The 57,671-nt window shown below is 70.2% G+C and carries 41 protein-coding genes, 5 tRNA genes, 3 rRNA genes and 1 riboswitch (2 of these 50 only partly in view); of the genes, 25 read left to right on the plus strand and 24 right to left on the minus strand.

Translation table 11 applies throughout. The features are described from left to right. The 6 genes from hrpA to DN051_RS20880 all read right to left on the minus strand — a co-directional run. On the minus strand, window positions 1-1,132 hold the start of the coding sequence (gene hrpA / locus DN051_RS20855; protein WP_112439280.1) for an ATP-dependent RNA helicase HrpA. It extends 2,846 nt beyond the left edge of the window; the window shows 1,132 of its 3,978 coding nt (coding positions 1-1,132); it begins with the start codon at window positions 1,130-1,132; the stop codon falls past the left edge of the window. A gap of 173 nt (window positions 1,133-1,305) precedes the next feature. Continuing rightward, window positions 1,306-1,382, minus strand: a tRNA-Phe gene (locus tag DN051_RS20860). Window positions 1,383-1,406: 24 nt separating this feature from the next. Continuing rightward, a tRNA-Asp gene (locus tag DN051_RS20865) sits at window positions 1,407-1,481 on the minus strand. Window positions 1,482-1,528: 47 nt separating this feature from the next. Further along, window positions 1,529-1,601: transfer RNA gene (locus tag DN051_RS20870), tRNA-Glu, on the minus strand. Window positions 1,602-1,680: 79 nt separating this feature from the next. After that, window positions 1,681-3,243, minus strand: a complete 1,563-nt coding sequence (locus DN051_RS20875) for a metallophosphoesterase family protein (protein WP_112439281.1) — start codon at window positions 3,241-3,243, stop codon at window positions 1,681-1,683. Between the two features lie 144 nt (window positions 3,244-3,387). Next, window positions 3,388-3,738, minus strand: a complete 351-nt coding sequence (locus tag DN051_RS20880; protein WP_053763351.1) for a metallopeptidase family protein — start codon at window positions 3,736-3,738, stop codon at window positions 3,388-3,390. A gap of 168 nt (window positions 3,739-3,906) precedes the next feature. On the opposite strand from DN051_RS20880, the gene DN051_RS20885 reads away from it, so the two are divergent. The 4 genes from DN051_RS20885 (at window position 3,907) to DN051_RS20900 (ending at window position 8,909) form a co-directional block, all read left to right on the plus strand. Continuing rightward, window positions 3,907-4,446 carry a hypothetical protein gene (locus tag DN051_RS20885; RefSeq protein WP_112439282.1) on the plus strand — a complete coding sequence of 180 codons (540 nt, stop codon included), beginning with the start codon at window positions 3,907-3,909 and terminating at the stop codon, window positions 4,444-4,446. Window positions 4,447-4,677: 231 nt separating this feature from the next. Then, complete coding sequence (locus tag DN051_RS20890) at window positions 4,678-6,861, plus strand: DEAD/DEAH box helicase (RefSeq protein ID WP_112439283.1); 2,184 nt, start codon at window positions 4,678-4,680, stop codon at window positions 6,859-6,861. Between the two features lie 338 nt (window positions 6,862-7,199). After that, on the plus strand, window positions 7,200-8,738 hold the full coding sequence (locus tag DN051_RS20895) for an amino acid permease (protein WP_112439284.1): 1,539 nt from the start codon (window positions 7,200-7,202) through the stop codon (window positions 8,736-8,738). A 98-nt stretch (window positions 8,739-8,836) separates the two neighbouring features. Beyond that, window positions 8,837-8,909, plus strand: a tRNA-Lys gene (locus tag DN051_RS20900). Between the two features lie 152 nt (window positions 8,910-9,061). Here the strand turns inward: DN051_RS20900 and DN051_RS20905 are convergent. Next, the gene (locus DN051_RS20905) at window positions 9,062-10,198 is read right to left on the minus strand and encodes a dihydrofolate reductase family protein (RefSeq protein ID WP_112442360.1); all 1,137 of its coding nucleotides are present in this window, start codon (window positions 10,196-10,198) and stop codon (window positions 9,062-9,064) included. A 63-nt stretch (window positions 10,199-10,261) separates the two neighbouring features. Here DN051_RS20905 and DN051_RS20910 point away from each other — a divergent pair, with 63 nt between their 5' ends. The 5 genes from DN051_RS20910 (at window position 10,262) to DN051_RS20930 (ending at window position 14,426) form a co-directional block, all read left to right on the plus strand. Further along, window positions 10,262-10,777, plus strand: coding sequence for a MarR family winged helix-turn-helix transcriptional regulator (locus DN051_RS20910; RefSeq protein ID WP_053763348.1), 516 nt, complete (start codon window positions 10,262-10,264; stop codon window positions 10,775-10,777). A gap of 126 nt (window positions 10,778-10,903) precedes the next feature. Beyond that, window positions 10,904-11,554, plus strand: coding sequence for a GTP cyclohydrolase II (locus tag DN051_RS20915; RefSeq protein ID WP_053763347.1), 651 nt, complete (start codon window positions 10,904-10,906; stop codon window positions 11,552-11,554). 190 nt (window positions 11,555-11,744) lie between these two features. After that, window positions 11,745-11,818, plus strand: a tRNA-Met gene (locus DN051_RS20920). Window positions 11,819-12,153: 335 nt separating this feature from the next. Continuing rightward, a riboswitch (cyclic di-AMP (ydaO/yuaA leader) is annotated at window positions 12,154-12,312 on the plus strand. 11 nt (window positions 12,313-12,323) lie between these two features. Further along, complete coding sequence (locus tag DN051_RS20925; protein WP_053763346.1) at window positions 12,324-13,361, plus strand: M23 family metallopeptidase; 1,038 nt, start codon at window positions 12,324-12,326, stop codon at window positions 13,359-13,361. A 120-nt stretch (window positions 13,362-13,481) separates the two neighbouring features. Then, entirely contained in the window at window positions 13,482-14,426 is a 945-nt protein-coding gene (locus DN051_RS20930) for an aldo/keto reductase (RefSeq protein WP_112442362.1), read from the plus strand. A 55-nt stretch (window positions 14,427-14,481) separates the two neighbouring features. Here DN051_RS20930 and DN051_RS20935 read toward each other — a convergent pair whose 3' ends face one another. From DN051_RS20935 to DN051_RS20950, 4 genes are all read right to left on the minus strand, one after another. Further along, on the minus strand, window positions 14,482-15,930 hold the full coding sequence (locus tag DN051_RS20935; protein WP_112439285.1) for a PrsW family intramembrane metalloprotease: 1,449 nt from the start codon (window positions 15,928-15,930) through the stop codon (window positions 14,482-14,484). A 49-nt stretch (window positions 15,931-15,979) separates the two neighbouring features. Further along, window positions 15,980-16,858, minus strand: a complete 879-nt coding sequence (gene trmB / locus DN051_RS20940; protein WP_079001917.1) for a tRNA (guanosine(46)-N7)-methyltransferase TrmB — start codon at window positions 16,856-16,858, stop codon at window positions 15,980-15,982. 13 nt (window positions 16,859-16,871) lie between these two features. After that, a complete protein-coding gene (lhgO, locus tag DN051_RS20945) occupies window positions 16,872-18,128 on the minus strand; it encodes an L-2-hydroxyglutarate oxidase (protein ID WP_425471662.1) in 1,257 nt (418 codons plus the stop codon). Between the two features lie 194 nt (window positions 18,129-18,322). Then, entirely contained in the window at window positions 18,323-19,747 is a 1,425-nt protein-coding gene (locus tag DN051_RS20950; protein ID WP_053763343.1) for an NsdA family TPR-like regulatory protein, read from the minus strand. Between the two features lie 713 nt (window positions 19,748-20,460). Here DN051_RS20950 and DN051_RS20955 point away from each other — a divergent pair. Continuing rightward, the gene (locus DN051_RS20955) at window positions 20,461-22,545 is read left to right on the plus strand and encodes an asparagine synthase-related protein (RefSeq protein ID WP_053763342.1); all 2,085 of its coding nucleotides are present in this window, start codon (window positions 20,461-20,463) and stop codon (window positions 22,543-22,545) included. A 215-nt stretch (window positions 22,546-22,760) separates the two neighbouring features. On the opposite strand, the gene DN051_RS20960 is transcribed toward DN051_RS20955, so the two are convergent. Continuing rightward, window positions 22,761-24,668 (minus strand): sigma-70 family RNA polymerase sigma factor, encoded by a 1,908-nt coding sequence (locus DN051_RS20960; RefSeq protein WP_112439287.1) that lies wholly within the window; start codon window positions 24,666-24,668, stop codon window positions 22,761-22,763. Between the two features lie 253 nt (window positions 24,669-24,921). Beyond that, window positions 24,922-25,683 (minus strand): TetR/AcrR family transcriptional regulator, encoded by a 762-nt coding sequence (locus DN051_RS20965; protein ID WP_053763340.1) that lies wholly within the window; start codon window positions 25,681-25,683, stop codon window positions 24,922-24,924. A gap of 410 nt (window positions 25,684-26,093) precedes the next feature. On the opposite strand from DN051_RS20965, the gene DN051_RS20970 reads away from it, so the two are divergent. Together DN051_RS20970 and DN051_RS20975 are read left to right on the plus strand one after the other, a co-directional pair. Continuing rightward, on the plus strand, window positions 26,094-27,458 hold the full coding sequence (locus tag DN051_RS20970) for an NAD(P)/FAD-dependent oxidoreductase (RefSeq protein ID WP_053763339.1): 1,365 nt from the start codon (window positions 26,094-26,096) through the stop codon (window positions 27,456-27,458). A 245-nt stretch (window positions 27,459-27,703) separates the two neighbouring features. Beyond that, complete coding sequence (locus DN051_RS20975; RefSeq protein ID WP_053763373.1) at window positions 27,704-29,341, plus strand: ATP-binding SpoIIE family protein phosphatase; 1,638 nt, start codon at window positions 27,704-27,706, stop codon at window positions 29,339-29,341. A 21-nt stretch (window positions 29,342-29,362) separates the two neighbouring features. Here DN051_RS20975 and DN051_RS20980 read toward each other — a convergent pair whose 3' ends face one another. Further along, a complete protein-coding gene (locus tag DN051_RS20980; RefSeq protein ID WP_199314995.1) occupies window positions 29,363-30,640 on the minus strand; it encodes an MFS transporter in 1,278 nt (425 codons plus the stop codon). Window positions 30,641-30,779: 139 nt separating this feature from the next. Here DN051_RS20980 and DN051_RS20985 point away from each other — a divergent pair, with 139 nt between their 5' ends. From DN051_RS20985 to DN051_RS21010, 5 genes are all read left to right on the plus strand, one after another. After that, a complete protein-coding gene (locus DN051_RS20985; protein WP_112439288.1) occupies window positions 30,780-31,328 on the plus strand; it encodes a MarR family winged helix-turn-helix transcriptional regulator in 549 nt (182 codons plus the stop codon). Between the two features lie 553 nt (window positions 31,329-31,881). Beyond that, a 16S ribosomal RNA gene (locus DN051_RS20995) occupies window positions 31,882-33,404 on the plus strand. Window positions 33,405-33,707: 303 nt separating this feature from the next. After that, window positions 33,708-36,829, plus strand: a 23S ribosomal RNA gene (locus tag DN051_RS21000). Window positions 36,830-36,914: 85 nt separating this feature from the next. Continuing rightward, window positions 36,915-37,031, plus strand: a 5S ribosomal RNA gene (gene rrf / locus DN051_RS21005). The 16S, 23S and 5S rRNA genes sit together here, the layout of an rRNA operon. Before the next feature lie 94 nt (window positions 37,032-37,125). Then, window positions 37,126-37,689, plus strand: coding sequence for a GNAT family N-acetyltransferase (locus DN051_RS21010; protein WP_053759646.1), 564 nt, complete (start codon window positions 37,126-37,128; stop codon window positions 37,687-37,689). A gap of 3 nt (window positions 37,690-37,692) precedes the next feature. Here DN051_RS21010 and DN051_RS21015 read toward each other — a convergent pair whose 3' ends face one another. From DN051_RS21015 to DN051_RS21045, 7 genes are all read right to left on the minus strand, one after another. Then, the gene (locus DN051_RS21015; RefSeq protein WP_112439290.1) at window positions 37,693-39,243 is read right to left on the minus strand and encodes a type VI secretion protein; all 1,551 of its coding nucleotides are present in this window, start codon (window positions 39,241-39,243) and stop codon (window positions 37,693-37,695) included. Window positions 39,244-39,251: 8 nt separating this feature from the next. Beyond that, window positions 39,252-40,661 carry an ATP-binding protein gene (locus DN051_RS21020; protein ID WP_053759648.1) on the minus strand — a complete coding sequence of 470 codons (1,410 nt, stop codon included), beginning with the start codon at window positions 40,659-40,661 and terminating at the stop codon, window positions 39,252-39,254. Between the two features lie 14 nt (window positions 40,662-40,675). Continuing rightward, complete coding sequence (locus tag DN051_RS21025) at window positions 40,676-42,232, minus strand: SCO6880 family protein (protein ID WP_053759649.1); 1,557 nt, start codon at window positions 42,230-42,232, stop codon at window positions 40,676-40,678. Next, window positions 42,229-43,554, minus strand: coding sequence for a hypothetical protein (locus tag DN051_RS21030; RefSeq protein ID WP_053759650.1), 1,326 nt, complete (start codon window positions 43,552-43,554; stop codon window positions 42,229-42,231). Before DN051_RS21030 ends, DN051_RS21025 begins: the two co-directional genes overlap by 4 nt. Next, on the minus strand, window positions 43,544-44,365 hold the full coding sequence (locus tag DN051_RS21035; protein WP_053759651.1) for a DUF8175 domain-containg protein: 822 nt from the start codon (window positions 44,363-44,365) through the stop codon (window positions 43,544-43,546). The genes DN051_RS21030 and DN051_RS21035 overlap by 11 nt, the downstream gene beginning before the upstream one ends. A 203-nt stretch (window positions 44,366-44,568) precedes the next feature. Next, on the minus strand, window positions 44,569-44,877 hold the full coding sequence (locus tag DN051_RS21040) for a hypothetical protein (protein ID WP_019526682.1): 309 nt from the start codon (window positions 44,875-44,877) through the stop codon (window positions 44,569-44,571). Between the two features lie 324 nt (window positions 44,878-45,201). Then, window positions 45,202-45,804, minus strand: coding sequence for a TetR/AcrR family transcriptional regulator (locus tag DN051_RS21045; protein WP_053759652.1), 603 nt, complete (start codon window positions 45,802-45,804; stop codon window positions 45,202-45,204). Window positions 45,805-45,894: 90 nt separating this feature from the next. Between DN051_RS21045 and DN051_RS21050 the strand changes: the two genes are divergently transcribed. The 3 genes from DN051_RS21050 (at window position 45,895) to DN051_RS21060 (ending at window position 48,937) form a co-directional block, all read left to right on the plus strand. After that, entirely contained in the window at window positions 45,895-46,827 is a 933-nt protein-coding gene (locus tag DN051_RS21050) for an oxidoreductase (protein ID WP_112439291.1), read from the plus strand. 123 nt (window positions 46,828-46,950) lie between these two features. After that, window positions 46,951-47,952 (plus strand): C40 family peptidase, encoded by a 1,002-nt coding sequence (locus DN051_RS21055; protein WP_053759740.1) that lies wholly within the window; start codon window positions 46,951-46,953, stop codon window positions 47,950-47,952. A gap of 280 nt (window positions 47,953-48,232) precedes the next feature. Further along, window positions 48,233-48,937, plus strand: coding sequence for a phosphatase PAP2 family protein (locus DN051_RS21060; RefSeq protein WP_112439292.1), 705 nt, complete (start codon window positions 48,233-48,235; stop codon window positions 48,935-48,937). A gap of 24 nt (window positions 48,938-48,961) precedes the next feature. On the opposite strand, the gene DN051_RS21065 is transcribed toward DN051_RS21060, so the two are convergent. Further along, complete coding sequence (locus DN051_RS21065) at window positions 48,962-50,539, minus strand: FAD-binding oxidoreductase (RefSeq protein WP_112439293.1); 1,578 nt, start codon at window positions 50,537-50,539, stop codon at window positions 48,962-48,964. A 508-nt stretch (window positions 50,540-51,047) separates the two neighbouring features. Here DN051_RS21065 and pstS point away from each other — a divergent pair. From pstS to pstB, 4 genes are all read left to right on the plus strand, one after another. Beyond that, window positions 51,048-52,172 carry a phosphate ABC transporter substrate-binding protein PstS gene (gene pstS, locus DN051_RS21070; protein ID WP_053759656.1) on the plus strand — a complete coding sequence of 375 codons (1,125 nt, stop codon included), beginning with the start codon at window positions 51,048-51,050 and terminating at the stop codon, window positions 52,170-52,172. 104 nt (window positions 52,173-52,276) lie between these two features. After that, window positions 52,277-53,284, plus strand: a complete 1,008-nt coding sequence (gene pstC, locus DN051_RS21075; RefSeq protein WP_053759657.1) for a phosphate ABC transporter permease subunit PstC — start codon at window positions 52,277-52,279, stop codon at window positions 53,282-53,284. Next, window positions 53,281-54,339 (plus strand): phosphate ABC transporter permease PstA, encoded by a 1,059-nt coding sequence (gene pstA, locus DN051_RS21080; RefSeq protein ID WP_053759658.1) that lies wholly within the window; start codon window positions 53,281-53,283, stop codon window positions 54,337-54,339. Before pstC ends, pstA begins: the two co-directional genes overlap by 4 nt. A gap of 51 nt (window positions 54,340-54,390) precedes the next feature. Continuing rightward, on the plus strand, window positions 54,391-55,167 hold the full coding sequence (gene pstB / locus DN051_RS21085; RefSeq protein ID WP_053759659.1) for a phosphate ABC transporter ATP-binding protein PstB: 777 nt from the start codon (window positions 54,391-54,393) through the stop codon (window positions 55,165-55,167). Window positions 55,168-55,613: 446 nt separating this feature from the next. On the opposite strand, the gene DN051_RS21090 is transcribed toward pstB, so the two are convergent. Both DN051_RS21090 and DN051_RS21095 read right to left on the minus strand, forming a co-directional pair. Further along, window positions 55,614-56,612: an inorganic phosphate transporter gene (locus tag DN051_RS21090; RefSeq protein WP_053759660.1), complete on the minus strand. Its 999-nt coding sequence runs from the start codon at window positions 56,610-56,612 to the stop codon at window positions 55,614-55,616. A gap of 7 nt (window positions 56,613-56,619) precedes the next feature. Further along, window positions 56,620-57,240 (minus strand): DUF47 domain-containing protein, encoded by a 621-nt coding sequence (locus DN051_RS21095; RefSeq protein ID WP_053759661.1) that lies wholly within the window; start codon window positions 57,238-57,240, stop codon window positions 56,620-56,622. 212 nt (window positions 57,241-57,452) lie between these two features. Between DN051_RS21095 and DN051_RS21100 the strand changes: the two genes are divergently transcribed. Further along, a protein-coding gene (locus DN051_RS21100) for a metal-sensitive transcriptional regulator (protein ID WP_053759662.1) crosses the window boundary here: on the plus strand, window positions 57,453-57,671 show its 5' portion. 129 nt of this gene lie beyond the right edge of the window; only the first 219 of its 348 coding nucleotides appear in the window; its start codon is at window positions 57,453-57,455; the stop codon falls past the right edge of the window.

Raw genomic sequence — 57,671 nt, forward strand, 5'->3', positions numbered from 1 at the left:
GGCTGTAGCGGGAGATGCGGGCGAAGCCGGGGTCGATGACGTATCTGATGCCCGGGACGGTCAGGGAGGTCTCGGCGACGTTGGTCGCGAGGACGATCCGGCGGCCGGTGTGCGGCTGGAAGACGCGGTGCTGCTCGGCGTGGGACAGCCGGGCGTACAGCGGGAGGACCTCGGTGAAGCGGAAGTTCTTCTTGTTGAGCGCGTCCGCGGTGTCCCGGATCTCGCGCTCGCCGGAGAGGAAGACCAGGACGTCGCCCTGGCCCTCCCGCTGGAGCTCCTCGACGGCGTCGATGATCGCGGTGATCTGGTCGCGGTCGGCGTCGTCGCCGTCCTCCTCCAGGAGCGGCCGGTAGCGCACCTCCACCGGATACGTGCGGCCGCTGACCTCGATGATCGGCGCGTCGCCGAAGTGCCGGGAGAAACGCTCGGGGTCGATCGTCGCCGAGGTGATGACGACCTTGAGGTCCGGCCGCTTGGGCAGCAGCTGGGCGAGGTAGCCGAGCAGGAAGTCGATGTTCAGGGACCGCTCGTGGGCCTCGTCGATGATGATCGTGTCGTAGGCCCGCAGCTCGCGGTCGGTCTGGACCTCGGCGAGCAGGATGCCGTCCGTCATGAGCTTGACGAAGGTGGCGTCCGGGTTGACCTGGTCGGTGAAGCGGACCTTCCAACCGACGGCCTCGCCGAGCGGTGTGTCCAGCTCCTCGGCCACCCGCTCGGCGACCGTGCGGGCAGCGATCCGGCGGGGCTGGGTGTGCCCGATCATGCCGCGGACACCGCGGCCGAGCTCCATGCAGATCTTGGGGATCTGCGTGGTCTTCCCGGAGCCGGTCTCACCGGCCACGATCACGACCTGGTGGTCGCGGATGGCGGCGGCGATCTCGTCCTTCTTCTGGCTGACGGGCAGCTGCGGCGGATAGGTGACGGCGGGCGCGTGGGCACGCCGCAGCGCGATCCGCTCCTCGGCCCTGGCGACCTCCGCCTCGATCTCGGCGAGGACGGCGGCACGGGCTTCCGGCTTGCGGATCCGGCGGGCACCTTCGAGCCGCCGGCCGAGCCGGTGCGCATCGCGCAGCGACAACTCGGTCAGGCGGGGGGCGAGGTCACCGAGGGCGGGGGCAGGGTGATTGGACATACGCCCTCCAGGATCGCACTTCGGAGAAACGGGAAGCGAACGCTTTTGCACCGGCCCGGTCGCGCGCCGTGACGTACGGCACACCGTGCCCGCGCCGGGCACACGGCGCCGGACCGCCGTCGCTCCCCGTGCACGACAAAACCCCCTCCGGTGACCCGGAGGGGGTTCGGTGCTGGTGGCTGGGGCCGGGGTCGAACCGGCGACCTTCCGCTTTTCAGGCGGACGCTCGTACCAACTGAGCTACCCAGCCACGGGGTTTCCGAGGAAACTCCAGCGGTCCTGACGGGATTTGAACCCGCGGCCTCCACCTTGACAGGGTGGCGAGCACTCCAAACTGCTCCACAGGACCAGGCTTGTGTGCGAACCGGCGAAGCCAGTGTCGCACACCGTACTGCGTGCCCCCAACGGGATTCGAACCCGTGCTACCGCCTTGAAAGGGCGGCGTCCTAGGCCGCTAGACGATGAGGGCTATCGGCCCGCCTGGGCGCTTTTCAGCGCCTCGGGGACGTGAGAAGCATATGGGATGGCGGGAGGTATCGCCAAAACGATTACGGGGACGCCGTGGGAGACGTGGCGGGGGGCCGCGTGGGTGACGGGGTCGGCGACCGCGTGGCCCCCGGTTCGTTCTCCGCCACCAGGTGGCGGCTGACCTCCGCCGTGGTCAGTCCCAGGCCGCCGAGCCTGATCGAGTCCCAGGCCTGGAGGCGCCGGGTGTCCCGGTCGAAGTAGAGGATCGATGCCTCGATCGGGTCCGGGTCCCGGCCCTCCACGGCGCGCAGTCCGCTGCCGCCGGTCGAGCCCTCGATGCGCAGCCGGGTGCCGTACCGCAGGACCTCCATCTCCTGGTGGTGCAGGTGGCCGGCCAGTACGAGCGGCACCTCGCCGTCGGTCTGCCGGGCCGCCGACGGCTCGTGGGCGACGGCGACGTCCACGGGCGTGCCGGCGGACCGCTGGTCGCGCAGGGCCGAGGCCAGCCGGGCGCCGGCCAGCTCCTGGGAGGCCTCGGCACCGGTCCGGGCGCTGCGGTCGGGGGTGAACTGGGGGTCGCCGATGCCCGCGAAGCGCAGGCCGGCGATCGTCCTGGCCCGGCCGTCGTCGAGGACGTGCACGTTCTTCAGGTCCTCCAGGTAGCGCTGGGTGGTGAGGGAATCGTGGTTGCCGCGGACCCAGACGTACGGGGCGCCGAGGTCCTCGACGGGGTCCAGGAAGCCGTTCTCGGCCGCCGTGCCGTGGTCCATCGTGTCGCCGGAGTCGACGATCACGTTCACCTCGTACTGCTCGACCAGCGAGGCGATGATCTTCCAGCTCGCCGGGTTGAGGTGGATGTCGGAGACGTGCAGGACGCGGATGGTCGTCGGGTCCGGACGGTAGGCGGGGAGCGTGGAGGTGGCGTCGTAGAGCTTGGTCACGTTGGTGACCAGGCGGGCCAACTCCTTCTGGTAGACGTCGAATTCGGTGACGATGCTGCGGGCGTCGCCGACCAGGGAGGGCGCCGAGGAGAGCAGGCCGGAGAACCTCGGCTCCAGGACCGACTTGGGGTTCCAGGTGACGTACGCGGTCGCCCCGGAGGCCGCCAGCAGGGCGAGGGCGAGGCTGCCGGCGGCCAGGGCCCGGCGGGGGCGGCGGTAGACGGCGAGGCCGAGGGCGGTGGCCCCGGAGACCACGGCCACCCCGGAGCGGACGGCGAGGTCGAGGGTGCCGTGCCCGACGTCCCGGGCGACCTCGTCCTGGAGCCCGGACAGCCGTTCCGGGTGGTCGACCAGGGCGCGGGAGCGCTCCGGGTCGAGTTGGTCGACGTTCACGTCCAGGCGGACGGGGGCGATGTGGCTGTCCAGGTGGAGGGCGCCCAGCGGGGAGACGTTGATCTTCGTGCCGCCGGTGAGGGACGGCCGCAGGGTCATCGTCGTGTCCATCGGGCCGACCGGGGCGCGCACATTGCCGACGATCAGCAGCCCGAGCCACGCGCCCACCAGCACGACCGCCGTCAGCCCCAGGGCGCGGGCCCAGGGGCGGGGCCGGGGGTCAAGCTCGACGCCGGAATGCGGACGGGGGCGGCGGGTCCTTCGGATACGCGTGAACGTGTTCAGGACTGCGGCTGGGACGCGGGCCATTGATCCCGTATGCCCATGCCCGACGGCGGATATGCCCGCTGTCGGCCGGTCGGCCGGTCGGCCGGTCCAGCGGGGTGCGGCGTCCTCCCCCGCCGGAAGACGGGGGAGGTGAAGGAAGGCGGGGGAGGCGCGTGGAGGCGGGGATCAGCCCCAGCCCAGTTCGTGGAGGCGTTCGTCCTCGATGCCGAAGTGGTGCGCGACCTCGTGGACGACGGTCACGGCCACCTCGTGCACCACGTCCTCACGTGTCTCGCAGTACCGCAGGGTCGGGCCCATGTAGATGCTGATCCGGTCCGGCAGGACCCCGGCGTACCACTCGCCGCGCTCCGTCAGCGGGGTCCCCTCGTAGAGGCCCAGCAGCTCGGGGTCGTCCGCGGGGGGTTCGTCCTCCACGAAGACGGCCACGTTGTCCATGACCCGCGTCAGCTCGGGCGGGATCCGGTCCAGGGCCTCACTCACCAGTTCTTCGAACGCGTCACGAGTCATCTCCAGCACACGGCCATTGTCGGGGACGGGAGCGCGGTGTGGGAGAACTCACCGGCACGACCCGCTCCACGACGCGCCGGCGGCGCCCCCGGTCGGGGTCCGCGGGGCGCGTGTCCTCTTGCGGGCGGCGGGAGTTGGGCAGGTCGACTTCTTCACCCACCCCGGAGGTGGCTGCCCGTGCGCCCCTTGTACGTACCCGTCCGCCTGGCCGCCGCCGTCGTGGCCGTCGTGGCTGCCGCCGGCTGTGTGAGCGTGGGCGACGACGGCGGAAGCGGGGCCGAGCCGTCGCACTCGGCGGGGCAGCGGGGCGGTGAGGCCCCCGACGGCGGGCCGGCGGGGCCCGGTGGCGGCGCCGGGTACGGCGGCGCGGCGGACGGCGCCCGGCACGGGCGCGGCAAGGACGCGAACGGGGACCGCGAGGGCAAGCCGGGCGAGTCCCCGTCCCCGTCCGGGTCGGCGGCCACCTCCGGGCCGAGCGGGCCGGTATCGGCGCCGTCCGGGCCCGGCCGGACCGTCAAGCCCGGGGATCCCGGCCCGCCGCAGCCCGAACCGACGCCCACCCGGTCCACTCCGCCTCCGGAGCCGCCCCCGCCGTCACCGGAGCCCCCGGTCTCCCCGGAGCCGACGGCCGCCGAACCGTCCTCGTCGGCCCACGAGGAGACGGGTCCGCAGCTGGTGGAGCGGGAGCCCGCACCGCAGGCGGGCGCGCCGGTGTAGGCGGACGCGTCGCCGGGGCCGCGGCCTGCGGGTTTGCGGCCGGTTTGCCTTCAGGGGCGGTGGGTGCGTATGGTGGTAGATCGTTTGATCCCATTTGCCCGGCGCCAACGCAGAGCGCGCCGTGTGGCGCGTACTCTCCCTTGCCGTGGCGGACCGCATTGAGGCGGTCGTGTGCGAATCACGGAGTTGACGGGCGCGTGCCGACGAGACTCCGGAAGGTTTCGCATACGTATGTCCATTTCCACTGCCGATCACGCCGTGCTGCCCGAGAACGAGGCCGATGACGCCGTCGAGGCGACCCCCGAGGTCACCTTCGCCGACCTGGGCCTGCCCGAGGGCATCGTGCGCAAGCTCGCACAGAACGGCGTGACCACCCCCTTCCCGATCCAGGCCGCGACCATCCCGGACGCCCTGACCGGGAAGGACATCCTGGGGCGCGGTCGCACCGGCTCCGGAAAGACCCTCTCCTTCGGCCTGCCGACCCTGGCCACGCTGGCCGGCGGTCACACCGAGCGGAAGCGTCCGCGGGCCGTCATCCTCACCCCGACGCGTGAGCTGGCCATGCAGGTCGCCGACGCGCTCCAGCCCTACGGCGACGTCCTCGGCCTGAAGATGAAGGTCGTCTGCGGCGGCACGTCGATGGGCAACCAGATCTACGCCCTCGAGCGCGGTGTCGACATCCTCGTCGCCACCCCGGGCCGGCTGCGCGACATCATCAACCGCGGCGCCTGCTCGCTGGAGGACGTGCGCATCACGGTTCTCGACGAGGCCGACCAGATGTCCGACCTGGGCTTCCTGCCCGAGGTCACCGAGCTGCTGGACCAGGTCCCGGCGGGCGGTCAGCGGATGCTGTTCTCCGCGACGATGGAGAACGAGATCCAGACCCTCGTCGACCGCTACCTGAACGAGCCCGTCTCGCACGAGGTGGACGCGGCGCAGGGCGCGGTGACGACCATGTCGCATCACATCCTGGTCGTGAAGCCCAAGGACAAGGCGCCGGTCACCGCCGCGATCGCCTCCCGCAAGGGCCGCACCATCATCTTCGTCCGCACCCAGCTGGGCGCCGACCGCGTCGCCGAGCAACTGCGCGACTCGGGCGCCAAGGCCGAGGCGCTGCACGGCGGCATGACGCAGGGCGCGCGCACCCGGACGCTGGCGGACTTCAAGGACGGGTACGTCAACGTCCTGGTCGCCACCGACGTCGCCGCGCGCGGCATCCACGTCGACGGCATCGACCTGGTGCTGAACGTCGACCCGGCCGGCGACCACAAGGACTACCTGCACCGCGCCGGCCGTACGGCCCGCGCCGGCCGCACCGGCACGGTCGTCTCCCTCGCGCTGCCGCACCAGCGGCGCCAGATCTTCCGGCTGATGGAGGACGCGGGCGTCGACGCCTCGCGCCACATCATCCAGGGCGGTGGCGCCTTCGAGCCCGAGGTCGCCGAGATCACCGGTGCCCGGTCGATGACCGAGGTGCAGGCCGAGTCCGCGGGCAACGCGGCTCAGCAGGCCGAGCGCGAGGTCTCCCAGCTCACCAAGCAGCTGGAGCGGGCGCAGCGCCGGGCGACGGAACTTCGCGAGGAGGCCGACCGGCTGGTCGCCCGGGTCGCGCGCGAGCGGGGCGAGGACCCCGAGGCGGCGGTCGCCGAGGCCCAGGCCGAGGCCGTGGTCGAGGTGTCCGTGCCGGAGCAGCCGACGGCGGCGGAGGCCGAGCGCACCGAGCGCACGGAGGGCTTCGCGCCGTCCTCGTACGAGCGCCGCGAGCGTCGTGACGGCGACCGTGGTGGTTTCCGCCGGGACGACCGTCGTGACGGTGACCGCGGTGGCCGTTCGTTCGAGCGTCGTGACGACCGTCGTGACGGTGACCGTGGTGGTCGTTCCTTCGAGCGTCGTGACGGTGACCGTGGTGGTTTCCGCCGGGACGACCGTCGTGACGGTGACCGCGGTGGCCGTTCGTTCGAGCGTCGTGACGACCGTCGTGACGGTGACCGTGGTGGTCGTTCCTTCGAGCGTCGTGACGGTGACCGTGGTGGTTTCCGTCGTGACGACCGCCGCGACGGTGACCGCGGTGGCCGTACCTTCGAGCGTCGTGACGACCGTCGTGACGGTGACCGTGGTGGTTTCCGCCGCGACGACCGCCGTGACGGGGACAGCTCCGGCCGTACCTTCGAGCGCCGTGACGGCGACCGCGGTGGTTTCCGCCGGGACGACCGCGCGCCGCGTTCCTTCGAGCGCCGTGACGACCGTGGCGGCCACCGCGGCAGCGACCGCCCGTTCAACCGCGACCGCCAGGGCGACCGTCCGGGCTTCCGCTCCGGCCACGACCGCCCGTACGGCCGCCGTGACGACCACCGGGGCGGCTCCGGCTCCGTCGGCCGCCGCGACGACAAGCCGCGCTGGAAGCGCAACGGCTGACGCCGGCCGGTTCTGAACCGAAGCGCCGTGGCCCCCACCCGATCCGGTGGGGGCCACGGCGCTTTTCCATGGGCTCTGTCTGCGAACGACCGCAAGATCAGCCGACTTTCGAGGGGATGCGGCGGCCGGGGGAGGGCCGGGGGCATCCGAGACAGTGCGGCTCGGCCCGCCCGCTCGACAGGCACCCGGTCCGCCACGACCGCACCGGCGCGGACGGGATGCCGGACGGTACCGCCGACCTGGGATGCGAGGGCCAGTTCTGACGGCCGTGCACGGACGGCAATTTCCGGCCGCATTGTGACGCATGTCATACCCCCGGCGAGGGAATCGCTGGGGGCATGACAAACGACGCCACGCACAGTGCGCCGCCGACGGACGAGGAACGGCTCGCCCAGCTCGGCTATCAGCAGGTCCTGGCCCGCCGTATGTCGGCGTTCGCCAACTACGCCGTCTCCTTCACGATCATCTCGGTCCTGTCGGGCTGTCTGACCCTGTACCTGTTCGGCATGAACACGGGCGGGCCGGCGGTCATCACCTGGGGCTGGGTCGTCGTCGGTCTGATGACGCTGTTCGTCGGCCTGGCGATGGCCGAGATCTGCTCCGCCTACCCGACCTCCGCGGGCCTGTACTTCTGGGCCCACCGGCTGGCGCCCGCGCGGTCGGCCGCCGCGTGGGCCTGGTTCACGGGCTGGTTCAACGTGCTCGGCCAGGTGGCGGTGACGGCCGGTATCGACTTCGGCGCGGCGTCCTTCCTCGGCGCGTATCTGAACCTCCAGTTCGGCTGGGAGGTCACCCCCGGCCGGACGATCCTGCTCTTCGCCGGGATCCTGATCCTGCACGGTCTGCTGAACACCTTCGGCGTGCGGATCGTCGCGCTGCTCAACAGCGTCAGCGTGTGGTGGCACGTACTGGGTGTCGCCGTGATCGTCGGAGCGCTGACCTTCGTGCCGGACGACCACCGGTCGGCGTCGTTCGTCTTCGGCGAGTTCGTCAACCACACCGGTTGGGGCAGCGGGCTGTACGTGGTGCTGCTGGGCCTGCTGATGGCCCAGTACACCTTCACCGGCTACGACGCCTCCGCCCATATGACGGAGGAGACCCACGACGCCTCGACGGCGGGCCCCAAGGGCATCGTCCGCTCCATCTGGACGTCCTGGATAGCCGGTTTCGTCCTCCTGCTGGGCTTCACCTTCGCCATCCAGTCGTACGAGGGCGCCCGCACCTCGCCGACCGGCGCGCCGCCCGCGCAGATCCTGCTCGACGCGCTCGGCGCGACCACCGGCAAGCTGCTCCTGCTGGTGGTGATCGGCGCGCAGCTGTTCTGCGGGATGGCCTCGGTGACCGCCAACAGCCGCATGATCTACGCCTTCTCGCGGGACGGCGCCCTGCCGTTCTCCCGCGTGTGGCACACCGTCAGCCCGCGCACCCGCACCCCGGTCGCGGCGGTGTGGCTGGCGGCCCTCGGCGCGCTCGTCCTCGGCCTGCCCTACCTGATCAACGTCACCGCGTACGCGGCGGTGACCTCGATCGCCGTGATCGGCCTTTACATCGCCTACGTCGTCCCGACGCTGCTGCGGCTGCGGAAGGGGGAGGCGTTCGAGCGGGGGCCGTGGCACCTGGGCCGGTGGTCGACCGCGGTCGGGGTGGTGGCGGTCGGCTGGGTCGGCGTGATCACGGTCCTGTTCATGCTGCCGCAGGTCTCCCCGGTGACCTGGGAGACCTTCAACTACGCCCCGGTCGCGGTCCTCGTCGTCCTCGGCTTCGCCGCGACCTGGTGGCTGGCGTCGGCGCGGCACTGGTTCCTGAACCCGGCACACGAGCGCACCCTCGCGCGTGAGACGGCGCGCGCGGGGGCGGTCGAACCAGTCGATCCCTAGGTTCCGGTGGCTCCGGCCCGCCTCGACGGGGCCGTGTCCCGGATACCCGATCGGCGACACGGCCTCGTCCGGCTATGCTCGGGGAGGCAACATCGCCTGGGCCCTTAGCTCAATTGGCAGAGCAGTGGACTTTTAATCCATTGGTTGTGGGTTCGAGTCCCACAGGGCCTACCGGTGGCGGGAAGCGGGGCATGCCCCCCGGCCTGCCGAGCGGCGCCCGAGTCGGCCCAGGCCGGCTCGGGCGCACGTGTTTCGCCCCCCGGGACCGGCCCCTCCCTCTCCCCGGCACGGCCCCGACTCCACCCGGGCTCCCGGCCCGGCGCTCAACCCCGTTCCGCCAAGTGCTCGTTCGGCGCCTTCGCCGCCGCCGCGTACTCCGGCAGCACCACCACGTCGGCACCCGCGCGGGCCAGCACGCCGCTGCCGTCCGCCCCGGCGACGAAGGTGTCCGGCTCGCGCCAGGCCGTCACCACCCGCCGTACTCCCGCGTCGAGGATCAGCTGCGCGCACGGACGCGGGCGGGAGGCGCGTTGCGCACAGGGCTCCAGGCTGCTGTAGACGGTGGCGCCGGCCAGCCGCGGGTCCCCGGGGGCGATCTTCGCCAGCGCCGCCTCCTCCGCGTGCGCCAGCGGATCCCCGCCCTCGCGCGAATACCCCCGTGCGAGCTCGGTCCCGTCCTGCGCGACCACCACCGCCCCGACGCTGAACGCGGTCCGCGACGGCGGGCACAGCGCGGCCAGCTCGCAGGCGAGCGCCAGCCAGTGCCGGTCGGCCGCCGACGCCGTCCCGCCGACGCCGGGCGCGGTCGGCTCGTAGCGCATGAGCACGACGTCGCCGATGGTCCGGCTCTCCAGCAGGCGCAGCCGTCCGCCCTGGTACGGGCCGGGTCCGAACAGCCGGGGCGCGTCCGGGGCACCGACGAACAGCGGGGCGAGGACCAGTTGCAGCTCGTCGGCGAGCCCCTGGCGCAGCAGCTGGGTGTGGACGGTCCCGCCGCCCTCGACCATCAGCCGCCGTACGCCGCGCACGTCGTGCAGATGGGTGAGCAGGGCGCGCCAGTCGAGTTCGGGTCCGAGCGGTACGACGTCCGCGGCGAGGTCCGAGGCCTTCAGCCGACGGGCGCCGTCCTCCGTCGTGTAGACGACCTTGTCCCCGCCCGTGTGCCAGAACTTGGCGGCCGGGTCCAGGTCCCCCGAGCCGCTGACCGTGACCTTCAGCGGATACGGAGGCTTCCCGGCGGCCACCCGGCCGGCGCGGCGTTCCGCCGAGTTGACCAGCAGCCGGGGGTTGTCGGCCCGGATCGTGCCCGCGCCCACCAGGATGGCGTCGACGGACGCCCGTACCTCGTCGACCCGGTCGAAATCGGCCGGGCCGGAGAGCAGCAGGCGCTCGGGGCCGGTGTCGTCCAGGTAGCCGTCCAGCGAGACGGCGGCGGACAGCAGGACGTGGGGGAAGGGCATCGGCGCACCCATCTGGGAGACGGCGGGCTTGGTTCAAGTTTTAAGCAAAACTACACTGGCGGCATGACGACTCGCTGGCTCACCCCCGAGGAGCAGCGCGCCTGGCGCGCGTACATGGCGGCCACCCTCCTGCTGGAGGACGCGCTCGACCGGCAGCTCCAGCAGGAGGCCGGCATGCCTCACCTTTACTACTCCATCCTCGCGAACCTCTCCGACGCCGCGGAGCACCGGCTGCGCATGACCGACCTGGCCGAACGGCTGAAGATCACCCGCAGCCGGCTGACATACGCGGTCGCCCGGCTGGAGAAGGACGGCCTGGTGCGGCGCGAGGGCTGTCCGTCGGACAAGCGGGGCAGTGTCGCGGCCCTGACGGACGAGGGGGTGGCGGTGCTGGAGCGGGCGGCTCCCGGTCATGTGGAGACGGTGCGCGCCCTGCTGTTCGACCGCCTCACAGCGCAGCAGGTGGGCCAGCTGGAGGAGATCTTCCTGAGCGTCACACAGGCCCTCCAGGGCGACGACGCGCGCTGCGCCCCCACCGATGTCCCGTGGCTGCGCCGCTCGTCGACCTCCTGCACGTGACCCGCGTCACGCGGCCGCCGGGGATCCCCGCAAACTCGTTGCTTCAAAGTTCAAGCATGGAGTAGGGTCCTTGATCGAAGAGGCTGCTTCAAAATTGAAGCAGCCTGGACGGAATCGGAGACCCGCATGCCCGACCTTCCCGCCGCCACGCCGCGCGCCCGCGTCCGGGTGCCGCTGCGCTTCCAGGACGGCTACGGCGTCGACGCCGAACTGGTCACCTTCCACGGTCTGGCCGACGGCCAGGAGCACCTCGCCGTCGTCCTCGGCGCCCCGGAGCCCGGCGCCGTACCCCTGGTCCGGCTGCACTCCGAGTGCCTGACCGGCGACGTCTTCGGCTCGGCCCGCTGCGACTGCGGACCGCAGCTGCGCGAGGCGGTCGAGCGCATCGCGACCCGCGGCGGCGTCCTGCTGTACCTCCGCCAGGAGGGCCGCGGCATCGGCCTCTACAACAAGCTCGACGCGTACGCCCTCCAGGACCAGGGCCTGGACACCTACGCGGCCAACACCGCGCTCGGCTTCCCGGAGGACGCCCGCGACTACACGGCGGCGGCCCAGATGCTGAACGCCCTGTCGATCACGGAACTGGACCTGCTCACCAACAACCCCGACAAGGCCGAGCAGCTGCGCGGACTGGGCGTCGCGGTCCGCGACCGGATCCCCACCGGGGTCTTCACCACCGCCCACAACGTCCGCTACCTGCGCGCCAAGGTGCTCCAGACGCAACACACCCTGCCGATCGCCCGGTTGACGGAGTTCTCGGACCTCAACGCGGGCTGAGCGGACCTCGCGGCGGCGGCCGGGCTCCGCCGGCCGCCGTGCGCCCACGGGCCCGCGCCGCGCCCGGCCCGCTCCCCTGCGCAGCCCGCTCTCCGCCCCGCTGCGGGGGGCGAAATCGCCGGTCGGGACCCCCGGAGGGGCAGCGTGTCACTTTCGGTCCCGAACATGACGTACACTGGAGTCACAACGACGCGGGGTGGAGCAGCTCGGTAGCTCGCTGGGCTCATAACCCAGAGGTCGCAGGTTCAAATCCTGTCCCCGCTACTGAAGGCTTGAGGCCGGAATCCAGTTTTGGATTCCGGCCTCAAGTTTTTTCCGCATTTTCTCGCGGGCGCACTCGGCACACATTCGATCCGAGTCGATCCCCGCTGTCACGGCATGTGACCGGGCGAACGCCCTCCGCATAACAACTGACACACGGTCAGATCAGGTATTCCGCGCAGTCGGTGGTCAACTCGCCCGATTTTCTCCACTCATGACACCGTACGTCCACCTGGAATTCGTTAATGATCAAGTGGAACCGCTTGGAAATCAGGCCCCGGTTCTATTAACGTCCGATAACGCAGCGCGGTCGTCCCAGCCGTCACAAGAGGCGGCTCCGTGCGCACGCGCCGAATCCCGCAAGGGAACCGGGGAACCACCGAACATGGGGTGAATCGGGCGTAAGTCGCCGATATCGGCTGGCTGATTTACGCGCGTAGGAGACCTTCCTGCTCCGAACCCGTCAGCTAACCCGGTAGGCGAGAAGGAAGGAAAGGAGTACGCCCACGTGGCGTCCAACCGGCCTGCCCCAGAAGCCCCCTTCGCGCCGACCCAGAGTTCTGGCGACACCATCGTCTACGGGGGTCAGCGCACCGACGAGGGCCCCTGGGAGGAATGGAATCCCACCGCGGAGACCGTTCGCCCCGTACGTGGCCGGCACCGCGTCTCCAAGCAGCGTGGCGGTGGGCTCGCCCGCAGCTCCACGGTTCTCGGCGTCGGCGTCATCGCCGCGGTCGGCGCGGGCGGCATGGCCACCGCGCAGACCGGCAAGCCGCCGGTGGCGATATCGATGCCCGACCTCCCGGCCGTGGGCTCGCTGATCTCCGACGACTCGGACAAGGGCACCCCCGAGAGCGCCGCCCCGCTCAGCGGCATCGGCATCACCACCGAGCAAACCGCCGAGGGCACCACCGACGCCGGCGAGGCGCTGCGCGCCCGGATCATCGCCCAGGCGGAACAGCAGCAGGACCAGGTGGACGCCAAGGCCGCCGCCAAGGCCGTGGCCGCCGCGCAGAAGGCCGCCGCCGAAGCCGCCGAGAAGGCCGAGAAGGAGGCCGCGGCCAAGGCCGCCGCCGAGAAGGCCGCGGCGGAGGAGGAGGCCCGCGAGAAGGCCGAGGCCGAGCGCCTCGCCGCGCTGGCCAAGCAGTACACGCTGCCCACCTCCTCGTACACCCTCACCTCGACCTTCGGTCAGGCCGGCTCCCTGTGGTCCTCCGGCTACCACACCGGACTCGACTTCGCCGCGCCCACGGGCACGCCGCTCAAGGCCGTGCACAGCGGCACCATCACCGAGGCCGGCTGGAACGGGTCGTACGGCTACAAGACCGTGCTCACCCTCGATGACGGCACCGAGATCTGGTACGCCCACCAGTCCTCCATCAGCGTCAGCGTCGGCCAGAAGGTCACCACGGGCGAGGTCATCGGCCGGGTGGGCGCCACCGGCAACGTCACCGGGGCCCACCTGCACCTCGAGGTCCACTCCGGCGGCGCGGACGGCGGCATCGACCCCCTGGCCTGGCTGCGCAGCAAGGGACTCACCCCCTGACAGCGGCTCTCCGCGAACCCCGGCGGTCCTGACGACAACCCCCCGACGTCAGGGCTGCCGGTCCCGGCGCATGCGGAACAGCCGCCACCGGGGCGGGAGTTGACCTTGTCCATGACGTCCATGACTTCTCTCCGCCCGCTCGGCAGCACCGATCTGAACGTCTTTCCGCTCGCACTGGGCGGAAACGTCTTCGGCTGGACCGCCGACGAGGCGCAGTCCTTCGCCGTGCTCGACGCCTACGCGGCGGCCGGCGGCAATTTCCTCGACACCGCCGACTCCTACTCGGCCTGGGTCACGGGCAACCGGGGCGGCGAGTCCGAGACGATCATCGGCAACTGGCTCAGGGCGCGCGGCAACCGGTCGGACGTCGTGATCGCGACCAAGGTCAGCCAGCACCCCGAGTACCAGGGCCTGACCGCCGGCACCATCAAGGCCGCCGCGGACGCCTCGCTGCGCCGTCTCGGCACCGATCACATCGACCTCTACTACACCCACTTCGACAAGCCCGAGGTGCCGGTAGAGGAGATCATCGGCGCCCTGGACGAACTGGTGGCGGCCGGCAAGGTGCGCCACATCGCCGCCTCCAACATCTCGCCCGAGCGGCTGAAGGCGTCCCTGGACTTCTCCGAACGCGAGGGCCTGGCGCGCTACGTGGCGCTCCAGCCGCACTACAACCTCGTCTCCCGCGAGACCTACGAGGGCGCGCTGCTGGACGTCGCCGCGCAGGGCGGACTGGCCGCTGTGCCGTACTACGGGCTCGCGGCGGGCTTCCTCACCGGCAAGTACCGTCCCGGCACGGCGGTCGACAGCCCGCGGGCGGCGGGCGCCGGGAAGCACCTTCGGACCGAGCGCGGTCGGCGTGTCCTGACCGCCCTGGACGAGATCGCCGCCGCCCACGACACCCGGCCGGCGACGGTCGCCCTGGCCTGGCTGGCGTCCCGGCCGACGGTCGCCGCGCCCATCGCCTCCGCGAGGACGGCCGGACAACTGCCGGCGCTGCTGGCAGTGGCGGAACTGCGGCTGACGGAGGCGGAGCTGCACCGGCTGACCGAGGCCGCGGCCTGACCCGCGGACACCTCGGGCGCGCGTGCGTGACACGCGGGTGCCGGTGGCGTACGGGTCACGGCCGGTACGGGTTGTAAGCCGGTTGCGCGGGATACGACGGGTACGTGGGGTACGGGTGTTGCCCGGGGTGTGCGTGTTGCCCCGGGTGCGGGTGGTGTGCCTGGTGTCCGGGGTGTGCCTGGTGTCCGGGGTGCGGGTGGTGTCCGGGGTGCGGTGCCGCCGCCGGGCCGTGGGCAGGCGCCGCCCACCCCTGCATCGGCCAGTACGGCGCGGCCACCGGCACCGGCGGCGCGGTGATCCGCGCCGCGTACTCCAGGGCCGGCCGCGCCACCTCACGCCGGTTCCACAACTCCCGCAGCAGCTCGCCCTCCCGGGCGGCGAAGTCCGCGCGGGCCCGCCCCCGGCGCCCCTGGTGCCGCAGGAAGGCCAGCGACGTCGCGTACGCCTCGTACTGCGCCACGGTGCGCGCGGACGCCTTGCCCAGATGGCGTCCGGCGTACTGGCGGGCCACGCGGCGCGCGTGCATCGAGCCGAGGGCGAACGGCTCGGCCGGGGACAGCCAGCCGGCGACGACGTAGGCCGGCAGTTCCTCGCGCACCGTGCGCAGCTCTCGCTGCCGCGTCCAGATCGCCAGCCAGGTCAACAGCCCGAACGTGGGCACCATGAACCCGCCGTACACCGCGAGGAACCCGTAGTCGCCGAAGGTCGCCGAGCCGTTCCAGAAGGCGTGCATGCCCATCGCGAGCAGCAGCCCGGACAGCGGCAGCAGCACCCGCCGCAGGTACTGACGCTGCCCGGCGAGGGCGGCGAGGCCGAAGCCGATGCCGGTGAGCACGGTGAACAGGGGGTGCGCGAAGGGCGACATCACGATGCGGACGAAGAACGTCGCCGCGGTGACGGAGGCGATCCCGCTGCCGCCGGTCAGCTGGTCGGTGCCGAAGGCCGTGCCGAGGTAGAGGATGTTCTCGGTGAACGCGAACCCGGTCGCGGTGACCCCGGCGAGCACCACGCCGTCGACGATGCCGGTGAAGTCCCGGCGGCGGAACAGGAACAGCAGCAGGACGGCGGCGGCCTTCGCGGACTCCTCGACGACCGGGGCTATCACGGTGGCGCCGAGGGTGTCCGCGCTCGCCGGATCAGCGGTCGCCGTGGCGATCCATCTGGTGGCGAAGCTGTTGGCGATGATCGCTATCAGCGCCGCCGCGCACGCGCCCCAGGCGAAGGCGAACAGCAGGTTCCGCCAGGGGCCCGGATCGACCCGGTCCAGCCAGCGGAAGGCGGCTATGAGCAGCGGCACGGGCAGGACCGCGAGGCCGAGCCCGACCAGGAACCCCTCGGTGCCGGTCTGTTCCCGGACCAGGGCGAGTATGACGAGGCCGGACAGCGCCAGCAGCGTGATCAGCGCGCCGTAGCGCACCCATCGGCGGCGCCACCAGTGCGCGTGCCGCAGCCCGCCGCCGACGGGGACGCCGGGATGGGTCGGGTACGGGGAACTGGTGGCCACGGCATCGACCCTAACGAGGCAGGGGCGCCACCCGCGAGAGTGCGGGCGCTCAGGCGCCGGTGGAGGACTGGTCGTTGTCCCGCTGGTCGTGCTCCCGGTGTTCTTCGGTGTGATGCCCGTGCTGCCCGTGCTGTACGCGGCGGAACAGCAGGTCGTTCACCACATGACCCTTGTCCAGTCCCTGGCCCTCGAAACGGGTCAGCGGCCGGAAGGCGGGACGGGGCGCGAAACCGCCGTCGGGCACGGTGTTCTCGAAGCCGGGGTGCGCGCCGAGTACTTCGAGCATCTGCTCGGCGTACGGCTCCCAGTCGGTCGCGCAGTGCACGAGCGCTCCCGGCTTCAGCCGGGTCGCTGCCAGCGTCAGGAACTCGGGCTGGATCAGACGCCGCTTGTGGTGGCGCTTCTTGGGCCAGGGGTCGGGGAAGTAGACGCGCAGCCCGCCCAGGGAGTCGGGGGTGAGCATCTCGCGCAGCAGGATGATCGCGTCGCCGTTGCCCACGCGGACATTGGTGAGGCCCATGTGGTCGGCGAGGTTCAGGAGGTTGCCCTGGCCGGGGGTGTGGACGTCCACGGCGAGGACGTTGGTGTCCGGGTCGGCGGCGGCCATCCGCGCGGTGGCCTCGCCCATGCCGAAGCCGATCTCCAGCACGACGGGGTTGGTGTTGCCGAACAGCTCCGCCAGGTCGAGGGTCAGCTGTCCGTCGATGTCCAGGCCCCGGTCGGCCCAGAGCCGCTGGAGGGCGTCGGCCTGCCCCGCGGTCACCCGGCTCCGGCGCGGCTGGAAACTGCGGATGCGCCGCTCGAAGTGGGACCCGGCGGGATCCGCCTTGGGCCCGTTCGGAAACCGCGGCTCCCCCTTGTCCCGCGTATGCCGGATCGAGGCGCCGGGGGCGTGGGGGGCTTCGGGGGTGTTAAGGAACTCAGACACAGTGGGGTCGATTTTACGGGTTTCGGCGGCGAGGTCGGCCTGCCGCGTCACCACCCCGGTCAGGTACCCCGCTCAGCACGGTCAGTGCCCGGCGGGCCACCTCCCGGCCGATCGGGAGGGACGCGGTCGCGGCGGGGGAGGGCGCGTTGAGGACGTGCACGGCCCGGTCACCCTCCCGGATCAGGAAGTCGTCCACCAGCGTCCCGTCGCGGAGGACCGCCTGGGCCCGGACCCCGGACGCGGCCGGCACGAGATCGTTCTCCGTCACCGCGGGCAGCAGCCCGCGCACCGCCCGGGTGAACGCCTTCCTCGACAGCGAGCGCCGCACCTCCCCGCCCCCGTACCGCCAGTGCCGGCGCGCCATCCGCCACGATCCCGGCCAGGTCAGCGCCAGCCGTGTCTCCCCGGGCCGGACCACCCCCCACGCGTACCCCTCGCGGGCCAGGGCCGGCACCGCGTTGGGCCCGACGTGCACACCCCCGTCGATCCCTCGGGTGAGATGCACCCCGAGGAACGGGAACGCCGGATCCGGCACCGGATAGACCAGGCCCCGCACCAGCTCGGGCCGCGCCAGCTCGTAGTACTCGCCCCGGAAGGGGATGATCCGCATCTCCGGGTCGTCGCCGGTCATGCGTGCGACCTCGTCGCAGTACAGCCCGGCGCAGTTCACCAGCACCCTGCCGCGTACGACCGATCCGTCCGCGGTCAGCGCGGCGACGCCCAGGCTCGCGCGCCGGTCGATGCGCAGCACGCGCGCCCCGTACCGGATCTCCGCCCCGGACGCCTCGGCCAGGCGCCGCGCCACGCCGACGAAGTCGCAGATGCCGGTCGTCCCGACGTGTATGGCCGCCAGTCCGCGCACCTCCGGCTCGTACTCCGCGATCTGCGCGGTGACCAGCTCTCGTACCGGAATGCCGTTCTCCCGGCCACGCTGCACCAGTGAGTGCAGGCGGGGCAGCTCCTCGCGCTCCGTCGCGACGATCAGCTTGCCGGTGACCGCGTGCGCGATGTCGTACTCGGCGCAGAACTTCACCAGCTCGGCCGCGCCCCGCACCGCGAACCGGGCCTTCAGCGAGCCGGGGCGGTAGTAGATCCCGCTGTGGATCACGCCGCTGTTGCGCCCTGTCTGGTGGCGGGCCGGACCGGGTTCCTTCTCCAGCACCGTGACCCGGGTGCCCGGCGCGGCACGCGTGATCGCATACGCCGTCGACAGACCGACGATTCCCCCGCCGATCACGAGCACGTCGCAGTCGTAGGCGATCTTCCGCACCTGCTCCACCTCCCGGCTTCGATAGTGCACTGCGCCTCTGACAACGTGCTCAAACCCGCCGTGCGCAGCCACCCGCGCGCACCGGCCGGCCCAGCCACCGCCAGGGACCCGCTGTGCGAAGCCTCCCACCCCCGTCCGTCCCGCCGTGCGTGGGCCGCGGCCCACCACCCGGCGCCGCCCCGGAGGGCGGGCCCCTACGCGGGAGCCATGAGCAGCGGCCGTGCGCGCTCGCGCAGCTCCACCACGCGTGGCTCGTCGCCGTACGGCTCCAGCCGGTGCAGGAGGTCCTTGACGTACTCCGTGGTGCGGGCGGAGGAGATGCGTCCGGCGACCTCGACCGCCCGTACGCCCTGCTCACAGGCCGCGTCCAGGTTCCCGGACTCCAGTTCGGCGACCGCGGAGACGACCAGGCGCAGCCCGTGCGAGCGGACGAACTCCTCCGTCGGTTTCGACAGGGCCTGCTCCGTGAAGCGGCGGACCTGGCGGGGCGCCTTCAGGTCGCGGTAGCACTCGGCGGCGTCGGCCGCGAACCGGTCGTAGGAGTAGAAGCCGAGCCAGACCGGGTCGCTGTCGCCGTCGCGGGACCGCTCCAGCCAGCCCTCGGCGGCCTTCAGGGCCGCGCCGGCCGCCTGGGCGTCACCCGCGCGTGCGTGGGCGCGTGCCTCGACGAGCCGGAAGAAGCTCATGGTGCGGGCCGTGGCCAGCCCCCGGTTGCGCTCCAGGGCGGCCTGGGCGAGGTCGACGCCCTCGTCGCCGAAGCCCCGGTAGGTGGCCTGGAGGGACATGGACGCCAGGACGTACCCCCCGAGGGGGACGTCGGCCGCCGCGCGGGCCAGGCGCAGGGCCTGGATGTAGTAGCGCTGGGCGGCCTCCTGCTGGCCGGTGTCGAAGGCCATCCACCCGGCGAGGCGGGTGAGTTCGGCGGACGCGCCGAACAGGGCGCGGCCGACCTCGTCGGAGTAGGAGCCGAGCAGCAGGGGCGCCGCCTCCACCCGCAGGCACTCGGGCACCATCGAAGAACGCCAGTCGCCGCCCCCGTACTTGGAGTCCCAGCGCCTGGCGTCCTCGGCCGCCTCCCGCAGCTTCTGCACATCGGAGTGGCCGACTTTGAGCGGTGCGCCGGAGCCCTCGGCGGGGTTCGCCTCGCGCGCGACCGAGCTGTCGGCCGGGGTTATCAGCCAGCGTGAGGCCGGCGTCGCGTAGGCGCTCACGGCGAAGGAGCCGGCGAGCGACTGCCAGATGCCGCCGGTGCCGGCCCGGCGGCCGGCGAGGTCGAGACGGTACAGCTCCGTCGCCGACCGGACCGCCTGCGAGACGTCTCTGGGGAACGCGAGACCCACCTCCGGCGCGGGATCGGCGTCCGCCAGCCCTATCTCGTGCAGCGGCACCGGGCGGCCGAGCTTCTGCCCGATCGCGGCCGCGATGAGGTGGGGCGCGGCACCCTGCGGCACCATGCCCTTCGACACCCAGCGCGCCACCGACGTCTTGTCGTACCGAAGTGTCAACCCGCGTTGCGCGCCCAGGTCGTTGACGCGTCGTGCGAGACCTGCGTTGCTGATTCCCGCGAGGGCGAGAACGGCGCCGAGCTTTTCGTTCGGCCCGCGTTGCTCCCTGGACATGCGCCACCCCTCGACACAGACGGCTGCCGCGCTGGCATAACCACGCGGCATTCGTAAACCCAGCGTAGTTCGCCGCATCCCAAGCGTTAAGGGGCATTCTTCCGGATGGCGGGATTGTGGTCCGTACGGAAGTACGGTCCCGGTACGCACTGTTGCGGCGTGCTCCCGGTGTGTGGCCGTGCGCCTGTGCGTGCGCTCTACTCCGGCCAACCCGAAAGCGGTTCCATGGCTCTGCGTGGGTCGGCCCGCTGTACTGGGACCAGTGGGCTGGGGGACACCGCCGCCTCAATCCCCGCGGGCGGCGGACCGGTCCGGGGGGCGAACTCCGCCTCCCGGGCCGTGCGTCGGCCGAGTGGTGCGCAGAGCCTGTACGGAGCGTGCGCGCAGCGGGTGTGATCGACGTACCGCAGCAGCGAATTGGCCGAAAACCGACTCCCTCCTCCGGGTGTGATTACCGCGTCCACCATGGAGTTTGAGGGCGCGTTGGGGCTTTTCGGGGAGCGTATCGGGGGCGCATTCGCGTCGCCGTCACCTTTGTGTCAGACGGGCGTTGAAGCCTTTCGCGTGATCCACGGGGTCGCACGGGCCGGCGCTCGGGGCGCATTTCGGGGATCACAAGCGGTACCGCCGCCGCTCCGGGGCGCGCCCTTCGTGGCAGCATGGGGAACCGGTTCGTACGGTGCACATATGGTCCCCAGCCTGTGGAGGCGTCGATGCGGTGGTTGGTGGGATGGAGCAGCACCGCCGCGGGGGCCGCGGGCATCGGCTCCGCGGGAGCCACCGGATACGACGGCGAGACCCTGCACCCGGTCGGCTCCCAACTCCTGTGGGGCGACCCGGATCCCCTGTGGGCGGTCGGCGACTGGCGCCCCGACGAGGTGCGCATCGTGACGGCCGACGCCCGGACGCGGATCGCGGTGCTCGGCACCTGCGGGGCGTCGGACGAGGAGCTGCGGCTCGGGCTGTTCACCGCGCGCGGCGGCGCACTGCGGCATCTGACCGCCTGGCCCGGCAGCTACACGGCGGTCGTCCAGGCCGGACGGCGGATCACGGTCTGCGGTGACCTGGCGGGCGCCCGCCCCGTGTTCCACACGCCCTGGGCGGGCGGCACGGCGTACGCCACCGCCGCGCTGCCCCTGGCCGACCTCATCGAGGCCAACCTCGACTTCGGCCATCTCGCGGCCCTGCTGGCCGCCCCCGACGTACCCGCCGCCCTGCACGACTCCACCCCGTACGACGGCGTTCTGCGCGTTCCGCCGGGGCACGCGCTGATCCTGCGGGCCGGGTCGCGCGAGATCGCCGGCTACGAACCCGTCGCCTCCCTCGCGGTCGCGGCGCCGCCCGCCGACCCCGACAGCGCGGTCGACGCCGTGCGCGACGCCCTGGTCGACGCCGTCCGGGCCCGTCTCGCCGCGCCCCGGCACGTCCCCGGCGCCGACATCGACCCCGGGCCGGTCCCCGGCATGGGGCCGGCCGAGCGGCGTGCCGCGCGCGGGACGCCGGTCCCCGGCATCGGTGCGGACCTGTCGGGCGGGCCCGCGTCCGGGACCCTGGCGCTGCTGGCCGCGGGGCTGCCGGGGATGCCGGGCACGGTGCTCGGGCACGGCACCGGCGCGGGTGAGCGCCTGCTGGCGGTCACCTTCAACGACCTGGCGGTCGGCGGCCGGGAGTCCGAGGTGGAGCGGGCGGGCACCCTGGCGGCCAACCCGCGGCTGCACCACGTGGTGGTGACCGGCGACGAGGAGACCCTGCCGTACGCCGACCTGGACGGCCCGCTCACGGACGAACCCGGCCCGAGCCTGGTCACGGCGGTACGGCACCGCACCCGGCTCGCCGCGGGCAGCGCGGACCACCTGACCGGCTACGGCGCCCGGCAGGTGCTCGACGCGCACCCGGCGCGCCTGGCCGACCTGCTGATGGACCGGCAGCGGCGGCACCTCGTACGGCCGGTGGCCGCACTGGCCAAGGCCGACGGCTCGGTGATGGTCCCGGCACGGGTGTACGCCGCAGCGCGCCGACTCGCCCGGACGCCCTACCGCACGGGCCTGGAGAGCCTGGCCGAGCGGCTGCTCCAGCGGCGCTTCGAGGAGCCCGAGGGGGCCGTGGGCGCGTCCCTCGCGGCGCTGACCTGGGCGAGACCGGGTCCGGCGGCCCGGTGGCTGACCGGAGAGGCGCTGGCTGAAGTATCGATTCGCTTGCAGGGGGCGACGCACCGCTCCGGAGTCGGGCCCGGACAGCGGCCCGGCGACTTCCGCGCCCGGGGCGCCCTGGCCCGCGCGGCGGCCGACGTCCGTGTGCTGGAGCAGGCCGCGGAGATCCGCTTCCAGCGCCTGCACGCGCCCTTCCTCGACAACCAGGTCGTCCGCGCCTGCCGCACGCTGCCCGAGGCACTGCGCGTCCAGCCCGGGGCACGCGCCTCGATCCTGCGCACGGTCCTCAAGGGCGCCGGTGTCGCCGACCTCCCGCCCGGCTGGGGCGCTCCCTCGCACGTGCCGGCGGCGGCCGCCGCCCGGGTGGGCCTGCGATCGTCCGTGGACTCCGTGCTGACCCTCTTCGACACGCCGCTGCTCGCGGAGGCCGGACTGGTCGAGGCCCGGGTGGTCCGCAAGGCGCTGCGTGCCGCGGCGCACGGCGACCCGCTGCCGCTGGACGGGCTCGCGGACCTGGTGTCCCTGGAACTGTGGCTGCGCCGGCTGCTCGCCCGGCGCGGCACCTGCTGGACGGGCACACCCGCACGCGCGCGTGCCGTACCGGCGGGCATCACACCCCGCCGCGGAGCGCTGGCCTCAGGCACCTGAACGGCCCTTTCCGCACGAGCCGTTCCGTACGGCCCGTTCCGCGCGAGCCGTTCCGTACGAGCCGTTCCGTACGGCCCGTTCCGTACGAGCCGTTCCGTACGAGCCGTTCCGTACGAGCGAACGCGCCACGCCGACGTCCGCAGGGCCCACGCGCACGTGCGGCGCGGTGACGCGGGCACGGACCACGCCCAGGCCCAGGCCCGCGTGCGCCGCGGCTACGAGCAGGTGAACTTCGACGCCGCCCAGTCCGCCGTCATCAGACCGTCGAGATGGCCGTACGGCTCCACCACCAGCCGCACGGTGTCGCGCCCGGCCAGGTTCACATGGACGGGAACCCCCGGATCGCCGCCTCGGACCAGCCCGGACTTCCACAGCTGGACGCCGTCGGCGTGGACCGAGAAGTAGACCTTGCCGAGGCCGAGCGTCATGTCGTCGACGCCGACCAGCGCGTCGTAGGAGGAGCAGTCGCGGTTGAGGTCGACGGTGACGGAGGACCGCCCGTGCACCGTCACCCCGTGCGCGTACGACGTCCCGCCGATCGACAGGCCGGAGCGCTGCCACACCCAGCTGCTCGCGTGCAGCCGCACCTCCGGTTCGGTGCCGTCGCCGGTGACGTCGTAGGACAGCTCGCTCAGCCGGTAGCCGGTCGCCGGGGGCGGCGGCGCGGGCTTCGGCGGAGCGGGCGTCGGAGTCGGGGTGGGTGCCGGTGTCGGGGTGGGTGCCGGCGTCCGAATGGGGGCCGGGCTCGGCGTGCGGCTCGGGGTGGGAGTCGGGGACGGGTTCGCCGCCGGGACGATCGCCGGCGGCTTCGGCCCGGGCTTCTCCGGCTCGGGCGTGGGCGACGGTGTGGGAGCCGGCGGTTCGGGCTCGACGACCGGCGCGGACGCCGGCGGTCTGGCGTCCGGCTCCGCGGGCCGGCTGTCGTCACCGGCGAGGGCGAGTGCCACCACCGCGACGGCCGCGGCGACCACACCGGCCGCGATGCCGGCCTTGACCGGCGCGCCCAGCCCCTCGGACGCGGCACTCCCGGCACCGGCCCCGCCGGACGAACCCCCGGACGCGGCACCCCCGGCGCCCGCCGCTCCGGACGAACCGCCGCCCGACACGGCGGACGCACCCGCGGCGCCCGCCGCCCCGGCCCCGGCGCCCCCGGCGATGAGCCCCGCCGCCTTGCCGTACCCGGCGGCCCCGAACCAGCCGATGACCGCGACCGGCACGACGGCCGGGATGCCGCCGGCCACCTCCTCGATCTGGCTCGCGGCCAGCCGGCACCTGGCGCACTCCTCCAGATGCTTGCGCAGCCCCCGCTCGGCACGGGTGCGCAGCCGGCGGCGGGCGTACGTGCCGAGCTGGTCGGCGTAGCGCGCGCACTCCTCGTCGCTGGTCAGGGTGGTGCTGACATGGGCCTGGAGGTACGCCTGCTTCAGACCCTCACGGGCGCGGCTGGCGAGGACCCGGGTGCCGTTGGCGTCGAGCCCGAAGAGTGTGGCGACCTCGCTCGGGGACTCGTCCTCGACCTCGGTGTGCCACAGCACGGCCTGCCAGCGCTCCGGCAGCGAGCGGAAGGCCTGCATCGCCATCGACTGCTCGGCCTCGTGCATCGCCCGCACGTCGGCGCCGAGTTCCACGCCGGAGCCGAAGGAGTCCGTGGCGGCGGCGGGGTCGGACACCTCCGACAGCCGGACCGCCTGGGTGGCGAACACGGCGAAGTCGTCGACCAGTTGCTCCCGCCGCACGGTGCTGGTCCAGTGGGCGGCGACGCGCCGGACGGTGGTCAGCAGGTAGGGGCGCACCGCGTGCTCGGGGCCGGAGCCGCCGCGTACCGCCTGGAGCATACGGGCGAAGACCTCGGCGGTGAGGTCGTCGGCGGTGTGCGCGTCACGGCAGCACGTGCGCGCGTACCGGCGGACGGCGTCCGCGTGGCGCCGGTACAGCTCCTCGTACGCGGAGTCGTCGCCCGCGCGCATCCGCCCGATCAGCTCGGGGTCGGACGGGGGCTGCTCCAACGGCGGCAGCACGCTGTCGTCCCGCCGGTCGCGTTGCGCCGGAACCTGGGGCGGGGTGCCGCCGTCGGCCTCCGTGCCGTCGTCACCGAGTGACCCGTCCCGCCCGTCAACACTCATCGCGGTACGCCCCCGCCGCCTGCCCTACCGGTTCTGAACACGGGTCAGGGTGCCATATTGGCTTTTGTTCAGGAGGCGTTACCGCGCACCATCCACTCGTCCGTGAACGGTCTGTCGTGAGCCAGTGCCAGTCGTCAGCCGTTCGGGGCGGCCGAAGCGGTCCGGCACGGGTGAGCGCCGGGCTGACGGGGCGGGCGACGGCCCGGCGGACGGGGCGGGGGACACGGCGTCCCGCCCCGCTGCCGCCGCGACGTCACGCGGGCCGCGACCGCAGCCCCTCCAGCAGGATGTCCAGCAGCCGAGCCGAGGCCGCCGCCTGTTGCGCCGCGTCCGGCAGCGAGGGCGCCGCCGTGGCGATCACCAGCAGGACGTCCGACACGGACACGTCCGGCCGCAGCTCACCGGCCGCGCGCGCCCGGTCCACGAGCCGGCCCACGACCTCCAGCAGCTCCGCGGCGCCCGCGTCGTCCTCGGCCGCCGGCGACCCCTGCGGCACCAGCCGCAGCTCACCGGCGCCGGGCTGCGTCCGTTGCTGCGGCACGCGCGCCTCGTCGGGCCCGGACCCTTCGCCGGCCTCGTCCGCGACACCGACCCGCAGCACCTGCGGCGGCAGCAGCCGTCCGGCACCCGAGGCCACCGAGGTGCGCAGGAAGCGCGACAGCGCCGACCACGGCTCGTCCTCCTGGCCGAGCGCGGCCCGTGCCTGGTCGGTCAGCCGGGAGGTCTCCTCCTCGGCTATCCGGCGCACCAGGACGTCCTTGCTGGGGAAGCGCCGGTACACCGTGCCCACGCCGACCCGCGCGCGGCGCGCCACGTCCTCCATCGGCGCGCCGTAACCCAGCTCGCCGAACACCTCGCGCGCCGCCCGCAGTACATGCTCGAGATTGCGCTGTGCGTCCACGCGCAGCGGCTGCGTCCGCGGTCCGTCACCGCGTCCGCCGCCCACCGCCGCACCGACCGCGCCGCCTGGTACGACGGCCGACGCGGTAGACCAACGAGAGTCCTGAATGTGCATACGAATTCCCCCGGTAATGACGTCTCCCCCCGGAGACTCTCCCCGCCACAGACTGCCGGGGCGCGTGGAAGAACGAGCCGTGAACCACGAGCCCGCCCGCCGGACCACGGGCCCGCGCCGGTCGCGGACCCGGGAACACGACGAGCGCATCCCCCTACACCCCGTCGACACACGAACATAGTTGAGAGGGAGTCAATTCAGAAGGGGCAGGTTCCGCACGGAGCGCCCCCCGATCGGAGTACGGGTCGCATACGTCCCGATTGCACACCGTTACGTCACCCGCTTCACCCCCGCTGACCTGCACGGCTTCCCTCGATGTCGGCATTTCGGCCAACCCTGGGCATGCCTGGCTCGCGGTCACACAAATTGCCGGGGCTGTGGACAAACGCAGGCGTCGGGTGCGTCATGGGATGGTGAAGGAACGTGCGCGCATTCTCGTTGTCGGCGGCGGCTATGTCGGGATGTACACGGCCCTGCGTCTGCAACGGAAGCTGAAACGGGAACTCCAGCGGGGCGAGGCCGAGATCACGGTGGTCACACCCGACCCGTACATGACGTATCAGCCGTTCCTCGCCGAAGCGGCCGCCGGCCTCATCTCCCCCCGGCACGTCGTCGTACCGCTGCGCCGCGTGCTGCCCGACTGCCGGGTCGTCATCGGGGAGGTCCAGAGCATCCGGCACGCCGAGCGCGTCGCGACCCTCACCACCCTCGCCGGGGCGGAGGGCGCCGGCGCCGAGCGGCTGCCGTACGACGAACTGGTCCTCGCCCCCGGCTCCGTCTCGCGCACGCTGCCCGTCCCCGGTCTGGCCGACCACGGCATCGGATTCAAGACCGTCGAAGAGGCCATCGGCCTGCGCAACCACGTCATCGAGCAGCTGGACATCGCCTCCTCCACCCGCGACCCCGCCATCCGCGACGCGGCCCTCACCTTCGTCTTTGTCGGAGGCGGCTACGCCGGAGTGGAGGCGCTCGGCGAACTGGAGGACATGGCCCGCTACGCCACGCGCTACTACCACAACGTGCGGCCCGAGGACCTGAAGTGGATCCTCGTCGAGGCCACGGACCGGATCCTGCCGGAGGTCGGCGAGGAGATGGGCCGCTACACGGTCACCGAGCTGCGCCGCCGCAACATCCAGGTCCTCCTGGGCACCCGCCTCGTCTCCTGCGCCGACCGGGTCGCGGTCCTCAGCGACGGACAACGGTTCCCCGCCCGTACGGTCGTCTGGACGGCCGGCGTGAAACCCCACCCGCTGCTCGACGCCACCGACCTGCCCCGCAACGGGCGCGGCCGGCTGCACTGCACCCCCGAGCTGGCGGTCGAGGGGCACGCGCACGCGTGGGCCGCGGGCGACGCCGCCGCCGTACCGGACGTCACCGCCGGGGCGGACGGCACGCTGTGCGCCCCCAACGCGCAACACGCGCTGCGCCAGGCCAAGGTGCTCGGTGACAACGTCGTCCGCTCCCTGCGCGGCGAGCCCCTGGAGACCTACGCCCACAAGTACCTCGGCTCGGTCGCCTCCCTGGGGCTGCACAAGGGCGTCGCCCAGGTCTACGGGCGCAAGCTCAAGGGCTACCCCGCCTGGTTCATGCACCGCGCGTACCACCTCAGCCGGGTGCCCACGGTCAACCGGAAGGCGCGCGTGCTGGCCGAATGGACCCTCGCGGGCCTCTTCAAACGTGAGATCGTCTCGCTCGGTTCACTCGAACATCCCCGGGCCGAGTTCGAACTCGCGGCCGGTGGAAAGCCTCCTTACGACCCGAAGGGGTCGACCTGACACCCGTCAGGAACTCCAGTGGCCACCCCGGCGTCTGACGGATGTCGCCCGAGTCGGCCACACTGCCAGACTGATCCCCGCGACGGGACGGTCCCGTGCCCGCCCTGCCCACCCAACCCACGAGGCGTTTCCCGAGTGCTGCACTTCCCAGGGGTCGCGACACGGTGCGGCCACCGCCGTACCACCCCCGGGGGACCGGGCCGGGTCCGGTGCCGGCCGACGACGACTACACGAGGCAAGGATTCGTGAACTTCACGCGCTGGAGCGCCCGGCTCCCCGGAACTCAGCGCCGCGCCGCCGCGCGGACCGAACACCCGGTGACCCCCGACCGACGAGGGGAGAGCCCCGTCCCCGCGGCCCGCGTCGAACAACTGACCGACGACCGGCTCCCGATCCCCGCCGTCGACGAACTCCCGGTACGCGAGGTACTCGACCGCGTCCCCGCCCTCGTCGCCCTGTGCCACGGCCCGGACCACCGCCTCGCCTACATCAACGACGCCTACGCCGCCGCCCTCGGCCCGCGCCCGCTCGGCGAACCGGCCCGCGAAGCGCTCCCCGAGCTCCACGAGCTGGGCCTGCTGCCCCTCCTGGACCAGGTCCTGCGCAGCGGCAAGCCCCGCACGGTCAAGTCCCGCAAGGCCCCCGACGGCCGCTCGTACACCTTCAGCTGCACTCCGCTCGCCGAGGGCGAGGGCGGCGTCCTGATCTTCGCCACCGACGTCACCGACCACGCCGAGGCCGCCGAACGCCTCCGCGCCAGCGAGCGCCGCCAGCGCGAGACCGCCGTGACCCTCCAGCGTTCCCTGCTCCCCCAGGAGCTGGAACAGCCCGACGACCTCCGCATCGCCGCCACCTACCAGCCCGGCGGCACCGAAGCCGCGGTCGGCGGCGACTGGTACGACGTGATCACCCTCGGCGGCGGCCGCACGGCCCTCGTCATCGGCGACGTCATGGGCAGAGGCGTACGCGCCGCCGCGGTCATGGGCCAGCTCCGCACGGCGGTCCGCGCCTACGCCCGCCTCGACCTGCCCCCGCACGAGGTGCTCCAGCTCCTCGACGGCCTCGCCACGGAGATCGACGCCAACCAGATCGCCACCTGCGTCTACGCCGTCCACGACCCCAACGAGGGGCGCCTGGTCTACGCCTCGGCCGGCCACCTGCCGATCCTCGTCCGGGACGACAGCGGCAACGTCCTGCGCGCCGACGAACCCACCGGTCCGCCCCTCGGCACCGGCGGCTGGATCCACGCCTCCGGCTCGGTCCCGCTCGGCCCCGGCTCCACCGCCGTCCTCTACACGGACGGCCTCGTCGAACGCCGTGACGCCGACCTCGACGAGGGCATCGCCGCCCTCCAGCACGCCCTGGCCGGCGCCACCGGCACGCCCCAGGTGATCTGCGACCGCCTGCTGCGCTCCGCCGGCGTCGCCGCGGACCACGACGACGACGTCGCCGTCCTGGTCCTCCAGCACCCGGCCCGCACCGGCAGCGACGGCGAACTGTTCCGCAACGCCGCCCTGGAACTGCTCGGCGGGGTGGAGGCGGCCCCACGCGCGCGTGCCTTCGCCTCCGGAGTCCTCACCAGCTGGCGCTTCCCGCCCGAACTGCACGACCTCGGAGTCCTGGCGACCAGCGAACTGGTCGCCAACTCCCTCCAGCACGGCACGCCGCCCATGCGCCTGCGTCTGCGCCGAACCGACCGCCGCCTGATCGTCGAAGTGACGGATGGCGACGACCACCTCCCCCGCCGCCGCCGCGCCGAGCCCGGCGACGAGTCGGGCCGGGGCATCGCCATCGTCGCGACGATCGCGTCCAGCTGGGGGTGCAGACGCACCCCCGGCGGCGGAAAAGCGGTGTGGTGCGAATTCGCCCTGCCCAAGACATGAGCGAGGGCGCCGCGGGACAGGTCAGCCCTGCCCCGCGGCGACGACTTCGGACGGCGCCGCACCCCGCGTGACGACCCGGCTGCGCGCCTGCCACGGCTGGTCCTGCACCTCGGTCAGCTGCCGCCCCAACCGCACCGCGAGCACACTGATCCCGAGGGAGAACAGCAGGAACGTCACGATGTACGGCCCGTGCAGCGCGGCCCCCATCGGCCCGCCCACGGCCGGCCCGACCGCCAGCGCAAGCTGCTTCACCAGGGCGAACGCAGAGTTGTACTGCCCGGCCATCCCACTCGGCGCGAGATCGGCGACCAGCGGAGCCACGGTCGGCGACAGCATCGCCTCCCCCAGCCCGAACAGCGCGTACGTCGAGATGAAGGCGGCCGTCGCCATCTCCTGGCTGCCGTGCCCCAGCCCCGCGTACCCGGCCGCGAGCCATGCCACGGCCCAGATCAGACCCACCGCCGCGATCACCCGCGACCGCCGCCGGCGCTCGACGAACCTCAGCACGGCGAACTGCGCGACGACGATCATCGCGGTGTTCGCGGCCAGCGCCGTCCCGAGTGCGGACGTGGAGATCCCGGCCGCCTCGACCCCGTACGCGCTCAGCCCCGACTCGAACTGGCCGTAGCAGGCGAAGAAGAGCACGAAGCCCAGCACGCACAGCTGCACCATCGCCCGGTTGCCGGCCAACTGCTTCCAGCCGCCCTTCGCCGAACGCGCCGGGGTGCCGCCGATCCGCGGCGAACGCGGCATCCGCACCGTCGCCAGCACCACGACGAGCAGCAGGAACATCGCCGCCTCGATCGCGAACAGCAGGGTGAAGGAGGAGGCGTCGGACGCGTCGACCAGGTGCCCGCCGATGAGCCCGCCCACGCCCAGTCCCAGGTTCTGCAGGAAGAACTGCATGGCGAACGCCCGGGAGCGCGTGTCCGCCGACGAGCAGTCCACGATCATCGTCGCCAGGGCGGGCTGCATCACGGCCTGACCCGTGCCCAGCGCCGCCGCCGAGATCAGCACGGCGGCCGCGCTGCCTGCGAGCCCCAGGCTGAGCGCTCCCAGAGCGGCGGTGACCAGAGCGGCGATCAGCACGGGCAGCGGACCGCGCCGGACGATGGCCCGTCCGGCGAACGGCAGCACGATCAGCGCCGCCACCGCGAAGACGGCGAGCACCAGACCCGCCGTCATGGCACCCAGCCCACGCACCTGCGCCACATAGACGTACAGGTAGGGGACTGTGAAGCCGAGCCCGAACGCGCTGAGTGCGTTGCCCACGTGGATCCGGCGCATCGCAGCGCCCATCGCCCTGGTCACGTTCACCTCTCTCATGTGCTTAAAGCCGGTAGTAGTTAGCCATGAAGACTTCGAAGCTAAATTTCAAACCTAAACAATACACATCGAAGGACTTCAACGCCAAGCCCGTGCGTGCCATACTGCGGCCATGGGTGACACCCCCGGCGCGACCGAGCCGACGCTCGACGAACAGATCGCGGCCTACCAGCGCGAGTTCCAGGACCTCGACCCCCAGGTCGAGAAGATCGTTTCGGCGCTCTCCCGCCTGAACCGCCGTATGAACGTCGCGTACGGCCGCCAGACCGCCGCCCTCGGCATCAGCAACGCCGAGTGGGAGGTCCTCAAGGCCCTCGTCCTGTCCGGCGTGCCCTACCGCCTGGGACCCGGCGACCTCGCCAAGCGCCTCGGGCTCACGCCCGCCGCCATGACCCACCGGATCGACCGCATGGTCGCCGAGGGCCTGGTCAACCGGGAGCGCGACGAGTCCAATCGGGTACGAGTGATCGTCGAGCTGACCCCCGAGGGCCGGGGGAAGTGGCTGGAGGCGATGCGCAGGGCGTCGGTCTTCGAGGAGGACCTGCTCCAGGACCTGTCACCCGGAGAGCGCAACGTCCTCGGCGAGATTCTGACGACGCTGCTGCGCAGGGTGGAGCACGCCCAGCCGGACGCCGGCGGCCGCCTCAGCGACCTGGACTGAAGGTCCGCGAAAAGATCTCGACAGGGCCCCTTGACAGCCCCCTGCCCGATCCGTAAAGTTCTTCGGGTTGCCACGGAGCCGTAACGGTTCTGCGTCAACACCTTTCGTCGCGTGAGCGACAACCCAAACCACAAGCACGATCTCCCAGCGGGACTGATTTCGGCGTGCCCGAATTCAATTCCATCGGGACTCGGCGGCCCGATTGGGAATCGCCGAGAGAGTCCGCTAAGGTTTGAGACGTCGGAACGGCCCAACGGCCGGGAAGACAAACCCCGCTGACTGGGGGTCAGGTCGAGAAAAGATCTGATAGAGTCGGAAACATCGAAGGGAAGCGCCCGGAGGAAAGCCCGAGAGGGTGAGTACGAAGGAAGCGTCCGTTCCTTGAGAACTCAACAGCGTGCCAAAAGTCAACGCCAGATATGTTGATACCCCGTCTCCAGCATTTGCTGGGGCGAGGTTCCTTTGAAATAACACAGCGAGGACGCTGTGAACGGTCGGATTATTCCTCCGATCGTTCCGCTCTCGTGGTGTTCGCCCCGATCACGGGGAAGCATTCACGGAGAGTTTGATCCTGGCTCAGGACGAACGCTGGCGGCGTGCTTAACACATGCAAGTCGAACGATGAAGCCCTTCGGGGTGGATTAGTGGCGAACGGGTGAGTAACACGTGGGTAATCTGCCCTGCACTCTGGGACAAGCCCTGGAAACGGGGTCTAATACCGGATATGAGCCTCTTCCGCATGGTTGAGGTTGTAAAGCTCCGGCGGTGCAGGATGAGCCCGCGGCCTATCAGCTTGTTGGTGAGGTAACGGCTCACCAAGGCGACGACGGGTAGCCGGCCTGAGAGGGCGACCGGCCACACTGGGACTGAGACACGGCCCAGACTCCTACGGGAGGCAGCAGTGGGGAATATTGCACAATGGGCGAAAGCCTGATGCAGCGACGCCGCGTGAGGGATGACGGCCTTCGGGTTGTAAACCTCTTTCAGCAGGGAAGAAGCGAAAGTGACGGTACCTGCAGAAGAAGCGCCGGCTAACTACGTGCCAGCAGCCGCGGTAATACGTAGGGCGCAAGCGTTGTCCGGAATTATTGGGCGTAAAGAGCTCGTAGGCGGCTTGTCACGTCGGTTGTGAAAGCCCGGGGCTTAACCCCGGGTCTGCAGTCGATACGGGCAGGCTAGAGTTCGGTAGGGGAGATCGGAATTCCTGGTGTAGCGGTGAAATGCGCAGATATCAGGAGGAACACCGGTGGCGAAGGCGGATCTCTGGGCCGATACTGACGCTGAGGAGCGAAAGCGTGGGGAGCGAACAGGATTAGATACCCTGGTAGTCCACGCCGTAAACGGTGGGCACTAGGTGTGGGCAACATTCCACGTTGTCCGTGCCGCAGCTAACGCATTAAGTGCCCCGCCTGGGGAGTACGGCCGCAAGGCTAAAACTCAAAGGAATTGACGGGGGCCCGCACAAGCGGCGGAGCATGTGGCTTAATTCGACGCAACGCGAAGAACCTTACCAAGGCTTGACATACACCGGAAACGTCTGGAGACAGGCGCCCCCTTGTGGTCGGTGTACAGGTGGTGCATGGCTGTCGTCAGCTCGTGTCGTGAGATGTTGGGTTAAGTCCCGCAACGAGCGCAACCCTTGTCCCGTGTTGCCAGCAGGCCCTTGTGGTGCTGGGGACTCACGGGAGACCGCCGGGGTCAACTCGGAGGAAGGTGGGGACGACGTCAAGTCATCATGCCCCTTATGTCTTGGGCTGCACACGTGCTACAATGGCCGGTACAATGAGCTGCGATACCGTGAGGTGGAGCGAATCTCAAAAAGCCGGTCTCAGTTCGGATTGGGGTCTGCAACTCGACCCCATGAAGTCGGAGTCGCTAGTAATCGCAGATCAGCATTGCTGCGGTGAATACGTTCCCGGGCCTTGTACACACCGCCCGTCACGTCACGAAAGTCGGTAACACCCGAAGCCGGTGGCCCAACCCTTGTGGAGGGAGCTGTCGAAGGTGGGACTGGCGATTGGGACGAAGTCGTAACAAGGTAGCCGTACCGGAAGGTGCGGCTGGATCACCTCCTTTCTAAGGAGCACTTCTTACCGGGCTTGCCCGGTCAGAGGCCAGGATGCGAGCGAACGTCTCGCACTGGTTGCTCATGGGTGGAACGTTGACTATTCGGCCAGATCTTGGGTCGGGGGCTGCTAGTACTGCTCGTCAGAGCGTGGAACGCATGATCTTCGGACGAGGGCTGGCCGGGCACGCTGTTGGGTGTCTGAGGGAATGAAGTTTCCTTCAGTCGCCGGCCCCAGTGAACTCCGGTTTGGTCCGGGGGTGATGGGTGGTTGGTCGTTGTTTGAGAACTGCACAGTGGACGCGAGCATCTGTGGCCAAGTTTTTAAGGGCGCACGGTGGATGCCTTGGCACCAGGAACCGATGAAGGACGTGGGAGGCCACGATAGTCCCCGGGGAGTCGTCAACCAGGCTTTGATCCGGGGGTTTCCGAATGGGGAAACCCGGCAGTCGTCATGGGCTGTCACCCGCTGCTGAACACATAGGCAGTGTGGAGGGAACGAGGGGAAGTGAAACATCTCAGTACCCTCAGGAAGAGAAAACAACCGTGATTCCGGGAGTAGTGGCGAGCGAAACTGGATGAGGCCAAACCGTGTACGTGTGAGACCCGGCAGGGGTTGCGTATACGGGGTTGTGGGATCTCTCTTTTGCGGTCTGCCGGCCGTGAGACGAGTCAGAAACCGTTGATGTAGACGAAGGACATGCGAAAGGTCCGGCGTAGAGGGTAAGACCCCCGTAGTCGAAATGTCAGCGGCTTGTTTGAGAGACACCCAAGTAGCACGGGGCCCGAGAAATCCCGTGTGAATCTGGCGGGACCACCCGCTAAGCCTAAATATTCCCTGGTGACCGATAGCGGATAGTACCGTGAGGGAATGGTGAAAAGTACCCCGGGAGGGGAGTGAAATAGTACCTGAAACCGTGTGCCTACAAGCCGTGGGAGCGTCGGAATGTGCTTGCACATTCTCGTGACTGCGTGCCTTTTGAAGAATGAGCCTGCGAGTTTGCGGTGTGTTGCGAGGTTAACCCGGGTGGGGTAGCCGTAGCGAAAGCGAGTCCGAACAGGGCGTTTTTAGTAGCACGCTCAAGACCCGAAGCGGAGTGATCTAGCCATGGGCAGGTTGAAGCGGAGGTAAGACTTCGTGGAGGACCGAACCCACCAGGGTTGAAAACCTGGGGGATGACCTGTGGTTAGGGGTGAAAGGCCAATCAAACTCCGTGATAGCTGGTTCTCCCCGAAATGCATTTAGGTGCAGCGTCGTGTGTTTCTTGCCGGAGGTAGAGCACTGGATAGGCGATGGGCCCTACCGGGTTACTGACCTTAGCCAAACTCCGAATGCCGGTAAGTGAGAGCGCGGCAGTGAGACTGTGGGGGATAAGCTCCATGGTCGAGAGGGAAACAGCCCAGAGCATCGACTAAGGCCCCTAAGCGTACGCTAAGTGGGAAAGGATGTGGAGTCGCACAGACAACCAGGAGGTTGGCTTAGAAGCAGCCACCCTTGAAAGAGTGCGTAATAGCTCACTGGTCTAGTGATTCCGCGCCGACAATGTAGCGGGGCTCAAGCGTACCGCCGAAGTCGTGTCATTGCAGCATGTAGGGCCAACGCCCGCTGTGATGGGTAGGGGAGCGTCGTCTGCCGGGTGAAGCAGCACCGGAAGGTAGTTGTGGACGGTTGACGAGTGAGAATGCAGGCATGAGTAGCGATACAAACGTGAGAAACGTTTGCGCCGATTGACTAAGGGTTCCTGGGTCAAGCTGATCTGCCCAGGGTAAGTCGGGACCTAAGGCGAGGCCGACAGGCGTAGTCGATGGATAACCGGTTGATATTCCGGTACCCGCTGTGAAGCGTCAAACATCGAGCATCGTGATGCTAAGGCCGTGAAGCCGCCCTGATCTCTTCGGAGTTGAGGGGAGTGGTGGAGCCGCCGGACCAAGCGGTTAGTAGGTGAGTGATGGGGTGACGCAGGAAGGTAGTCCATCCCGGGCGGTGGTTGTCCCGGGGTAAGGGTGTAGGCCGTGCGATAGGTAAATCCGTCGCGCATTGAGGCTGAGACCTGATGCCGAGCCGATTGTGGTGAAGTGGATGATCCTATGCTGTCGAGAAAAGCCTCTAGCGAGTTTCATGGCGGCCCGTACCCTAAACCGACTCAGGTGGTCAGGTAGAGAATACCGAGGCGTTCGGGTGAACTATGGTTAAGGAACTCGGCAAAATGCCCCCGTAACTTCGGGAGAAGGGGGGCCACGCCTGGTGAGAGCATTTACTGTTCGAGCTGGGGGTGGCCGCAGAGACCAGCGAGAAGCGACTGTTTACTAAAAACACAGGTCCGTGCGAAGCCGTAAGGCGATGTATACGGACTGACGCCTGCCCGGTGCTGGAACGTTAAGGGGACCGGTTAGCTCCATTTCGGTGGGGCGAAGCTGAGAACTTAAGCGCCAGTAAACGGCGGTGGTAACTATAACCATCCTAAGGTAGCGAAATTCCTTGTCGGGTAAGTTCCGACCTGCACGAATGGCGTAACGACTTCTCGACTGTCTCAACCATAGGCCCGGTGAAATTGCACTACGAGTAAAGATGCTCGTTTCGCGCAGCAGGACGGAAAGACCCCGGGACCTTTACTACAGTTTGATATTGGTGTTCGGTTCGGCTTGTGTAGGATAGCTGGGAGACTTTGAAGCTTGGACGCCAGTTCAGGTGGAGTCGTCGTTGAAATACCAGTCTGGTCGTGCTGGATGTCTAACCTGGGTCCGTGATCCGGATCAGGGACAGTGTCTGATGGGTAGTTTAACTGGGGCGGTTGCCTCCTAAAGAGTAACGGAGGCGCCCAAAGGTTCCCTCAGCCTGGTTGGTAATCAGGTGTTGAGTGTAAGTGCACAAGGGAGCTTGACTGTGAGACCGACGGGTCGAGCAGGGACGAAAGTCGGGACTAGTGATCCGGCGGTGGCTTGTGGAAGCGCCGTCGCTCAACGGATAAAAGGTACCCCGGGGATAACAGGCTGATCTTCCCCAAGAGTCCATATCGACGGGATGGTTTGGCACCTCGATGTCGGCTCGTCGCATCCTGGGGCTGGAGTCGGTCCCAAGGGTTGGGCTGTTCGCCCATTAAAGCGGTACGCGAGCTGGGTTTAGAACGTCGTGAGACAGTTCGGTCCCTATCCGCTGTGCGCGTAGGAGTCTTGAGAAGGGCTGTCCCTAGTACGAGAGGACCGGGACGGACGAACCTCTGGTGTGCCAGTTGTTCTGCCAAGGGCATGGCTGGTTGGCTACGTTCGGGAGGGATAACCGCTGAAAGCATCTAAGCGGGAAGCCTGCTTCGAGATGAGGGCTCCCACCCACTTGATGGGGTAAGGCTCCCAGTAGACGACTGGGTTGATAGGCCGGATATGGAAGCACGGTAACGTGTGGAGTTGACCGGTACTAATAGGCCGAGGGCTTGTCCTCAGTTGCTCGCGTCCACTGTGTTGGTTCTGAAACCACGAACAGCCCCGTATGGCCACATGCGGTTCGGTTGTCAGTTTCATAGTGTTTCGGTGGTTATAGCGTGAGGGAAACGCCCGGTTACATACCGAACCCGGAAGCTAAGCCTCACAGCGCCGATGGTACTGCAGGGGGGACCCTGTGGGAGAGTAGGACGCCGCCGAACAATTTTTGTGAAAGCCCCCGTGCCATTCGGCACGGGGGCTTTCTGCGTTTTAAGGAGATGAATGGTGCGCCGGCCGGCCTGTACGGTGGGCCGCATGAGCACCAGTGCCGATGAGCGGTACATCGTCCGGTCGATACGTGCCGACGAGTGGCCGGCGACAAAGGAGCTGCGGCTTACCGCACTGCGGGATCCGGTCGCGCACCTTGCCTATCTGGAGACGTACGAGGAGGCCGTGGCGCGGCCGGACTCCTTCTGGCAGGAGAGGGCCGCCTCGGCGGCCGGAGGGTCGGCCGCGGCGCGGCAGGTCATCGCCGAGGGTCCCGACGGACAACTGGTCGGCACGCTCACCGTGCTCGTCGAGGAGCCGGGGACGACGGACTGGGCCGGTTTCCCCGTCGAGCGGCGGCAAGGGCATGTGGTGGGTGTGTACATGCGGCCGGAGCACCGTGGCTGCGGGCTGACCGAGTTGCTTTTCGACGAGGCCCTGGAGTGGGCGTGGGCCCGCGGGCTGGAGCGGGTGCGGCTCATCGTGCACGAGGACAACGGGCGGGCCCTGGCCTTCTACCGGAAGGTGGGGTTCGAGCCGAGCGGGGTCACCGTGCCGCTCGACGGGCAATCGGGGTCGAGCGAGCGGGAGTTCGTGCTGGAGCGAGGCTGAACCTCACACCGGCAGCTCGTCGTGCGGCCAGCGGGAGCGGGCCTGCTCGCGGGAGCGCAGGAGGGCGAGGGTGGGCAGGCCGTGGTCGGCTCCCGTCGCCAGCAGGGACGGCAGTTGGGGGAGCGGGGCCACGGCCGCGACGTCGTCCAGGACGAAGGTCAGTGGTGGGTCGAGGCGACCGGAGGATGACCGTTCGGCCATGCGCCGGCCGCGCTCGACCACGCTGGAGACGAGGGCCGTCAGGAGCGGCATCGCACCCGGGTTCGTCCTGGGGTCCTCGATGGATTCACCAACCACATAAAGCGTGCCCCCTTCGTCGACGAAGGAATCCAAGGTGAGCGCATCAGTTCGGTTGGGGGTGCATGCCTCGCGGACGTTCACCGTGAACAGAGTGGCCAGGGCGCGGGCCGTCAACTCATGGGCCATGTCGCGGCGTTCGGGGTGGGCGGTGAGAGCCGCTTCGAGTTCGCCTGCGGCGCCCGGGGCCGCCTTGGGATGCGTGCGCAGCGTCCGTACCGCTTCCTGGATCTGGGTGCCCTGCGCCCAGCGGTGGACATGGCGGATGGTGCGGTTGTCGAGTGCGGCGGCGTGCAGGTAGCTGCGCAGCAGCGTCTCCGCGGTGTCGCTGACGGCCTGGTCGATCTTCGCGGTGGGCCGGACCGGGGCGAGCAGGGCGGTGGCTCTCGACACGGCCGTCTGCTTGTCCTCGCAGCCCGCCGACGGGGACCAGTGGAGGCGGGCCGGGGTGTCGCAGCGGTGGGTGGGGTCGTAGAGGAGGACCGGGCCCAGTTTCGCGCGGGCGTCCTTCGTGTCCTGCCAGAGGGCGGGGTTCGACGTGACGATGACTGCGGGGCCCTCCGCGTCGCGCAGCGCCTGGGCCGCCCTGGAGTGACGGGTCTCCGCCGTCATCACGAGGATCTTCTCCCAGCCGCCCACCTGTTCGCCGCCGAACACGGGCGGCGAGGCCTGGGGTGAGTGTGGTGGCGGTGCGAGCTCTGCGGCCGGGTTCGCGGCCCTTCTCGGGGTGGGGACCTCGTGCAGGCGGTCCGGGTCCGAGGGGTCCGGTGCCGGGTCGACCGGCGCCGCGTGGACCGGTGAGGGTGCCGTCGTGGGGGCGGTCGTGTGCGGTTCGCCCGCCGGTGCCGTGGCCTCGACGTGCTCGGCGTGACCGCGGTCCTTGCGCGCGACCCGGTTCCTCGCGCGCACCGCCTTCCAGCGCGCCAGTGTGCCCAGTACGAACACCGTGAGCACGATCAGCACCAGCAGTTGGCCGATGAGCAGACCCCAGAACAGCCCGTACCCGGAGAGCTGTGCGCCCGGGGTGGCGGGCCAGGCGCCCGTGATGTCGTGGGGCTGGGCGACGAGATGGCGCATGGCCAGCGGCGTACGGGCGAAGGTGACGGCCTCGGGCCAGGCGCCGCGGGAGAACCAGCCGGCCAGGCCCGTGGCCGACCAGACCAGCAGGGTCATCCCGAGGAGGAACGCGAGTACGCCGAGGAGCAGGCCGTCGGGGATGCCGCCCTGGCCGTCCCGCCGCTGGTCGTCCGGTCTCACGCAGCCTCCTACGCCACTGTCGACTCGGAGTCGCCGAGGTGCTGTTCCATGAAGGCCGCCGCGCGTTCCTCCGCTTCCAGCTCCGCGGCGAGCAGGGCGTCGTCGGCCAGGTCGCTGGAGGACTCGGTCATCGCGCGGTCGGTGAAGACCAAGGGGCGCTCGGTCTCCGTGACCAGGTGTTTGACCACCTGGACGTTGCCGTTGACGTCCCAGACGGCGATACCCGGGGTGAGGGTCGGGATGATCTCCACGGCCCAGCGGGGCAGGCCGAGGACCCTGCCGGTGGCCCGTGCCTCGTCGGCCTTCTGGGCGTAGATCGTCCGGGTCGAGGCCATCTTGAGGATGGCCGCGGCCTCCTTCGCGGCCGCTCCGTCCACGACGTCCGACAGGTGGTGCACGACCGCCACGAAGGACAGGCCGAGCCGGCGGCCGAACTTCAGCAGCCGCTGGAACAGCTGGGCCACGAAGGGGCTGTTGATGATGTGCCAGGCCTCCTCGACCAGGAAGATGCGTTTCTTCCGGTCGGGGCGGATCCAGGTGTGCTCCAGCCACACGCCGACGATCGCCATCAGGATCGGCATGGCGATGGAGTTGCGGTCGATGTGGGACAGGTCGAAGACGATCAGCGGGGCGTCCAGGTCGATGCCGACGGTGGTCGGGCCGTCGAACATGCCCCGCAGGTCACCGTCGACGAGCCGGTCCAGGACCAGGGCGACGTCCAGGCCCCACGCCCGGACGTCGTCTATGTCGACGTTCATCGCCTCGGCCGACTCGGGCTCCGGGTGCCGCAGCTGCTCGACGATGTCGGTCAGGACGGGCTGGCGCTCGACGATCGTCTCGTTGACGTACGCGTGCGCCACCTTCAGGGCGAAGCCGGACCGTTCGTCCAGCCCGTGGCCCAGCGCGACCTCGATGATGGTGCGCAGCAGCGCGAGCTGTCCCGTCGTGGTGATCGACGGGTCCAGGGGGTTGAGGCGGATTCCGTGGTCGAGGGCGGCCATCGGGTCCAGGCGGATGGGAGTTATCCCCAGCTCCTGGGCGATGAGGTTCCACTCGCCCACGCCGTCCTCGCCCTGCGCGTCGAGAACGACCACCTGCCGGTCGCGGAAGCGCAGCTGGCGCAGGACGTACGTCTTCTCCAGCGCCGACTTGCCGTTGCCGGACTCGCCGAGGACGAGCCAGTGCGGGGCGGGCAACTGCTGGCCGTAGAGCTGGAAGGGGTCGTAGATGTAGCCCTTCCCGGAGTAGACCTCGCGGCCGATGATGACGCCGGAGTCGCCGAGGCCGGGCGCGGCGGTCGGCAGGTAGACCGCCTGCGCCTGCCCGGTCGAGGTGCGCACGGGCAGGCGGGTGGTCTCGACCTTGCCGAAGAGGAAGGACGTGAAGGCTTCGGTGATGGCGGTGAGCGGGTCCCGCATCAGGGCATCAACCCCTACCTTCGGATTCCGGTGGCGAACGGGAGCGTGTTCACAAATGCCCGGTGGTGCTCGCGGTCGCACCACTCCAGCTTGAGATACGACTTTCCGGCCGAAGCTCTTATCGTCCGCTTGTCACGGGCCAGTGCCTCCGGGGAGCGGGAGGAGACGGTGATGTAGCCGACCAGGTTGACGCCGGCGGCGCCGCTGGCGAGGTCCTCGCCGCGCTGGTCGAGACGGTTGTGGGCGGCGACGTCGCGCGGGTCGACGGTGCGGTTCATCTTGGCGGCGCGGCTCGCCTCGGCCTCGTCGTTGGTCTTCTCGGTGAGCATGCGCTCGATGGCCACCTCGGTGGGTTCGAGGTCCATCGTGACGGCGACGGTGCGGATGACGTCCGGGGTGTGCACCAGCAGGGGCGCCAGGAAGTTGACGCCCACCGGGGTCATCGGCCACTCCTTGACCCAGGCGGTGGCGTGGCACCAGGGCGCGCGGGTGAACGACTCCCGGGTCTTGGCCTGGAGGAACGTGGGCTCCATGGCGTCCAGCTCGGCCGGCCAGGCGTTGCGCTTGGTCATCGCCTGGATGTGGTCGATCGGGTGGTCCGGGTCGTACATGGAGTGGATGAGGGAGGCGAGGCGGCCCTGGCCGAGCGGCTGCCGGACGCGGATGTCGGCCTCCTGGAGGCGCGAGCAGATGTCGGTCAGCTCACGCGCCATGACGACCGCGAGACCGGCGTCCCGGTCGGCCCTGCCGCCGTTCGGGCGGGCGGCGCGGGCCATGGCGTGCGCCTCGGCGGCGAGTTCGCGGTTGAAGTGCATACAGGCGACGAGGTACGCGCGGTGCTGCTCGCTGCTCGTCGACACCATCGACTGGAGCTGCTCGTACGACTGCTGGAGCCAGCCCGGGGACCGTTCGTCGCCGCGGACGGCGACGTCCTTGGCGTGGGCGTCGGGGTCGGCGGGCAGGGTGCGGGCCAGCATCTGGAGCCGGGTGACGAAGCCGTCGCCGTTCGCGACATGCTTCAGCAGCGTGCCGAAGCGGTCGACCAGGGCTTCCTGGTCCTCGGAGTCCCGCAGGCCGACGCCGGGGCCCTCGATCTCGATGGCGGCGGTGACGGTCTTGCGGTCCGCGTGCAGCAGTACGGCGATCTCGTCGGGGCCGAAGGGGGCGGACAGCCAGGTGATGCGGCCGATGCCGGGCGGCGCGCCGATCTCCACCTCCCGGCCGTCCATCCGGGTGCCCGCCTCGATGGCCTCCGAGCGGTAGGTGGTGCCGGAGCGGAGGGTGCGCTTGTAGCTGCGGTTGATCTCGAACCAGCGGTAGAACGTGCGGTGTTTGTACGGCACGTAGACCGCGGCCAGCGCGATGAGCGGGAAGCCCATCAGCAGCACGATGCGCAGGGACAGCACGGGCACCAGGAGACCGCACATCATGCCGAGGAACGCGCCCGCGATGATCAGCGCGATCTCGCCGGTCTCGCGGTTGCGGCCGACGATCGCGTTGGGCCGGGCGCGGCCGATCAGATACGTACGGCGGGGCGTGACCGGATGGGACAGATGGGACTGGGTCGTCAACGCCCTTCACCTCCCGTGCGGTTGGTACTGCTGTTGCGGGCATTGCCGGCGTGCGGGGTGTTCAGCGGGCTCGCGGACCGTGGGGCGGGTGCGGCGGAGGGGACAGATCCGCCGCCACCGCCGGGGGTGCGCGAGCCGTGCGCGGCGACGCCGCCGGAGGTCTGGTTGGCGGGGCGGGGCGCGCTCGAGGAGGCCTGGTTGTTGTCGGCGCGGGTGCTGTGGGTCTTGATGCCCTGGGCGACGAGGGTCGCGGGGGAGCTGATGACCGCGGCGGCCTTGCCTTCGGCGCCCTGCATGATGCGGTTGTTGCGGGAGCCGGCGATCTCGTCGCCGAAGCCGGGGACGAAGCGGTAGATCATCGCCGACGCGAAGATGGCGAGCAGGATGATCGCGAGGCCGGAGACGACCGCGGAGAAGGCGTCCGGGCCGTCGTCGGCGGACAGCGCGCCGGCCAGGCCGAGGACGATCACGATGACCGGCTTGACCAGGATGACCGCGATCATGATGCCGGCCCAGCGGCGGACGTGGCCCCACAGGTTCTTGTCGACGAGGCCGGCGTAGACGACGGTGCCGAGGAGGGCGCCGACGTACAGCAGGGCCGCCCTGATGACCAGCTCCAGCCAGAGCACGCCGGCGGCGAGGATCGACACGAGGGAGACCACGATCAGCATGATCGGGCCGCCGCCGATGTCCTCGCCCTTTTCGAGCGCGCCGGAGAAGTTGCCGAAGAAGGCGTCCGTCTGGTCGCCGGTGGCCTTGGCGAGGACCTCGGAGACGCCGTCCGTCGCGGAGACGACGGTGTAGAGGATCAGCGGGGTGAACGCGGAGGCCAGGACGGTGAGCCAGAGGAAGCCGATCGCCTCGCCGATGGCGGTGGACAGGGGTACGCCGCGGACGGCCCGCTTGGCCACGGCCAGCAGCCACAGAAGGAGCGTGAGGATCGTGGACGCGGCGAAGACCACGGCGTACTGCTGGAGGAACCGCTCGTTCGTGAAGTCGACGTTCGCGGTGTCCTTCACGGCTTCGCTGAGCTTGTCCACCGTCCAGGCGGCGGCGTCCGCGCAGCCCTGGGCGAGGGAGGAGAGGGGGTCGAGGGTGGTGGAGGGGTCGGGGGTGGAGCCGCTGCGGTTGCTGCCGGGGGCGGGGTTGCCGCGTTCGCAGTAGTCCTTGGCGGGGCCGACGATGAGGTCGCAGTCGCCGTCCGACGGGGACGGTGACGGAGTGGGTGCCGCCGCGGCACGGGTGGCAAGCAGTACGACTGCGGTCTGTACGGCGGTGACGGCGGCGGCGAGTCTCAGCGCGCGGCGCGGCTTACCGGGCATAGGTGAACCCTCCGTACTCCTCGACGGCCTTGCTCATTTCGTCGGCGCCGGACGCCTGGTTGTCGCCCGGAACCGGGGCGGGGCCGTCCTTCTGGGCGAAGCTGTCGATCTTCCAGTCGCCCTCGGCCCAGCGCAGTTGGAGCGTCAGGGTGAACCAGTCGCTGGTGACCGGACTGGTCGACTTGTCACCCGCTGTGCCGTACAACCCGGTGCACCAGACCTCGACGGCCGCGGCGCTGTCCGAGAAGTCGGTGACCTTGGTGCCCATCGGCGTCGTGCGCGAGACGTAGGTGCTGCCCGCTCTCGGGTTGCCGTTGGCGTCCAGCCCGATGTCGGCGAGGAAGCGCTTGGAGTAGCTCTGGTCGAACCTGGTCTTCAGCTCGGCCTGTTTGTCGGCGACGAAGATCTGTTGGACGATCCCGGTGCGCCGGGCCGGTTTGAGGATCTCGGCGGAGACCAGCGCCACCGCATAGTTGGCCGCCGCCGACTGTGCCCCCTGTTCCGACTGGGCGAAGCCCGAGGGGATCCCGTTCGCGCCCGCCCCCACCGGGCGTTCCCCGCTCGCCGCCGTCGTGGCCGGGTCCGGGCCCGAGGCGGCCGGGTCGGTGGACGCGGAGTCGTCTCCGCCGCGGTTGGCGAAGGCGATCGCGGCGATCAGCAGGACCACCACGCCGACCACCGTGACCAGGCTCCGGGAGGACGAACGGCCGCGCCGCGCGCCCCCGTAGGGGTCGGTGTCGGGCAGCCGGGTGCGGGTGCGTCCCGTACCGCGGTAACCGCCGGAGGCCTCGTGCTCGTCACCGGGACTCATGCCGCGTACGCCCCCTCGACGTGATGGCGGAAAGCGTCGTACCGAATGAATGTGTCGATGTACGACGGTAGCCGTGCTGGTTCCCGCGCGGGCGCGGTGTGGTGACTCGACATCAGGGAAACGCAACCTCAGCCGGTGGGCACGACGGGCGGGTGGGGTGGAGGGGGACGACCGGGCGCGCCCGGGGGGACGGGAACGGGGGCCTACACGGCCATGCCGTACACGATGGTGAACAGCGTGCCGAGGGAGCCGATGATGAAGACGCCCGTGAGGCCGGCGATGATGAGGCCCTTGCCCTGTTCCGCGCTGAAGGTGTCCCGCAGGGCCGTCGCACCGATGCGCTGTTTGGCGGCGCCCCAGATGGCGATGCCGAGGCAGAGCAGGATGGCGACCGCCATCACGACCTCGATCATCACCTTGGCCTCGTTGCCCAGGCTGCCGAAGGGGCCCCAGTCCGGAGCGATCCCGCCGATGATGGTGTTGATGTCTCCCTCGTCGGCCGCAAAGAGCATGTAAGTCACCGCCCCTGTTGGGTAGTTCCGCAGTCCCCTGCGGTGCGCAGAGGTCAGGCCTCATTCTCGCCGACGATGGCGCTGTCGTATGTCGACTTGGCGTCATCGAGTGGCGGGTTTCGTACGAACAGCTCGAATCGTCACTCTGTGTATCACGGCAGGTTACACCGGGCAACGAAGTGGGAGCGAAACCCGGCATGTGGTTCCGTCGTTGAGCTCTCTTACGGCCTTCCCCCGTCCGGGGGCCGTTTTTGACGGTCGGTCGGATGAGCGCTCGTGCCGGTGTTCCCGGGGTGAAGGCTATCGCCACCGGTGAACTCGGCCTCAGCGCGGGCGGAGTCCGTGCAGCAGGTGGTGGACCAGTTCGCCGACGGCGTCGAGCGCGGCCTGCGGCGCGAGTGTGCCGTTGGCGGCGAAGGTGGCGACGCCGTGCAGGCTGGCGGCCGCGAGCAGGGTGATGTGCTCGGGGTCGCCTCCGACGATCTCGCCGTGCCGCTGCCCGTCCGCGATGAGCCGGACGAAGGGCGCGATGTTCCGCTCCACGGCGGCGGCGAGCTGGTCGGAGATGTCCGGGTCGTGCTTGCGCGCGTACATCAGTTCCAGCAGGGCGGCGTTGTCGATGGTGAAGCCGAGATAGGCGCGCGCGACGCGGGTCAGCCGCTCCTGGAAGGGGAGTTCCGGGTCGTCGGCGCCGTTCACGGTCTGCGCCATGCGTTCGAAGCCGGTGAGCGCGAGGGCGTCGAGCAGGGCCTGCTTGTCCTTGAAGTGCCGGCCCGGTGCCGCGTGGCTGACGCCGGTCTCGCGGGCGAGTTCGCGCAGCGACAGGGCGGCGGCGCCTTTGTCCCGCAGGGTGCGCTCGGCGCCGGTCAGCAGGGCGGCGCGGAGGTCTCCGTGGTGGTAGGGGCGGGTCTCGGGCATGCGCACCATCTTAACGCGATGTTGACGACGGCAGCTTTGTTGGCGCTGCCATCTTTGTTGTCATTGACATCATTGTTGGCGATGGCTACATTCGAGGGCATGGCTATCAGGAGCAAGCCGGCCCGGCCGGCGAAATGGAACACGAGCCGTCTTCCGGACCTCACCGGCCGGACGGCGGTCGTCACCGGCGCCAACAGCGGCATCGGCCTCGCCGCCGCGGACGCGCTGGCCGGTGCCGGAGCGCATGTCGTCCTCGCCGTGCGGGACCCGGAGCGCGGCCGGGCGGCGGCCGCGACGATGCGCGGCAGCACCGAGGTCCGCCGCCTCGACCTGGCCGACCTGGCCTCGGTCCGCGCGTTCGCGGACGGCTGGGCGGCACGGCCGCTGGACCTGCTGATCAACAACGCGGGTGTGATGATGCTCCCGGAGCTGCGGACGAAGGACGGCTTCGAGATGCAGTTCGGCACCAACCACATGGGCCACTTCGCCCTGACGAACCTGCTGCTGCCGTACGTCACCGACCGCGTGGTGACCGTGTCCTCGGGCGCCCACCGGCTCGGCGACGGCGCGATCCGGTTCGACGACCCGAATCTGACGACGGATTACACGCCGACGCGCGCCTACGCCCAGTCCAAGCTGGCCAATCTGCTGTTCACCCTGGAGCTCCAGCGGCTTCTCGCGCGGTCCGGCTCCTCGGTCCGGGCGCTGGCCGCCCACCCCGGTTACGCGGCGACCAACCTGCAGAGCCATGCCGCCAGTCGTGTCGGCCGGCTGGCCATGAGCCTCGGCAACCGCCTGATCGCCCAGGACGACCGGGCCGGCGCCCTGCCGACGCTGTACGCGGCGGTCCAGGACCTGCCGGGTGCCGGTTACGTCGGGCCGGACGGCCTGGGCGAGATGCGCGGCGCGCCGACCCTGGTGAGCCGCTCGGCCGCGGCGAGCGATCCGGTCGCGGCCCGCCGGTTGTGGGCCCTGTCCCAGGAACTGACGGGCGTTCGCTTCCCGCTGGGGGCGGCGAGCGGAGCGGCCTGAGACGGGCGGCGGCGCCGTGCGCGGCGTCGCCTTCACGTCAATCGGCGCTTGATCACCCCTTCTTCCGGGCCCCGCCTCTACACTGACGTGGGCGGATTCCCGGGCGGTGAGGGGCGGTTGACGGTGCGTAAGGCGTGGATCGTGGCGCTCGCCGCCGTGGGCGCCTCCGTCGCGTTCGTCATGCTGCTCGTCGTCGGCGTGTACGTCGTCGCCGGGAACCTCGTGAACGGGGCGGCCGGGTCCGGCAAGAATCTGGCCAAGGGCTCGGTGCCCGCGGCGTACCAGCCCCTCGTGGAGAAGTGGGGCAGGATGTGCGCCGCCATCAACCCGGCGCTGCTCGCCGCGCAGCTCTATCAGGAGAGCGGGTTCAACCCGCGCGCCCAGTCCCCGGCGCAGGCGCAGGGGATAGCGCAATTCATCCCGGGCACGTGGGCCGCGCACGGCATCGACGGCGACGGGGACGGCGACCGGGACGTCTGGGACCCGAATGACGCGATTCCATCGGCCGCGTCGTACGACTGCACGCTCGCGAAGTACGTCGAGGACGTGCCGGGAGACCCGACGAAGAACATGCTCGCCGCCTACAACGCGGGGGCCTACGCGGTCATCAAGTACAAGGGCGTACCGCCGTACAAGGAGACCCAGAACTACGTCAGGATCATCACGACCCTCCAGGAGAGCTTCGCCGCGCCCGTCGGCCGGGTCGATCCCTCCGAGCAGGCGGCCGGGGCGATCCACTACGCGCAGAAGAAGCTCGGCACGCTCTATCTGTGGGGCGGCAACGGTACGCCTGAGCAGGGCGGACGCTTCGACTGCTCGGGACTGACCAAGGCGGCGTACGAGAGCGTGGGGATCAAGCTGCCGCGGGTCGCCAACGACCAGTACAACGCGGGGCCGCACCCCTCGCGCGAGGAGTTGCTGCCGGGGGACCTGGTGTTCTTCTCGGACGACCTGACGAACTCCCGGGCCATCCGGCACGTGGGGATCTACGTCGGCGGCGGGTACATGATCGACGCGCCCCGGCCGGGTGCCGTGATCCGGTTCGACCCGGTCGACACCCCGGACTACTTCGGTGCCACCCGGGTCACCGAAGATGGCGCGAAAGCGCTCCCGTCAGCGGTGTGAAACAAGGTCCCAAATCGTGCGAACCGAGCGTGAATCCCAGCCCTGAGCTGCGGAGATGTGTCTCTCTTCGATAACGTCTGCGTGATCATTCAGTGGAGTGTGGAACGTAGAGACGGGGACCGTGCGTTCCTGTTGACGTAGCCGAGCGGACGTCGATCGAGCGCGGTCAGCGCATCGCGTGTCACCGAAGACGGATCAACAACGCGGATCTACACACACGGGGGCTGCCACAGCGGTGCACACGGGTGCGCCGGCACGACGACGAAGGGGCCGCTGCACCATGGCTGGACTCGCGCAATCCGGGTCGAACCCTGACGTCGAGCTGCTCTACGACATCAACGGGATGGCCAAGGACGCGCCGCACTGGTTCGACCGTGTCATGCAGTTCGTCGGGGAGTGGGGACTGCTGGCGGCCATGGTGCTGCTGATCCTCGGCTGCTGGTGGTCGGTGCGGCGCCGGGGCGGCGCCGACGCGGCGGGATCCGTCGCCGCGCTGGTGTGGGCGCCGCTGGCGGCGGCCGTCGCGGTCCTGGTGAACGTGCCGATACGGGGGTTCGTGGAGCGGCCCCGGCCCTTCCTCGATCATCAGGGCCTGGAGGTCCTGATCTCCGGCAAGACCGACTTCTCGTTCGTCAGCGACCACGCGACGATCACCATGGCGATGGGTGTCGGACTCTTCGTCGCCAACCGGAAGTTCGGCATCGCCGGCCTCGTGATCGGCCTGCTCGAAGGTTTCTGCCGGGTCTACATGGGAGTGCACTACCCGACGGACGTGATCGGCGGCTTCGCGCTCGGCACGGCGGTCGCGCTGCTGCTCTCGCCGCTGGCCATGGCACTGCTCACCCCGCTGATGAAGGCGATCGAGCAGTCGCCGCGCGCCGGGTGGCTGATCAGTCGCCGCTCGTCGGCGGCGGGCCGGCGGGCCGTGGTGCCCGGCGCCCGCACGGACGCGGCCGACTCCGAGCAGCGGGACCTGGCGGCCTGAGGCGGTCGCCGAGGCCGCCGGTGCTCACAGCGCCTGCGGGTGGGTGAACACCCGGTTCGGGTCGTAGATCCGCTTCAGCTTCGTCAACCGGGCCGCGGCATCCCCGTAGTAGGCCTTCCGCCAGTTCGTCAGTGTGGGGTCCGTGTAGTTCTGATACGCGGCGCCCGAGGCGTACGGGCGCATCGCCCCGTGCGCCGAAGCCAGCCAGGACCGGGCCCCGGACCCCGGCGTACCCGCGCGCCAGGACGCTATGTACTGCGCGAGCATCCGTGAGCGGCGGTGCACGAAGGCCGTCGCCGTCGGCGGGACCCGGTTGATCGCGCCGCCGAGGGCGGTCAGGGCGACGCTGCCCGCGCCGCCGCGCACCGACGCCACCTGGTTCAGCAGCGTCTGGATGCCGGCGGCCGACAGTGATCGGTCGAAGAAGTCGGAGCGGGCCGCGTAGGTCTCGCGGCCCAGCGCGCCCTGGGGGGAGCGGCCCGGTGTCGAGCCCGGCAGATGGCACTGGGCGTCCGTGGGGAAGGAGGAGCAGCCGGCGTACACCTCCATCGACTCCTCGTACGAGCGCCGCTTCAGTGAGACCTGCGTCGCCGACGCGCCGATCCGGTCGGCCAGGCGGTCGACGGCGTTGCGGAGTTCGCCGAGGGTGCCGAGCGAGAAGGCCGCGACGGAGACGGTGGGGGTGCCGCCGGCGGCGTTCGCCAGATGCAGGGAGGACCAGATCTCGTCGGGCTGGTCCGGGCCCCACTCCTGCCAGGCCCGCACCACCGCCGCCGCCTTCGCCCACGGCCAGCTCAGGTACGCCGAGACGCCTTGCGGGGCGGGATGGGTGCGGAAGCGGAGTTCGGTCACGACGCCGAAGTTGCCGTTGCCCGCGCCGCGCAGGGCCCAGAAGAGGTCCTCGTGCCGGTCGGCGTCGACGGTGAGCTGCTTGCCGTCGGCCGTCACCAGGGTGGCCCCGGTGAGGCTGTCGCAGGTCAGGCCGTAGGCCCGGGAGACCACCCCGTGGCCGCCGCCGAGCACCAGGCCGGAGACGCCCACCGTCGGGCACGAGCCGGCCGGGACCGTGACGCCCTTGGCGGCGAGCGCGCGGTAGACGTCGATCAGTTTGGCGCCGGCGCCGACCACCGCCGTGCCGCCGCTCGCGCGGACCCGGTCGAGCCGGGAGACGTCGATGATCAGCCGCCCGTTCCCGGAGGACCAGCCGGCGTAGGAGTGGCCGCCGTTGCGGATGGCGACACGGACGTTCGCGGCGCGGGCGTGGGCGAGGGCCGTGCGGATGTCGTCGGGGTGGGCGACGTAGGCGACCGCGGCCGGCCGCAGCGAGTCGAACCGGGTGTTGTAGAGCTGACGGGCCGTCGCCCAGGCCGCGTCCTGCGGGCGGACCAGGTCGCCGTCCAGGTCCTGGGCCAGGGCGGCCCAGTCGGCGCGGGAAGTGGCGGTGCGCGCAGGGGCGGGCGAGGCGGTGGTGCGGGCCGGGGTCGCGGTGGACGGGGCGGCGCTCGCCGTGGCGCGGGCCGGGCGGGCGCCGCCCGCGCAGGCCGCCGACGCCACGCCGACGAGCGCGGCCGTCCCGCCGCCTATGAACCAACGCCGTTCCATGGGTCCCCTCCTGCTGCCGCCCGGCTCCGTCGTACGAGACGGGTCCCCGGCCGCGGGGGTTCCACCGGTGGGCGGGCGCACGGCGGTCGCCGCGAGGCGCCGGACCGCTCGTCATCCGGTCGTGATGACCCAGGGCATGGAAAACATGTAGCTTCGTATCTGATGCCGCATATGTTCTAATTTTTGGGGTTCTCGAAGGCAGCGGGGTGGTGACTCTCGGAGGCGGGGCCCGGCGGCTCGATTCCGGTTCGTGGCGCTTCGGTGAGGGGTGCCCTGACGGGCCACTGGTCGGGACCTCCACGTGCCCTCCCCGTGAGCATTCCGTGACCTAACCACACCGACCGCAGGGGTTCACCCTCCGTTCACTTACGGCCATAGGCGGCTTCACCTGATCTGCCTAATTTCGGCCTTACCGATGACGAACGCACTCTTCGCGGGGGCGTTCGCATCAACCAGACCTCGCACGCCGCCGAAACAGGCCGGCGGCTCCTGGAAGGAACTCCCGAAAGTGAAGCTTCAGCGCATGAACCGGCGGGCCCTCACCCTCGGTGCTCTCGCCGTCTCCGGCGCCCTGGCCCTCACGGCGTGCGGCTCCGACGACACCGGCAACGCGGGTGGCGGCTCCACCACCGACGCGGCCGCCTCCAGCTCGATCGAGTGCGGCGACGCCAAGGGCCAGCTGCTGGCCGACGGCTCGTCCGCGCAGAAGAACGCGATCGACGCCTGGGTCAAGGAATTCACCGCCGCCTGCAAGGGCGTGCAGATCAACTACAAGGGCAGCGGCTCCGGCGCCGGTATCACCGCGTTCACGCAGGGCCAGGTCGCCTTCGCCGGTTCCGACTCCGCGCTGGACTCCGAGGAGATCGCGGCGTCCAAGGAGGTCTGCGCCGACGGTCAGGGCATCGACCTGCCGATGGTCGGCGGCCCGATCGCCCTCGCGTACAACGTCCCGGGCGCCGAGGGCCTGGTGCTGGACGCCGAGACGATCGCCAAGATCTTCGACAGCAAGATCAAGAAGTGGAACGACGCCGCGATCAAGAAGCTCAACCCGGAGGTTGAGCTGCCCGACCTGAACATCCAGGCCTTCCACCGCTCGGACGAGTCCGGCACCACGGACAACTTCACCAAGTACCTGATCGCCACCACCCCGGACAACTGGAAGTACGAGGGTGGCAAGGCGTGGCAGGCCAAGGGTGGCCAGGCCGCCTCCGGCTCCTCCGGTGTCGCCCAGCAGGTCTCGCAGACCGCCGGTGCCATCAGCTACATGGAGCTGTCCTACGCCGAGGGCATGGACGTCGTCGCCATCGACACGGGTGCCGCCGAGCCGGTCGCCGCCTCCACCGAGGGCGCCACCAAGGCCATCGCCGACGCCGAGATCGTCGGCACCGGCAAGGACCTGGCGCTGGAGATCAACTACAAGACCGAGGCCGAGGGCGCGTACCCGATCACCCTGGTCACGTACGAGATCGTCTGCGACGCCGGCAACAAGGCCGAGACCCTGCCCGCCACCAAGGCGTTCCTCGGCTACATCGCCAGCGAGGACGGCCAGGGCCAGCTGGCCGACGCCGGCTACGCGCCGATCCCCGACGACATCATCGCCAAGGTCCGCACCACCATCGAGGGCCTGAGCTGACCTGAGCGTGCGGCCCGGTCCCCCCGCGGGACCGGGCCGCACCGTCCGGTGCACCGCCGCCAGGAGCCGTACCGCACGTCCGGCTCCGCAGACCGGAGAACCCGATGGACATAACGACACAGAACACTTCCGCGCCACCTCCCGCACCCAGGCCCACCCAGGCCGAGCACAAGCGCACCGCCCGCGGTGCCACCCGACCCGGAGACCGGATCTTCCTCGGTCTGTCCCGCGGCTCGGGCATTCTGCTGCTCGCCGTCATGGCCGCCATCGCCGGCTTCCTGACCTACCGGGCCGCCCTCGCCATCAGCGAGGACGAGGGCAACTTCCTGACCACCTTCGAGTGGAACACCGGCACCCAGCCGCCGGTCTTCGGTATCGCCGTCCTGGCCTACGGCACGGTGATCTCGTCGATCATCGCCATGGTCATCGCGGTCCCGATCGCCGTCGCCATCGCGCTGTTCCTCACGCACTACGCCCCGCGCAAGCTGAGCGGTCCCATCGCCTATGTGATCGACCTGCTCGCCGCCGTGCCGTCCATCGTGTACGGCCTGTGGGGCGCCCTGATCCTCGTCCCGTACATGGACGGCCTGTTCGGCTGGCTGAACGACTTCTTCGGCTGGACCGGCATCTTCGACTGGCAGGGCGGCGCCCCGCGCTCCATGCTCACCGTCGGCATCCTGCTCGCGATCATGATCCTGCCGATCATCACGAACGTCAGTCGTGAGGTCTTCCGGCAGGTCCCGCAGATGCACGAGGAGGCGGCCCTGGCCCTCGGCGCCACGCGCTGGGAGGTCATCCGCATGGCCGTGCTGCCGTTCGGCCGCTCCGGCGTGATCTCCGCCTCGATGCTCGGCCTCGGCCGCGCGCTCGGCGAGACCATGGCCGTCGCCACGGTCCTGTCGCCGGACTTCCTGATCCACGCCAGCCTGCTCGACCCGGGTGGCGGCACCTTCGCCCAGAACATCGCCAGCAAGTTCGGCGAGGCCGACGAATTCGGCCGGGACGCGCTCATCGCCTCCGGTCTGGTCCTGTTCGTCATCACCCTGCTGGTCAACGGCGCGGCCCGTGCGATCATCGCCCGCCGCAAGGAGTACTCGGGGGCCAACGCATGAGCCACGTCCTCACCGAAAAGCGCCCCAGCACCCTGCGCGGCGCCAGCCTGCCCAAGTGGTCCCCCTGGGCGATCGGCGCGGGCTCCCTGGTCCTCGGCGTGGTCATCGGCCTCGTCGGCGGACTGGACAGCCGGATCCAGTGGGGTCTGATCGCCGCGATCCTCTACGTCCTCGGCACCTACGTCATCGCCTCGATGGTCGAGGGCAAGCGCCAGGCCAAGGACCGCATCGCGACCTCCCTCGTCTGGGTCGCCTTCCTGCTCGCCGTGGTGCCGCTGACCTCGCTGGTCTGGGCGACCGTCGAGCGCGGGATCAAGGTCTTCGACGTCTACTTCCTCACCCACTCGATGGGCGTCGTCGGCGACCGGGAGCCGGGCGGCGGTATCTACCACGCCATCATCGGCACCCTGGAGCAGGTCGGCCTCGCGACGCTGATCGCCGCGCCGATCGGCGTGCTCACCGCGATCTACCTGGTGGAGTACGGGCGGGGCGCTCTCGCCCGGGCCGTCACGTTCTTCGTCGACGTCATGACCGGCATCCCGTCGATCGTCGCCGGTCTGTTCATCCTCAGCATCATGCTGATGGCGGACATGCAGCCGTTCGGCTTCGCCGGCTCGCTGGCGCTCGCCATCCTGATGATGCCGGTCGTGGTCCGCTCCACGGAGGAGATGCTCAAGCTCGTACCGAACGAGCTGCGCGAGGCCTCCCTCGCGCTGGGCGTGCCGAAGTGGCGCACCATCCTGAAGGTGGTCCTGCCGACCGCGGTCGGCGGCATCACCACCGGCATCATGCTGGCGGTCGCCCGTATCGCCGGTGAGACCGCTCCGGTGCTGTTGCTGGTGTTCGGCAACTCGTTCATCAACAACAACCCGTTCGAAGGGGCCCAGGCCTCGCTGCCGCTGTACATCTACCAGCAGTACTCGCAGAGTGCGGGTGCCCAGCCGGCCTACGACCGTGCCTGGGCCGCGTCCCTGACGCTGATCGCCTTCGTGATGATCCTCAACCTGCTGGCCCGCGGTATCGCCCGCTGGAAGGCCCCCAAGTCCGGTCGCTGACGCGGCCACTCAGCGACCGAGAATTTCTTTCCGAAAGAAGCAGTGATTTACATGGCCAAGCGCATTGATGTCAGCGGCCTCAGCGCCTACTACGGATCCTTCCGGGCCATCGAGGACATCTCGATGACCGTCGAGCCCCGCTCGGTGACGGCCTTCATCGGCCCGTCCGGATGCGGCAAGTCGACCTTCCTGCGCACGCTCAACCGGATGCACGAGGTGACCCCCGGCGGGCGCGTCGAGGGCAAGGTCATGCTCGACGACGAGAACCTGTACGGCGCGGGGATCGACCCGGTGTCCGTGCGGCGCGAGGTCGGCATGGTCTTCCAGCGCCCGAACCCGTTCCCGACGATGTCGGTGTACGACAACGTCGTGGCCGGGCTGAAGCTGCTGGGCTCGTTCAAGAAGTCCCAGCTGGACGAGATCGTCGAGAAGTCGCTGCGCGGCGCGAACCTCTGGAACGAGGTCAAGGACCGGCTGAACAAGCCCGGGTCCGGGCTGTCCGGCGGACAGCAGCAGCGGCTGTGCATCGCGCGGGCGATCGCCGTCGAGCCGAACGTGCTGCTGATGGACGAGCCGTGCTCGGCGCTGGACCCGATCTCGACGCTGGCGATCGAGGACCTGATCGGTGAGCTGAAGGAGCGCTTCACGATCGTCATCGTGACGCACAACATGCAGCAGGCGGCGCGGGTGTCCGACCGGACGGCGTTCTTCAACCTGGCGGCCGTGGGGCAGCCGGGCAAGCTGATCGAGATCGACGACACGGAGCGGATCTTCTCCAACCCGTCGGTCCAGGCCACGGAGGACTACATCTCCGGCCGGTTCGGCTGATCAAGCTCCTCGCGGTGCTGCATGGCGGTGCCACCGTGAGGAACAAAAGGGCCCGCCCCTGGCTCCCGGGGGCGGGCCCGTGTTGTTTTCTGAGGTGCGCCTGGGGCGGGGTGCCGCCGGAGGTATGCCCGGGTGGGTTCGCCGGTCACCCGGCGTTGTGGCTGACGTAGGGCGGTGTCGGGCGGCCCGGCGTCGGCGGGTTGCAATTGGGGTACGCCCGGGTGGCTTTGCCGGTCACCCGGCGTTGTGGCTGACGTGGAGCGGTGTCGGGCGGCCCGGCGTCGGCGGGTTGCAATTGGGGTACGCCCGGGTGGCTTTGCCGGTCACCCGGCGTTGTGGCTGACGTGGAGCGGTGTCGGGCGGCCCGGCGTCGGCGGGTCGCCGCCGCGCCCATCCGTGCCGCCCCAGCGGCACGAAAGCCCGCGGGTCGGGCGGCCCCCACAGCGTCAGAGGAACGCCAGGTGCACGAGCCCGAACGCGCAGGCCGCCACGAGTCCAGCCGCCGGCATCGTGATGAACCAGCCGAGGACGATGTTCTTGGCGACACCCCACCGCACCGCGTTCACGCGCTTCGTCGCGCCGACGCCCATGATGGCGGAGGTGATGACGTGGGTCGTGGAGATCGGCGCCTTGAAGAGGAACGCCGTGGTGAACATGATCGTCGCGCCGGTGGTCTCCGCGGCGAACCCCTGCGGCGGATCGAGTTCGATGATCTTGCGGCCGAGCGTCCGCATGATGCGCCAGCCACCCGCGTACGTGCCGAGCGACAGCATCACGGCACAGGCGATCTTGACCCAGACCGGGATCGGGTCGCCGTAGTCCTCGACGTCGGCGATGACCAGCGCCATGACGACGATGCCCATCGTCTTCTGGGCGTCCTGGAGGCCGTGACCGAGGGCCATGCCGGCCGCGGACACGGTCTGGGCTATCCGGAAACCGCGCTTGGCCTTGTGCGGGTTGGCACGGCGGAAGATCCACATGATGGCCGTCATCACCAGGTAGCCGGCCAGCAGGCCGACGATCGGGGAGACGAACATCGGGATGACGACCTTTTCCAGCACGCCGTCCCAGTAGACCTGCGTACCGCCCGCCAGCGCCGCGCCGACCATGCCGCCGAACAGCGCGTGGGACGAGGACGACGGCAGGCCGAAGTACCAGGTGATGAGGTTCCAGGTGATCGCGCCGAGGAGGGCGGCGAACAGGATGCCCATCCCGGTGGAGCCCTCGGGGGTCTCGATCAGACCCTCGCTGACCGTCTTGGCGACGCCGCTGCCCAGGAACGCGCCGGCCAGGTTCATGACCGCGGCCATCAGCAGGGCGGCCTTCGGCGTCAGGGCGCGCGTCGACACGGACGTGGCGATCGCGTTCGCCGAGTCGTGGAAGCCGTTGGTGTAGGTGAAGAAGAGGGCGACCAGGATGGTCACGACCAGGGCGAAGGTGTCCATGGACGGGTCAGGACTCCTTGACGGCGATGGTCTCCACCGTGTTCGCCACGTGCTCGAACGCGTCGGCGGCCTCTTCGAGGACGTCGACGATCTGCTTGAGCTTCAGCACCTCGATCGCGTCGTACTTGCCGTTGAAGAGGTGCGCCAGGAGCTTGCGGTGGATCTGGTCGGCCTGGTTCTCCAGACGGTTGACCTCGATCCAGTACTCGGTGAGGTTGTCCAGCGTGCGCAGATGCGGCATGGCTTCGGCCGTCAGTTCGGCGGCGCGGGCGAGGACCTCGATCTGCTGCTCGACGCCCTTGGGGAGCTCCTCGACGTTGTAGAGGACGACCAGGTCGACGGCCTCCTCCATGAAGTCCATGATGTCGTCGAGGGAGGACGCGAGGGAGTAGATGTCCTCGCGGTCGAAGGGCGTGATGAACGAGGAGTTCAGCTGGTGGAAGATCGCGTGCGTGGCGTCGTCACCGGCGTGTTCCGCGGCCCGCATACGCTCTGCGATCTCGGCCCGGGCGGAAGCGTCCGCCCCGAGCAGTTCCATGAGGAGTTTCGAGCCCGTGACGATGTTGTCCGCGGATGCGGCGAACATGTCGTAGAAGCTCGTCTCCCTTGGGGTCAGACGAAAGCGCACGTGGGGTCCTCTAAGTGCTTCGGTTTCGGTCAGGCTGATGCTAGGCGCATCATTCGGCCACGGCTAACGGGCCGTCCTCCAGTGTCGCCCATCAGAATTGATCACCTGTACGGGGGCGGTTCAGGGGTACGGTCCGGGCAGCGGCCAAGGGGCCTATACCCAGCAAAGTTCGGTACGATATACCCAGTAGGGGTATGTGTATGGAGGACGCGATGACGACCACCGAGCCTGGCGCCGGAGCGCCCTCCGAGACCGTGGTGACCGACCACGACCGCGGCATCCACGGGTACCACAAGCAGAAGGACGAACACCTCAAACGGCTGCGGCGGATCGAGGGGCAGATCCGCGGCCTGCAACGCATGGTCGACGAGGACGTCTACTGCATCGACATACTCACGCAGGTGTCCGCCTCGACGAAGGCGCTCCAGTCG

It is taken from the genome of Streptomyces cadmiisoli (assembly GCF_003261055.1).
Classification (GTDB): Bacteria; Actinomycetota; Actinomycetes; order Streptomycetales; family Streptomycetaceae; genus Streptomyces; species Streptomyces cadmiisoli.

Excerpts from the sequence above, each read along its gene's own strand:
- DN051_RS20875 (WP_112439281.1), bottom strand. The coding sequence starts at position 3,243 with ATGGCCCGCGTCCCAGCCGCAGTCCTGAACACGTTCACGCGTATCCGA.
- DN051_RS20890 (WP_112439283.1), top strand. The coding sequence starts at position 4,678 with ATGTCCATTTCCACTGCCGATCACGCCGTGCTGCCCGAGAACGAGGCC.
- DN051_RS20895 (WP_112439284.1), top strand. The coding sequence starts at position 7,200 with ATGACAAACGACGCCACGCACAGTGCGCCGCCGACGGACGAGGAACGG.
- DN051_RS20905 (WP_112442360.1), bottom strand. The coding sequence starts at position 10,198 with ATGCCCTTCCCCCACGTCCTGCTGTCCGCCGCCGTCTCGCTGGACGGC.
- DN051_RS20910 (WP_053763348.1), top strand. The coding sequence starts at position 10,262 with ATGACGACTCGCTGGCTCACCCCCGAGGAGCAGCGCGCCTGGCGCGCG.
- DN051_RS20915 (WP_053763347.1), top strand. The coding sequence starts at position 10,904 with ATGCCCGACCTTCCCGCCGCCACGCCGCGCGCCCGCGTCCGGGTGCCG.
- DN051_RS20930 (WP_112442362.1), top strand. The coding sequence starts at position 13,482 with ATGACTTCTCTCCGCCCGCTCGGCAGCACCGATCTGAACGTCTTTCCG.
- DN051_RS20950 (WP_053763343.1), bottom strand. The coding sequence starts at position 19,747 with ATGTCCAGGGAGCAACGCGGGCCGAACGAAAAGCTCGGCGCCGTTCTC.
- DN051_RS20955 (WP_053763342.1), top strand. The coding sequence starts at position 20,461 with ATGCGGTGGTTGGTGGGATGGAGCAGCACCGCCGCGGGGGCCGCGGGC.
- DN051_RS20960 (WP_112439287.1), bottom strand. The coding sequence starts at position 24,668 with ATGAGTGTTGACGGGCGGGACGGGTCACTCGGTGACGACGGCACGGAG.
- DN051_RS20965 (WP_053763340.1), bottom strand. The coding sequence starts at position 25,683 with ATGCACATTCAGGACTCTCGTTGGTCTACCGCGTCGGCCGTCGTACCA.
- DN051_RS20970 (WP_053763339.1), top strand. The coding sequence starts at position 26,094 with ATGGTGAAGGAACGTGCGCGCATTCTCGTTGTCGGCGGCGGCTATGTC.
- DN051_RS20980 (WP_199314995.1), bottom strand. The coding sequence starts at position 30,640 with ATGGGCGCTGCGATGCGCCGGATCCACGTGGGCAACGCACTCAGCGCG.
- DN051_RS20985 (WP_112439288.1), top strand. The coding sequence starts at position 30,780 with ATGGGTGACACCCCCGGCGCGACCGAGCCGACGCTCGACGAACAGATC.
- DN051_RS21010 (WP_053759646.1), top strand. The coding sequence starts at position 37,126 with ATGAGCACCAGTGCCGATGAGCGGTACATCGTCCGGTCGATACGTGCC.
- DN051_RS21020 (WP_053759648.1), bottom strand. The coding sequence starts at position 40,661 with ATGCGGGACCCGCTCACCGCCATCACCGAAGCCTTCACGTCCTTCCTC.
- DN051_RS21030 (WP_053759650.1), bottom strand. The coding sequence starts at position 43,554 with ATGCCCGGTAAGCCGCGCCGCGCGCTGAGACTCGCCGCCGCCGTCACC.
- DN051_RS21035 (WP_053759651.1), bottom strand. The coding sequence starts at position 44,365 with ATGAGTCCCGGTGACGAGCACGAGGCCTCCGGCGGTTACCGCGGTACG.
- DN051_RS21040 (WP_019526682.1), bottom strand. The coding sequence starts at position 44,877 with ATGCTCTTTGCGGCCGACGAGGGAGACATCAACACCATCATCGGCGGG.
- DN051_RS21045 (WP_053759652.1), bottom strand. The coding sequence starts at position 45,804 with ATGGTGCGCATGCCCGAGACCCGCCCCTACCACCACGGAGACCTCCGC.
- DN051_RS21050 (WP_112439291.1), top strand. The coding sequence starts at position 45,895 with ATGGCTATCAGGAGCAAGCCGGCCCGGCCGGCGAAATGGAACACGAGC.
- DN051_RS21060 (WP_112439292.1), top strand. The coding sequence starts at position 48,233 with ATGGCTGGACTCGCGCAATCCGGGTCGAACCCTGACGTCGAGCTGCTC.
- DN051_RS21065 (WP_112439293.1), bottom strand. The coding sequence starts at position 50,539 with ATGGAACGGCGTTGGTTCATAGGCGGCGGGACGGCCGCGCTCGTCGGC.
- pstC (WP_053759657.1), top strand. The coding sequence starts at position 52,277 with ATGGACATAACGACACAGAACACTTCCGCGCCACCTCCCGCACCCAGG.
- pstA (WP_053759658.1), top strand. The coding sequence starts at position 53,281 with ATGAGCCACGTCCTCACCGAAAAGCGCCCCAGCACCCTGCGCGGCGCC.
- pstB (WP_053759659.1), top strand. The coding sequence starts at position 54,391 with ATGGCCAAGCGCATTGATGTCAGCGGCCTCAGCGCCTACTACGGATCC.
- DN051_RS21090 (WP_053759660.1), bottom strand. The coding sequence starts at position 56,612 with ATGGACACCTTCGCCCTGGTCGTGACCATCCTGGTCGCCCTCTTCTTC.